Genomic DNA, 57,671 nt, shown 5'->3' with positions numbered 1-57,671 from the left:
TGTAAATATCATTGAGCTTTTGGATCAATGCGACCTGTCGTTGGTAATAAGCATCGTTTTGGGCTAAAATCGCATCTCTAATGGCAATAGAGCGGTCGTGCACACTAGCGCGCATGTTGATAGCATAGCGTTGTTTCACGGCGTTGTAGTCTGTGAGTTCCGTGAGGATATTGTTGATGCTGTGCACCCTAATAATCCCTACACAAGCAGCCACAGCCATCAACATGATCACAATGGCAAAGCCACCAAAGAGCCTCTGAGAAACATTGATCTTATCGATGCCCATACACCAACCTATCCTTTCTTTTTAAAGGCTACCCTAGGGTGGGTAGGTCTAACAACTATTTCTTGATTTGTTCGATTGCTTGGCGGTAGCGGTTGATGTTGGTGTCTGAAAGCTCATTAACCAATTTTTTCATCACCAAAGGGTACATTTCGTTGAGGATTTTGCGGATCGCATCATCATTGTTCTTATCCAATTCTTTGTGGCTTGTGATGTTTGGACCAGCAAACCCGCCAGAGTTTGTGGTTTTGTAAGTGTAGCGGTGGGTAAAGGCTTGTTTTGTCCCCACTTCCACGCCGAAGTTATGGATGATGCGCCCGGTTTCAGGTTCAAAGAATTTAAACCACACAGACCCCGAGCTTTGATCCACCAAAACATCCACATTGTCTTTTTCAGGGTCGTTGGTGTCCATTTTGACATCCTCTAAAATCCCAATCCAACCACCCATGTCTAGCACAGACCACATTTTGTGTTTTTGTTCAGGGGTCATGGCTTTTTCGGTAGACAAAAGCACCACTCGATAGCCCCGTTTTTGGAAAATTTCCGTGATTTGCTTGACCAACGCATCTTGGAATTGGTCAATGTAGGGAGTTAGGTTGTCTGTCACCTGGATATGGGGGGCTAAAATCCCCACGGTGTGGTGGCTCAAGGGCTCTTGAGCGATGTTGATGGGGTAATTGAAGTTTAAAATCGTATCGCCCTTATTCAACACCACCTTGTGCTTTTTAGGTGCTGTCGCACCGCTAGCACTGCCGGTGTTGCCACTATCCGTTGCACAACCTGTGATCAGCAGACCTGCCAAGCTCCCCAATAAGATAAGATTTTTGCGTATCATAACTGCCTCCAAGAAAAACTAAGATGTAAGGACCCATTCTAGCATAGATTAATAAATATTGACCCCTCCTAAACTTAAGTTAAATCGGCAACACCCGAATATTCTCGTCTAAATATTCTTGCAACACCCCCTCAATGGCAAAGAGAGTCCCCGTGGCCGCGCTCGCACACCCATCGCACGCCCCCATGTAGCGGATGTAAACATCTACAAACCCTCCGCCCTCTTTGATGTCTAAGACTTCTAAATTCCCCCCATCCATCATCAACATGGGGCGGATATGCGTGTCGATCGTTTTATCGATCGCCTTGACTTTCTGCACCATGGTCATCTCAATAAAGTTCAAATCCCCCTCTAGGGACTTTTGCGCCACTTCTTTGCGTTTTTCTGCCTCCATTTCGGCGCGCACTTCTTGCAAAATGTCCACGAGATAGTATTCCCTTGCCTCGTGTCCACCGGGGCGTATGCAACTGCCACAAAAGCCCCCCGCTTTGGTGTAGTTGGTGATCTCCTCCACGCTTTTTAAGTCGTTGAGCCTAATCACCTCTTTAATGGTGCCAAGGCTCACCCGTGCGCATTCACACACGATGATTTCATCTTCAAAATCCTCGGGGTTTTTGCCTAAATACTGCCCGGCGGCTTGCTTGATCACATCGTAAGCCATCACTGAGCAGTGCATTTTTTGCCCGGGCACAGCCGGCACATCGGGCTCATCCCTTAGCCCCCTCTCCACATCTAGATTAGTGATTTTCACTGCCTCCTGCACCCTTTTACCTAGGCACAGCTCCACCATCATGTCCGAGCTGGCGATCGCCGTGCCACAGCCAAAGCTTTTAAACTTCGCATCGATGATTTTATCGGTTTGTGGGTCAATGAGCCAATAAAGGCGCACTGCATCTCCACAAGACTCCGCCCCATAGTCGGCGACAATGAGCTTTGCCCCCCTAGCTTTCGCATCTTCCTCTGTGAGCACGCCTAAATGCGTGGGGTTGTCCATGCGTCTGCTCACTTCCTTAGAGTAAGCGTCCCACAAAGCCCCACCTAATAAATTATTTTTTCCCATGTGTTCTCCTTAGTGGCTGTAAGAGCTAGAAATGTTGCGCAAGCGTTTCACGGCTTTTTTAAACACCTCAATGGTGCGCTCGATCTCTTCAGCGGTGTTGAAGCGGCTTAATGACAATCTAATCGCTGTGTGGGCGAGCTCCACATCCGCCCCGATAGCGACCATCACGGGATTGGCTCTTAAATCCTCGCTTGCGCACGCACTCCCCGTAGAGGCGGCGATGTTGGCGCGGTTTAAATCCCACAGCATCGCCTCGCCCTCAATGCCCCGCACACTCACCAAAGTCGTGTTAGGCACCCTATGCACCCGATCGCCGATCACAAAAACATCTTTAATTCCTAAGAGCGCATCCTCTAGGCGATCCCTCAAGCCCCCTACGACCTCTTTTTCATAGGTTAAATTCTCCACAGCTAAACGCATTGCCTCGCCCATGCCAATGATGTAGGGGACATTTAAAGTTCCGCTACGCCGTCCGCGCATGTGCTCGCCCCCATGGAATAAGGGGGTGAGCTCTACGCCTGAGCGGATGTAAAGCCCACCGATGCCCTTGGGCCCGTGGAATTTATGTGCTGAAAAGGAGAGCAAGTCCACTTGGGCTAACTGCACATCTACGGGGATTTTGCCGATCGCCTGCACCCCATCGCTGTGAAACAACACGCCTCTTTCTTTGCAAATTTGCCCAATCTCAGCAATGGGAAAAATCAATCCCGTTTCATTATTCGCCCACATCACGCTCACCAAAGCGGTTTTATCTGTGATCGCCTCTCTCACCTGTTGGGCGGTGATCGTGCCCTGCGCATTGATGGGCAGGTAGGTTACTTCCATGCCCACACTCTCTAAGAACTCGCAAGTGGCGCGCACAGCGGGGTGCTCGACTTGGGTTGTGACAATGTGGTTCTTGCCCCTTTTTAAAAAAGCGTCAAAGTAGATCGCCTTGAGCACCCAGTTATTGCTCTCAGTGGCGCAGGAGGTGATGATGATGTCGTCCTCATCGTGGGCGTTGATCCCGGCATAGAGCTTTTCTAAAGCCTCTGTGATCATCGGGTGCGTTTCTGTGCCGAATTTATGCAAAGAATTAGGGTTACCATAATGCTCACAAAAGTAAGGCTGCATGAGTTCTAGCACTTTAGGGTCAACCTTGGTCGTGGCGTTGTTGTCTAAATAAATTCTATTTAACATGGCCAAAATCCTTTATGTTGTGTGAGAGTTTAGGAAGAAAAAGGTTTTAAGTCGTTTTCTCATAGAGATAAGGATAATACTACGCTATCCTTTAAGTTTGCTAAATAGATCGCTAAAGACAAGGCTTTTATAGGGCTTAATTTTTTGGGCATATCCAACCCCTTGATATTGATTAATATTGATTTACGCTGCACTCGGCGCATGAACTCAAGCACACGCCACCCAAGAACCATAGTTTTGACCGCTCGGAGATAAGCACGAAAAACATAGCGAATTTTAATAGTAAAAGTAATTGCTGTATCGAGAAAAAGGCAGTTAAACTGACTTATTGTTTTGTTTTAGAAAAAATCTGAGTAAAAGCAATTTTAGACAGAGTGGCAAGCTGCAAGCTGGACCCTGCACTAGGGCACCTTTTGGGGTTTAGGCGCATCTTGAAAATCACGATGTTGCAAGGTATAGGATACCCTAAAACTCTCTTGCAACCTAGCTAATCCGTTGCATAAACCTCTTTAAACTACCTTGCCTCCCTATAAATTTTAGGAATTAAGAGGGGCAAAAATGTATAATCTTTTCTATCAATCCAATGTCTAAGGATCTTTATGGGTTTGCTCGATGGCTTGCTGTTAGTCTTTTTAGTGGGGGTGTTTATGGGGGGTGTGGGTTACTATATTTACATGGTGCTTAAAAAATAGCAAAACAGCAAACCTAAGCGACACAAAACACCCATGCACCCAAACACCTTGATGGATTAACCCGTTGAATTTCGGCTTTCACAAGTCCAAATCTTTTGTAACCTTTGCCTTGCGTGCCTCCAAAATTGATAGTTCGTTTTCATAAGTGAGGATGCTCATGTCCAGGGTATTTGCATAAGCAAGCAAAGCCCGCTTATTCATTTTGCTAAGGTCTTTTTGTTTCATAAGTGCCTCTAAATTATCGTTTTGTGCTAGAGGTCTAGCACGATTTTGACCCGAATGCATTTTCTCTTAGCCCCCTGCAAGGGTGGTAAACTAGGTAGTCTCGCAAGGGGGACGCTCGCTAGCTTGCTTTGTCTTGTTTGCCACTCAAATGCCGTGAGGGCTAAAATTGTTTAAGTTTAAATATTCTAGGATGGCTTTAGATGTGTAAAGACATGGTTTTTGGGTCGGGTCGCTGTTGTAGGTGTATTGGTAGGTATTTAAGAATACACGAAAACCACTAAGAACCTCATGTATCTAGAATAAAATACATCATTCCTTAGTGAATTAAAAGATAAAGCAATCAGGTGCTTCTTTGGGGACAAATTCTAGACAGAATTGGTTTAAAGAGCAGAGACGCTCGGCATAGCTACGATCGTGTGGTCGGTTGTGTTGATCCCAAAGACACCCATGGGTCTAGTGTTATTGCCTCCAAAATAGCCTACCATACAACCGTTTCTGCTCCTAAATGGTCATCTATACACTTCACTCTTTTAACCTATTTCGCCAAGCTATTGGGTAGTACAGCACACTACAGCATACTCTTATAATACTGTAATCTTTAAGGCGGAATTAGTTGTTTTGTAGCTTTTTAACGCCATTGCAGTAAAGATGGCTTAGGGGGTAAAATAAAGAGAGTGTCTAAAAGATCGTAGGACGCTTTTTTGGGTTAAAAGATATTTGTTTAAAGTCAAGATTGGAGAGGTAACCCAACACAAAGTTAGGGAGGCGATAGGATTTTCTTTAAGTGGCAAGATTAATTTGGTGTAGAAACCACCGATACAGAAACCACTCAAAAGTAATCGGCTTAATTATCTAATTTGTAAACCACCTAACATTGCCACTGCCACCAAAAGTGTGATCTTGAGTGATTTACACACAAATATCAAGTATTTAAGCAGAACGCAGGGTAGTCAACAAAGTTTCAAGTGAAGTTGATTTTCTAGTCAAACCGAGTGGCTAATTTTAGAGCTGATTTATTGGTGAACTATTGCAAGCTAACATAAAAAGTTCAAACAAGTTTCTAACTTAAAAGCTAGCTTTCAAAAAGTATATCTAATAATATTTTTAGTGCCATAATTTTATCATTAGTGAATGGATAGTAGAATAGATAAACTTTAATCTAGTAATTTTATGGTTTACAAATTTAAAAAACCCCCACCAGCACTTTACTTTGCACCAGCCACATATAAAGTGCACTCCCCCCTAATACACTGAGCACAAAGATTTTCAAATACCATTGTAAAAGGGCAACACTGACAATCGCCAAAATTTCATTGAATCCATAGGGTGGAGCATTAAAAGGGGTGTCCTTGATCCCATAGATGATCAACATACCCACCACTCCAAGACTAAGCACCCGCCCTAAGTAAGTCAATATTTTAGGGGCGGGTTGTTTAGCATTAAAAAGCAAGAAAGGGAAGACACGGATTGCATAAGTTGTAGCAGTGGTGATAAGTAAGGCGAACACAACATAGAGGTCGCTCATTCTAATCTTCTTTTAAAGAGAATAAAGACCACAACCATAATAGCTAAGGTCGGTAAGAGAAAATAAGTTTTACCAAAGAGTGCCAAACACAAAATGGCACTCAACAACCCCACTAGAGCTGGAGTGTGCCGATTGGTAGCACGCCACTGCTCCACAAAAATCACGACAAATACCCCTGTAATTATGAAAGAAATCCCTTGGATATTCAAACTGAATTGACTCCCCAAGACCACCCCCAAAGCAGTGCCTAATACCCAATAAATGTGGTGTAAACAAGCGATAGCAAACATGAAATCTTGTGGGGCACTCTCTTTGGGTTTGACAAAATTTAAAAGCATAAAAGTCTCATCGGACAAGGTGTGTGCCATGTAAAACACCCGTCTCCCCATGCCTGAAAAAGGTTCTAGCATTGAAACCGCATAACAGATTTGGCGGACATTAAGCAAAACAACTAATAAAAAGACATTTAGCAAACTCACATGTGCTGCTAACAACCCCACCACTAAAAACTGCACGGCTCCTGCATAAATGAACACGCTCATATACAAGGCAAACCACACGCTATGGCCCTCCTGTTGCACCAACACTCCAAAAGTTGCTCCAATCAGCACATAGCCTACAAGGAGTGGAATTGTGTGTGGGAAAGCCTCTACAATTACTTTAAACATCTTTTTCATAGAAGGGTTTTAATCACAGCAATATTAAGATATTTGCAAAAGGGATTTTAACGCTAAGAACCTGCGGACTCATCAAGTAGGTTGAAATTTTCACGTCTTACATACCAACGCATCCATAGAAATCCCCTCCCTACAGAACTAAAAAGGTGTTTATCTCTATCTAGGAATTTTTCCATATCATATACTTCTGGCAATGGAGACACCCTTTTAAAATACTAAGTGCCATGCTACATTTAAAGCAATGGGAATTCCTAGCAATGATATTGTTAAGCCGTTTTCCATGGTGTTCTGGGCTTTTTTTGATTCTGCTTAGCTCGCAGATAGTTTTCAGTCCTATAGTGGTGGCTTTCTCTTCTGCAACTTCGGGGTTTGTTGTGATCTCTGCTAGATTTACCCCATTCTCTTGGACAATTTCTTTGATAAAAGAATGTTGATTAGGATATTTATCTGCCATCTTCACTCCTTTCTCCAGCATTGATAAAGCTCCTTATTCTACAATTGGCATTAACCCGTTTTCTTGCATACCTTGCATGAGATGGCATACGCAACAATTCAGCTAATCAATGCCCCTTACTCAGCATTCTTTCCAAAGCCGTTTGTGCAAGAACATCGCCCATCTCTGCTCCCTTTTGGAAATATTCTTTAGCCTTAGCCGTGTCTTGGGGTTTCCCATGCCCATATTGATAAATGAGACCGATAGAATGATAGGCTCTGGCTTCTCCATTCTCAATAGCTTTTAAAAAATATTCAAAGGCTTTGGCATGATCTTGAGTAACTCCATTACCCATAAAATACAACATGCCCAATTTGTAGTATCCTCTACCATATCCACCCTCTCCAGCTTTTAAGTAGTATTCCTCAGCTTTCAAGTAATCCTTGTTTTCATAAGCTTTGCTGGCTATCTCAAAACACGATATAGGGCCTCTTTCATATAAAAAACTCCTGATTTTTAGATAAAGATATGCGATTCTATCAGCTTTAAGTATCAATTTTTTAAATTTTTTCTATCGTCTAGATAGTGTGATAAATATTAACATGTGCACACGATCACTCACTAAGGATTAAGAGGATAGCTAATATAAAAAATCCTCAACTCCACCTAGCAAACACTTTTTTACGATGAACTCCAAAAAATCAAAGTCGCCATGAAAAAAGTGGACTTGTTAGAGCAATACGAAAGTTTTAGAGATTGAAAAGGTCCTTGAAACCATGCTTTCTAAGACCCCAAAAACCCCCAAACCCCCAAAAACGCCTCGTAGACCATTCCCTGAATCAATAGATAATCGTTCTGAAGCTAAAGCCATATCTTGTACGACACTTCCGAAACTCTGTTTTGATAGAGTTTATAAAATTCGTTACCTTCGACAGCTTGACAACCAAACAGGTGATTCAAATCACAAACTTTAAAAATAAAATTGTGTCGTTCTTATAGTCCGTTCAATTCCGATGCCATATTATGCACCACTGTTAGGTTGTAATAACCTTGACCCTACTTATTAGAGGCTACATCCAACACTCTTTGGACGCTGTCCAACTTGCTTAAAGTTAAATTAAGCACACTATCTTCTAGTCCGCCAAGGCTATGGGGGACGTGCGCCTCTAGGGCGATACAATCGCCTCTCTCTAGTGTGTGTTTTGCCCCTTGCACTTCAAACCAAATGCGTCCTTGCAACACCCGCACCACAATCGCTCCGGGGGCTTGGTGCTCGCGCATTTCCTTTCCTTTTGGCATACAAATGCGGATTTCTTTGCTGTTTTCTGTTTCCAAGAGCTTTTGGATATCTAAAGACGCAAAACTTGGATTTTCTAAGAAGTGTAAAATCTGCATAAAATTCCTTTAATCAAAAATGAGGCATATTCTAGCACAAGATGGCAAATTTAGATACAATGGTCTAAAAACGGAAAAAATGTATGCAAAAAGGCATGTTGGTGCACATTTGTTGTTCGGTCGATAGCCATTATTTCTTGCAAGAGATACAAAAGCTTTACCCCCACACCCCTCTTACAGGTTTTTTTTACAACCCTAATATACACCCAAAAGAAGAGCATGACTTGCGCCTACTCGATGTTAAACGCTCGTGCATGGCTTTAAACATCCCTTTGCTCGAGGGCGATTACACCTTAGAGGCGTGGATGCAAGCCGTTCGGGGTTTGGAGCAAGAAAAAGAGAAGGGCAAAAGGTGCAGTGTCTGCTTTGATGTCCGTTTAGAAGTGAGCGCACAAATGGCGTTAATGCTCGGGTCAAAGCGTTTTAGCACCACCCTACTTTCAAGCCCCATGAAAGAGCAAGAAGTGCTGAAGGCACAAGGAGAAACCATAGCAAAAAAATACGGCTTAGAGTTTGTCTATGTTAATGTGCGCGCCAAAGGAGGGGTGGAAAAGCAAAACGCCCTTGCCAAAAAGGACAAACTCTACCGCCAAAACTATTGTGGTTGTGTCTTCGCTCTTGAAAAGCAACGCCAAGCGCAAGACAAGCCTTGCACAGAATTAATCAGTCCCCTAAACCGCCAAATACATCCCACTAGCGTGACTAGCCGTTTGGAGCTTTTTAAACAACGACAAGAGTTAGAAGCCAAGGCGCAAAACTACCAACTCTTACAACAAAACCTACAAACTTATCTACTTTTAAGAGGATATGCTAACACGAAAGGAGAGGTGATTGCTAGCCAAATCCTTGCCCACTCTGCCACCAAGAAAGCTAAAATCAAGGATTTACAGATTGCTAAAACCACTCTAAAGCCCACTTTAGCCGAAGAAATTCTTTGTAAAAGGTTGGATATTTTGCCCCCCACGCTAGAAATTAATCTAGGTTTTAGCCCCAAAGACGACACATTATTCCTAGACACCGCCGGCGTGGCACACATTTTAAACACCCCACAAACCCCCGTAAAATCTTTGAAACTCACCTACAAGCAAGAACTCTATTTGAGAGAGAAAATAGCCGGAGCTGAGAGCATCCAGCCCATTTTTATCGTGCAAGCCTTAAACGCCTTGCTTGGGGGTGTCGTTGAAGTGGAGATCACCGCTACATTTTTTGAGCAAAAAAACTTTTACCTACTCCAAACTATCTCTTGACTAAAATAGCCCGATTATCCCCGCGCCTTTCTAAGCGGTAGGTGCGTAAATGCTCTAAAATCTCTATGCTCCCAGCGGCTAAGGCTATTGCAATAGCTGCGTAAGTCGCCTCAGTCCCCAAAACATCCACAGCCCCAGCTACATCTTTTTTAGCCATGATGCTTTGGGGCACAGCCGCCCCCAGCCCTACAGTCTCCGTTGAATCGATGAAAGCCGTGGTGATGGCGACCATAGCGATACACCAAGCGGTGTTGTTGGCACCTACCAAGGGGGCAATCTTGGCGACAATCTGTCCCTCCATGCCTATATCCTCAATATTTTTCTCTAAAGCTTGTTGTAACTCTTTTTCGTTGTACACGACTTGCATATAAACCTCTCTTACAAAAGATACTTAATGGCACTCCCCTTTTCCTTGCGGGCTTTAATCGTGGTGGGCATGGCGGCTTTACCCAAAGCCACTAGGCAAGCGATGTTTGGGGGGTTAAAATAGGCGTTCAGCACGCTTTGAACTTTTTGTGCCTCAAAGCCCCCGATGATGCACGAGTCCACGCCCATTAAAGTGGCGGCTAAAGTCATTTGCCCCACCGCAATGTAGCATTGCTCTTTCATATAGGCTTCAATCAAGGTTTGGTCGTTTTTTAGGCGTTCTTTTAACAAAACCTCCACCCCCTTAGAGACCCTTTCGTGGTATTCCTTGGTGTAAAAGCGGCTCAAGTAAGCGGCGTTAAGCTCACTAAAGTGCATATAGCCCACAACCACCAAAACGGCGCAACTTTTAACCAATTCGGTGTTAAAGTAAACATAGGGCAAGAGTTTGTCTTTCATCGCGCCTTGCAAAACGACAAACTCCCAGGGTTGGGTGTTATAGGAACTTGGGGCAAGTCTTGCCGCCTCTAGGATTTGTTCCAAGACCTCTTTGGATAGGGGGGTGTTGGGGTCAAACTTCTTGCACGCAAAGCGGCGGTGTAGAAAGCTGTTAAGTGCCATTGGACTTAGTGTTTGCATGTGTCTCCTTTAATCAAAATTCGCCCATGCTAGCGTATTTAGAAAAACACTCGGCAAATAGCCTAGCACGCTCACTTCTTTTTAAAAGATTAGTTTTTCATAAGTTATAAAAATCCCAATGTCTTTAAAATCCTCGTCAAGATATAGATGTGTGGAGTCTATCTGCCAATTGATGTCTTGGTGTAGGAGTGGGAGATCAACCCCCCACTTAATAATATTTGTTGAAAACTGAAACCTAAGACCCAAATCCACATCCAAATTATAAGAGGCGCGCCACAGATTTTGACCGCCAGCACTCAACACAAAGTTGGTGCTACCTCCCTGTACACCTGCAAACATTCCATAAAACAAGGGAGATTGGTAGTTTTTAGGCACATTGAAGTCATAGATCAAATTCCCCCCGACATCTATTTGGATGTCTTGGAGGTGCTTGAAGAATGAGAGGCTGCTATAAACAGGGCTGCGTATATAGCCATAGCCTAGGAAAGCATCTAAGGAAAACCCCAGATGTTGGCTAAAAAAGTGCTGGTAGCTAGCCACCAGACTACCATTGATGTCCATGTCATGGTAAAAGGCGTTGCTAAAGGCATGCACCATGCCTGATAAATTGGGACGGGTGGCAAATTGAGGAACATTTAAACTTGCAATCCTGGCAAAATTAAATTTGTAACTAAATTTTGGGTTGGGGAGTGGACTAATAGGGGGAGGAGGTTTGCCCGGGGGTGTGGGGGTTGGATAAGGGTTGTGTGCTCGCCCAGGAGTGGGAAAACTAGAGGTGTTAAGAGTATTTAAGTAAGATTGGTATGCATTGATTAGTCCCTCTTCAGCATTCTGAATGGTGTTTTCATTATAGCTCCTGATCTTTTTCAAATCAGAGATCAACACCGCTTTTTGGTAGAACCATGACTGGACTTCTATGAGCTGGTATGGATTGGTGGGCAGTATTCCTTGATCTAGTTTGGGCACCATGTTTTGTATGCAATCTATAAAATACTGCCCCCACCCACCAGCAGCTTGGGCAGCACTTTGATCCACCCTGCACGCGCTACCTTGAGCTTCGTGGTAACCATCTTGCTGGTATTGGCTAAATTCTTGGGGGTTCCAGGGCATTGTCAGTATCGCTTTATTGGCGCTAATCATTGCATTGATCGCATCAAGATTGCCACTAATGGATTTAAGATTATTCAAGAAAGCCTGCCATGAAGGGGGCTTGCTTATCTGGTTTCCTTGATTGTTGTATTGGGGCACATACTCGCGGATGTTTTGAATCAGATTGCCTAGTGTTTGGTTGTAGTCATTGACAACTCCTGAAGCTTTATTATATTGCTGCTTTTGTTGATCATAAGCCCGTTCTTTTTGCTGATACTGGGTGTTTTCTTGTGCGGTTTGTTGGTGTTTTTCAAGAGCGCTCTTGTAGGCAGCTTTGGCTTCATCTAATGCCTTGTTATAGGCATCGATCGCCTCATTGATTTCATGGATTAAATTTTTAGATCCCTCTTGCAGGGCTTTTAGAATGTTGGCATACTCGGTGCTGGCTTGCTGGATTTCTGGAGTATCTGGAATCTGTTTGTTAGCTATCATCGCATCCAGTGCTCCAATCTTTTGTGCAATGGTCTGCTCCAAAGTGTTGTCCTGGCTTTCAAGCCCATTTAAAAGCGGAGTGGATAACGGATCGAGGTTGTTTACATCCCCTGTAGTAGAAACCTGATTGTTTTGTGCCCTATAGGTCTCCTTATTGTTCTTCAAGGCATTCTCTATGGCTTTGATCGCTATGTTATTGAGATTGGCAACAAGCTTGTCAATATCGGCGTTGAGTTGCTGTTGCAAGGCAAAAGCCTGGGTATCAGAGGGGTTAGAGGCATTGTGCTGTGGTGCTTCATAAGAGGGGCTCACATTTGTCAAACCTAGCCGCCCCCCTACAAAAAACCCATCGCGCACATCGGCAGACACCACACCCCAAACAAGAGGTATTAGTAAAAGCCTTCTAATACACAACATACGCCATGATCTGCCCATTAAGTTAATGGTAAAACAACAATAATTGGAAGGTCGCCTTTGACACCATCTTTATAAGTAGGCATGGCTTTTACTGACAAACCAAGCGCACTTAGACATTAGCATTAAATAGAGAGAAATGCTATGTAGTGAAAGAGCCTTGACGCAGTTTATCATAGAAAAAAATAGAAAACAGCTACTTTTCTTTTTTCTTTTTTTGCATAAGATGACTTGATTTACCTAATTTTTATTAGAATGGTGCTTTCTTAATTAGGAGTCTTCGTTGCGTTTACTAAATGGTTTGAGGCTACAAGGCAAAATCATAGCGATCATTTCTATCCCTATGGTTACCTTATTGTTTTTTATGTTCTGGCAGTTGTACGACACTTACAACCCTTTGCTGTCCAATAAGGATTTGGTGCACCAAATAGAGGTTTCTAAACACTTATCTTGGTTAGTGCATGAAATGCAAAAAGAGCGGGGGATGAGCGCAGGGTTCTTGTCGAGTGGTGGGGTGCAATTTGCCCATAGGCTGCAAGAACAAAGAAAACACACAGATGTAAAGTTAGAGGATCTTAAAAAGTTCTTAAGTTCTATTTCGGGTTTAGACTCTAATTATGTGCAAAACCTACAAAGGGGGCTTAATTTTTTAGACCGATTGCCACAGATCCGCAATGCTATGGAGTCCAAAGACAAGAAGGCGATTGTAGATAGCACGGTTGCATACTTTACGCAGGACATTACAATTTTTCTTGACACCGTGCTTAAGTCTATTAATATTGTCCATAATTCTGAAATCTCCAATGCTTTGATGGGTTATGCCAGTTTTCTTTACACTAAAGAGATGTCTGGGCTAGAGCGCGCCACGGCTAACCGCATTTTTATTGCCAATGACCCCGCCGATCCGCAATACGCACATTTCATTGCCCTAGTGGCTAAACAAGAAGTCTTTGAAAAATATTTTCTATCCTTTGCAGATGCACAAAGCATCGCGCTCTTTAAGCGTGTTTCTAAGGACTCTAGTTTTAGGGATGTGGAAAAAATGCGCCAAATATTGATGAAAAAATACCTCATGGGGGGATTTGGGGTTGATCCATCAATGTGGTTCAATACCATTACAAGAAAAATCGATTTGCTTAAACAGGTGGAGGATAGTATTAGTGCGCACATCACAAAGCTTGCTAGGGTTGAGATTATAAAAGATACCCACTATCTTGAATTTCTAGCAGCCTGTGAAACATTGCTTATTCTCATTACAACGATTTTGTCTTTCTCGGTGATGCGCCATATCTCTAAGAGATTGCAAGAGGTCAATAAGACACTAGAATACATCGTGGTCAATAAAACTTTCACAGATAAGATCAACATCACCACTAATGATGAAATAGGTTTTATGGGTAGGTCTGTAAATGTCTTCATAGAATACATGCGCGACACTCTGCAAAGAATCTTTAAACAGGTGCAAAACAACACGGCTATCTCTAGGTCTTTGAACACCATTTCTGCAGGTTTGGACTCAAATTCTAGACAAATCAAACAAATTAGCCAAAACAACACGGATTTAAGCCACTCCAGTCGGCAAGCATTAGACGAAAGCTTGTCTATGTCTATGTCCACTAGAGACCTTTTAGAGGGCGTGTTAAAAAATGTCTCTGACACGAAAGCAGCTGTGGCTGTGATTGATGAACATGTCCAGCGCAATATGACCAATGAAGAAAATGATGTGGTGAAAATGCAATCTTTATCTACAGAGGCACAAAATATACGGGGCATTCTAGACACACTCACAGAGATAGCTAAGCAAACAAATTTATTAGCTCTCAATGCGGCCATCGAGGCGGCACGGGCAGGTGAGCATGGCAGGGGCTTTGCGGTGGTGGCTGATGAGGTGCGGGCTTTGGCTGAAAGAACCCAAAATAGCATCACGGAAAGCGAATCCATCGTCAAACATATCTTAGAGTCCATCGCCAAGATCAACCAAGAGAGAAAAGACAATCTCCAATTAATGCAAGTGCTGACCCAGCACTCAAGCGACATGCAAAGCCATGTAAACCATCTTTCTAGCGTGATCGTTGGTGTTGTGGACCAATCTTTAGCCAATCTCGATAACATCAATAGAATCAACAAGCACACCACAAATATCCTTGAGAATGGAGACAAGATCGCCTCGTGCGTGCAAGATTTATTAAAGATCAACGATTCCATGCAAAAGTCTTCTAACGATCTCAATAAACAGACCAATGATTTAAACACTTTCCTCAGTGTTTTTAAAATTTGAAGTGAGTTAAGCAAGATGTGGCCGACACCTTAAGCACCATGACGATTTTTATGCGACTCGCCTTTCTAGGAAGAAAAGGTGATGTTTTTTCCTAACATCGTTTCAATGTTTAGCAATGCTTAGGTGAGGACAAAATGGCTAAAACAAGCTAAAATGGGAGAAAAGAAGAACACATGTTGAGCATAGCGCACAGCCCCGATGCGGACGATATTTTTATGTTTTACGCCTTAGCCTTTGGCTGGGTGAGTTTCCCTAAGCCTTTCACGCACCACGCCCTGGACATAGAGAGCCTAAACCAAGAAGCCCTCAAAGGCACGCACGCCATCAGTGCCATTAGTTTTGGACTCTATCCGCTCATTAAGGAGCATTACGCCCTATTGCAGCCGGCCACAAGTTTTGGGCAAGGCTATGGGCCTAAGCTCATTCGGCGCAAGGACAAGCCCCTTAAAAAGAACTTTAAAGTGGCCTTGAGCGGGCAATACACCACAAACGCCCTTTTATTTCGGCTCTACTACCCACAGGCGCGGGTGGTGTATAAGCATTTCTTAGAGATTGAGGGGGCGGTGCTCAGCGGGGAGGTGGATGCGGGGGTGCTCATCCACGAGAGCATTTTAGAATTTAATAGCGATTTAATGGTAGAAAAAGAGATTTGGGAGGTGTGGTGTGAGCTGACCCAAAGCGCGTTGCCTCTGCCTTTAGGGGGGATGGCTCTTAGGCGCTCGATCCCTTTAACGCAGGCCATACGCATGCAAAGGGCGTTGAGCCAAGCCATCGTCATTGCCCTAAAGCACCAAGATTTATTAGCGGATATGCTTTTAGAGCGCAGTTTAGTTAGGGTCAATAAGGCGCATTTAGACACCTACCTAGGTATGTATGCCAATGCCAGCTCTTGCGCTTTGAGTGAAGAGCAAATGGCAGGCATTGATGCCTTGTTTGCGTTGGGCTTTAAACACGGGCTTTACCCTGAGCTTGTGGCGTGCAGGGACTACTTGATCCCCGATAGCTATGAAAATCTGCGCTTTTCTTAAAGGATGGCTAGGTGGCTAAGAACGAACACATTAACAGCGACAACCCCCCTTATTTAGAACTTTATTTTGACCACTACGAGCCCACGCAATCTAAAGGGGTAGTGGTGCAGATTGCCACGGGCATGGTGGAGCACAAGGAGCATTATAAATGGGTAGCTAGCGAGCTTTGCTCTAGGGGGTATGTGGTCTTTGTCGCCGATCACAGAGGGCATGGCTTGAGTGTGTTAGAAAATGGTGGCGAGATTTTTTGGGGGGAGATGGGCGATGAGGGCTTTGAGTGGGCAGCCAAAGACATGGCTAAACTTGCCAAACACATTAAAAGCCTATACCCCACGCATAAGTTAGTGGTGTTAGGCCATAGCATGGGTTCGTTGCTCGCACGGCGGTGGGTGCAACACGACTACACCCCTTTAGACGCTTTGGTTTTAACCGGCACGCCCGCCCCCTTCTTGGGCTTAAGGCTATGCGCCTTTTTGCTAAAAATCTTAAGCCGTTTGAATATCCACTTTAAGGGCGGGGTCAATGCACTCTTTAGTTTGCACCCCAGGGTGCGGGCGTATCAGGGTAATTGGGTGTGCCGCAACACGGGGGCGTTGCGCCTCTTAAGAGTCGATCCGGCTTCGCGCTTTGTGTTTAGCACTAAGAGTTTTGCGCTCTTGGTGGAGGGGGCGGTGCGGGTGTTTCACACCCACGCCTATGGGCGCAAGGATTTACCCATTTTGTTTTTAAGCGGATTAGATGATGTGTGCGGGGGCTTTGGCGTGGGGGTGATCAAAGCGCACCGTTGCCTGGAGAAACAGGGCTTTAAGGATATTGAACTGCGCCTTTTTTCTAAAGATCGCCATAAAATCCTAGATGAGAGCGACAAGCAGGCGGTGCTAGAGAGCCTTTTAGAGTGGCTAGAGAGTAAGGGGCTTTAGCGGTTTTTCATTTGTTGGATATGCGCCACTTGGGCAAACACAATCGCCACTGCCTCAAAGAGCACCTTAGGGATCACCTCATCAATGTCGACATCTTGGTAGAGTTGGCGGGCGAGTTTGGGGTTTTCTATGATTTCTATTTCGTGCTCCCTTGCCACGCCTTTAATGCGGATCGCCAAGTGGTCGACTCCCTTAGCCACGACTATAGGGGCGGGGTCTTTCTCTTCAAAGCGCAGAGCCACAGCGTAGTGCGTGGGGTTGGTAACAACCACATTGGCGCTTGGGATGGCCGCCATCATTTTACTCATGGAGTTTTTGAGCATGAGTTGCTTGATTTTGGCTTTGATCTCAGGGTTACCTTCTTGTTGCCTATATTCGTCCTTGACTTCTTGCTTTGTCATTTTGAGCGAGTTGATGTATTGTCGGCGTTTTAGCATGAAGTCCAAGATCGAAGCCACTAAGAATAAAAACAACAAGCTGGCGATGACTTCTAAAGATTTGCTTTTAAACCATAAAAGTTGATCTTTATAGTTAAACTGCGCCACGCCCACAAGTTCGTCTACAAACGAATACACCAAAACAAAACCCAAAAGAAAAGCGATAAAAACTTTAGTGGTGATGAGTAACCCGTCTAAGAACCTCTTTAACCCAAAGAGATTTTTAAAGCCCGTGATGGGGTTGATTTTGCTCCACTTGGGCGCAATGGCTTTGGGGCTGAATAAAAAGCCAAATTGCAAGACATTAGCCAAAAACGCGACAAGCCCCACTAATAAGAGAAAGGGCAAGAGCACCCATAAAATGTCTTTGAGTAGTTGCAAAGAGAGCGCATGTAAATTATGGGGCGTGAAGTCTAGCTTGATCCACTGCAAAGATTGCCTAAACATGCTTTCAAAGCTCTTAAGCCAAAAGCTAAAGAACGTAAAAATCCCCCCAAAACTCGCCACCAAGCCCAAAAACCCCAAGACCTCCAAACTCTTGGCGACATTGCCCTCTTCTCTGGCCTTTTCGATCTTTTTGGCTGAGGGCAGCTCGGTTTTTTCTTCTTCAGCCATTGAGTGCTTTTATGTAGTCGCTATAGGTGTTTAAATTGCAAAACTCTTTGCTCTCTTTCACTTCCACCCCAAAGCCTATTTTCTTAAACACCGCCCCCACTTTCTCTTGCTCCTCGTCTAGGGCTTCTTGCAACAAGTCTAGGGCACTGGGCTGGCATAAATTTGGTAAATAAAAAGTCTTGGGGCTCTTGAGATAAACCAAGGGGGCTTTTTGGCGGTTTTTATAAAGCTTTAAAAGACTCTCTTGGGTGATGAAGGGCATATCCACGGGGATAAAGATCAAAGGACTTCTTAGGGCAGCTAAACCATGCACCATCCCCACTAAGGGGTTAAAATGCCCTTCGCCCTCGATCAAATACGAAGCACTTAGGTGGTATCTCTCTTTGCAAGAGATATAAACCCCTTGAAACCACGCTTGGAGTTTATGGTATTGGTATTCTAAAAGTGTGCCATTGCCAAAGGGCAATAAAGCTTTGTCAAACTGCTTACCCTCTATTTGCATACGGCTGCTTTTTCCTCCACATAGTAACACACAATTAAGTTCAAACATTAGGCGATCCATTTAGAAATTTTTTTAGACAACTCCCCAAAACGCGAATCCAAATCCTCTTTGCGCTTAGTGGCTAGCTCTATAAACTCTAACTCCCTTTCAATCCCCACAAAATTGCGCCCTAATAAATTCGCCGCAATGCCCGTAGAACCCGAACCACTAAAAGGGTCGCAAATAAGACTTTCCTCTGTGCTTGCCATAAGGATCAAACGGCTTAATAGGCTTAGGGGTTTTTGTGTGGGGTGCTTGCCTAGGCTCTTCTCCCACGGGGCGATGGCGGGCAAGGTCCAAACATCGCGCATTTGCTTATTGCCGTTGATTTCCTTCATGCGCCGGTAATTGAAAATGTGGGCGTGTTTGGGGCTTTTTCTCGCCCACAAAATCTGCTCACTGGCGTGCGCTAAGGTGCGGCAAGAAAAATTAGGCGGGGGGTTGCTCTTATGCCAAGTGATGATATTTAAGAGTTTAAAGCCCAAAGCTTGCAAGGCCAACCCCAAAGAAAAGAGATTGTGATAAGTCGCGCTGATAAACAATGAGCCCGTGGGTTTTAGGGCGGCTTTAGCCAAACCCAGCCACTCCACATTAAAAGCGTGCATGTGCTCTAGCCCTTGGCTTTTATCCCACTCACCCTTATTGACGCTCACGATCTGCCCGCTTTGGATACTAAGCCCCCCATTGGAGAGAAAATAGGGCGGATCGGCAAAGATCAAATCCACACTCTCTTTTAAATGGGGCAACACCTCCAAGCAATTGGCGTGGTAGAGGGTGAATTTTTGATCCACGCTAGAAAAAGTGGGCTTAAGCATGGTTTAGTTCCCTTAAAAGGGTGTCTAGCTGGCTTAAGTTGTAGACACGCACACTTTTATAGGCTTCTTGGAGTTTGTTTTTCGCCTCAAGCCACCCTTGCCCGTCTGTGATCCAAATAAATTCCTTATGCGGGTGCTTGGCAAAGCGGGGGGCAAGCTCCAAATACGCCCGTGCGACCTCGTTTAATTTACTCCCCCCACTGCTGTAAAAATTGCACTCGATAAAATAGGTCGTCTGTGCGCCATAGATCACAAAATCAAACTTCTTAATGTCGTTGCCAAAACTGGCGTGCAGGTCTTTAAACTCGGTTACACTCACTTGCGTTTTGAAATTTAACTTGGCCTCTTTAAAGGCGTGTTCTAAATATTGCTCCATCAGCGCCCCACTGCGGTTTTTGCGCGCGTTGCTGTCTAAGCCCACTTCAATCCCTAGGATCAGGTCGTTCAAGTCCTTAACCTTGTGTGTGCTCAAAATCTCAAATAGCCCGCTCTCGTGTAGCAGCGTACAAATGCCCTTTGGGCTTTGTAAATAATCTTGTAAAGTCCCTTGTTTGACAAGCTCTTTAGGGTTTCTAATGGCAAGCAGTAGGGGCAAAAGACTAAAGGCTTCTTGGTTGTCTTTAAAAAGTTGCGCCACTTTGGCGGGCAAGTCTAGTGCGCTCACACCTAGTAGGGCATTTAAATGCGTGGCGTAAAGGCGGGTTTTTTTGCGATTTTCTAGGCACTTTTGCCAATCCACGAAAAAATCAAGCGTCCGGTTGGTTTTTTGCAAAGTGGCTAGAAACTCAGTAAAAGGCGTGGGGTTTGTCATCAATGTCCTTAAAGGGTTGTGCTGTTTTCAGCCTGAATTTTTAATGGATTTGCTATTTTACCCATTTAGCCTAAAAGTCTAAGAAGTTTGGGGAGCGTAAAGTGGCGCAGGGCGATAAACCGACTTTAGATGAGTTAAAAACCTTATGTGATTGTGTGGATGGGGTGTTTGTTTCAAAGAGTGGAGCAGAGTATATTAAGGCTCTAGGTGTGTTGTTTGCGCTTAAGAACAAAAACGATCAACCCTTTAGCATCCATGAAATCCAACAACAACCCGCCTTGCAAGAGTTTTCTTTTACGGGCAAGAGGGAGTTTTTATACATTTGCCAACTTAAAGCCGAACCCTTGAAAATCATAGGCACTAAGCGGATAAATGAGAAAATCAAAGCAGAGGATTTTACTAGCGATGAAGCCCAAAGGGTTTTTAATCAATCTAGCGGGGTCGCTTATTTGATCACTTGTCCGCTTGAGGGCAAAGAGCATATCATTAAGATAGGGCAGACAAGAAAATCGTTTAAAGAAAGGTTAGGCTCTTATAATTGTGGCACCGTTTATAATTGGCGCACCGCAAGCACCACAAATATTAAAATCACACAATCCCTGGTTGCCACTCGCTTGTACTATTATAATCTCTATCTTTGTGATTGCAGCAATGATCCCTACACGATCGAGTGGCACGGGGTCAAATCCGCCCCACTCCCCTCCCCTAAATCCTTAGCCGTTGAGGATATCATGGTAAAAAAGTTTATAGAGCAATTCAAACAAAAACCCCTAGCCAATATCCAAGTGGACGCAAGCCACTAGTATTTGATGTGTTGGCAAAGGGTGCGGATGGCTTCAAGCTCCGCCTGTGTGAAGTCTATTTTCTTGGTGAAATTAAGGTGCTTTAACACCTTGATGTTGTTGAAGTTGCCATACCTTGTCAAGTGGATCAAGAGCTTGATGTGGGGCTGTTTTAAAAAGGGCATGTAGTTTTGCGCCTCCGCTTGGCTCTCAAAGGCGATGTAGCCCACGGATTGCGTGGTGTTGGCGTGGTGCTTGATGTAGGGCAGAAAATAAGTGGATAGGGGGATAACAACGATCCATTTGTCGTAAATGTCTTGCTTGATAGTGGCGTAGCGGGTCTTTTTAGGGGTGTGGATCGTTTCGTATTGAAAAGTCGAATCGGGGGTGTCGCTCAATTTGTCCTTTTGGGTGAAATTATGCAGATCGCACCTATAGGCGAAGGCGTTGTTTTCTGTGGGCTCTAGGCATTTTTGGATCAGGCTGACAATCTCATTTGAAAGGTAGAGGGGCAAAAGGGGCAAGTCTTTAGGGATTTGCACCCTTTGGCTGTCTTTTTGCAAGAAGGCGTTTTTCACCAAAGTTTTTTTGCCAAAAACCCCCTTTTGCCACACAAACACGACAAAAGACGAGCCGATGCCCTTAAAATACTTTTTAATGTCATTGTCTAGCACTAAAAAGCTCCCACAGTTAAGGAGTTTCTTTAGCGTGGTGTTGTTATTGTTGTAGCTCATCCAATTATTGGGTGTAACAAAACACAGGAAGCCTTGATCTTTTAATAGGTCAATGGCGTGTTCTATGAATCGATTTGAGAGGCTGCGGTTTTTGTTGCCCCCACCTGAGTAGGGGGGATTTGCCATGATGAGGTCGTATGTGTAGGGGGTGTTGATGTCAAAAAAGTTTTGGTTGGTGATGTGTTTGGGGTTTAGAACACGCACACAATGCAAGAACCTTTGTTTGGAAAGCTCGTTGCAATGGATATTGTCTAGACTTGTTTTATACTGAGCATAGGCGGCAAAATTCCCATTGCCCACGCAAGGATCGAGGATTTTAAGGTGTTTTCTATGCCAAAGCTCTTGGGGCAGATAGTCTAGCATGCACTCCACACACGCCATAGGGGTGCAAATGTTGTCCCTTGAGGTTGCGTGCGCACAATCCTTGTTGATCGCCTCATAATGCGCCCTTAACTTGGTGTAAGTGTTTGCACCCTTAAATGCGTAAGCCCCCCCGTCTATGTCTGTTTTTAAACCCGTCTTTGTGCCCATGCCTCATTTCCTTGGAACCCTTGCTTGGGTTTTAATCTCGGTTTCAGCCTAAATTGTCAATAGATTTGCTATTTTACCCATTCAGTCTAAAAAGTGGAGAAGTTCATGCTTGTGGATACCTTTGCACGCCAAATCGATTACTTGCGGGTGTCGGTAACCAAGCAGTGTAATTTCCGCTGCCAGTATTGCATGCCGACCACGCCGATGGACTTCGTGGAGAGTGAAGAGGTCTTGCCCCTAGATAAAATGCTCGAGTTCATTAAAATCGCCATTGATGAGGGGGTGGCTAAAATTAGAATCACAGGAGGCGAACCACTCATCCGCAAGGACTTAGCCCCTTTCATCGCTAAAATCCATGCCTATGCCCCGCATGTGAAGTTGGCTTTAACCACCAATGGGTTTTTACTCAAAGCCCAAGCTAAAGCCCTTAAAGAGGCAGGGCTAGAGCGGGTCAATGTGTCTTTAGATTCTCTAAAGCCCGAGAGGGTGGCTAAAATCTCGCAAAAGGACGGACTAAAGTCTGTCTTAGAGGGCATTGAGGAGGCGTTAAAAGTGGGCTTGGGGCTCAAATTCAACATGGTCGTGCTCAAGGGCATTAACGAGGATGAGATCATTGCTCTTTTGGAGTTTGCCAAGAGCAAAAACGCCCAAATCCGCTTCATTGAGTTCATGGAGAACACGCACGCCAACAGCCAGCTAAAAGGGCTAAGCGAGGCGCAGATTTTAGAGGCGGTGCGCCAAAAATATCCCAACTTGTGCCTCAAAAGCGAGGGGGTGAGCCCCTCTAAGATTTACGCCCTAGAGGATGGCTACGAATTTGGGATCATTGCCCCACATAATGACGACTTTTGCAAGCACTGCAATAAAATCCGCCTGAGTGCCGATGGCACGATTTTCCCCTGCCTTTACTACCAAGACAGCGTGAACGCGAAGGGGGCGATTTTAAAGGGCGAACCCGCTTTAATGCGCCAAGCCCTCAAGCAGTCTGTGCATAACAAGCCCGAAAAGAATTTATGGCAACAAGGCACGCAAAACCAAGTCTCCGAGCGCGCTTTTTACAAAACGGGGGGATAACCCTAAGAAGGATTCAACATGGATTTATTAGAACAAGCCCTAAGTGGGCAGTGCACTGAGGCGAGCACTTTAGCTAGGCTTTACGATTATGATTTGTTTGTATTAGCCAAAGAAGCGCACACGATCCGCACGCAAATGCACCAAGACAAAGTGTTCTTCAATACCAACCGCCACATTAACCCGAGCAATATCTGCACGGATAGTTGCAAGTTCTGCGCCTTTTCTGCTAGCCGCAAGAACCCTAACCCCTATGAGATGACCCACGCACAGATTTTAGGGCAAATTTCTAGCTCTTATGCTAAGGGCATTAAAGAGGTGCATGTGGTGAGCGCGCACAACCCTAATTACAGCTATGCGTGGTATTTTGAGCTCTTTAGGGCGATCAAGGGGGCGTTTAAGGATTTGCATTTAAAGGCGATGACGGCTGCCGAGGTGCATTTTTTAAGCACGAAGTTTAACAAGCCCTACCAAGAGGTGCTAGAGGACATGCTAAAAGCCGGGGTGGATTCTATGCCCGGGGGTGGGGCGGAGATTTTTGATGAAAAGGTGAGAAAGCACATTTGCTCGGGTAAGGTGAGCTCTGCCCGGTGGCTTGAAATCCATAAACATTGGCACTCTTTAGGCAAGATGAGCAACGCCACCATGCTTTTTGGACATGTGGAGAGCAGGGAGCACCGCTTAGACCATATGTTGCGCTTAAAGCACGCCCAAAGCCCAACCAACAAAGTGGAGGCAAAAAAAGGAGGCTTTAACGCCTTTATCCCCTTGCTTTATCAAAAAGACAACAACTTTTTAAAGGTGGAGCATAGCCCGAGTGCGGTGGAGATTTTAAAGACGATCGCCATCGCCCGTATTGTGCTAAAAAACATCCCCCACATCAAAGCTTATTGGGCGACCTTGGGGCTGAATTTAGCCCTAGTGGCGCAAGAATTTGGGGCGGATGATTTGGACGGCACGATCGAGGTGGAGATGATCCAATCAGCCGGGGGGGCTAAGAGCAAAAAAGGGGTGGGTAAAGAGGATTTGATCTACCAAATCAAGGATGCGCGTTTTCAAGCCATTGAAAGGGATAGTCTATATAACCAAATCCAGGCATGGTAAAAAGTGTGCATTTTCGTTAATTTTTTGTTTACCAAGATGTTATTTTTGGGTATAATACACGGATTGCAAAAGCCAAGTGCAAGGATTCCGCATTAAAAAGTATTTCTCGTTTTTGTTGGTTTGGCTTGGCCAATTTTTTTTACCCCTAGATGCCACAGAGGAGAGAATTACCCGCATCGAATATAAAGATCTTTCCTATATGTCGGACATGCTTGCTAGTGAGATTGTCAAGATTAGAGAAAACGACATTTTGGACCTTAAGGCGGTCGATAAAGCAGTCTTGGCCCTTTATAGCCAAGGCTATTTTGAAGATGTTTACGCCACTTTTAATAAGGGTAAGTTGGTTTTCCATTTCAAAGAAAAACCCCGCATCGCCGGTATTGAAATTAAAGGTTATGGGACAGAGAAAGAAAAAGAGACCCTTTACACCCAAATGGGGATCAAAAAAGGCGATACCTACGATGATACCAAGCTAGACAATGCCAAATATATTTTAAAAACCGCTTTAGAACAGCAGGGCTACTACGGCAGTGTGGTGGAAGTGCGCACCGAAAATTTAGCCGGTGAGGGGGCTTATCGGATCATCTTTGATGTCAACCGTGGGAACAACATTTACATCACAAGATCCGTCTATGAGGGGCGCAAGCAGCTCAAACCCCGCCTAGTGGAAAGTCTTAGTGCCAATAAACAGCGCGACTTCATGGGCTGGATGTGGGGGTTAAACTCGGGTAAGTTGCACTTAAATGAGTTAGAATACGACTCCATGCGTATCCAAGATGTCTATCTGCGCAATGGATTTTTAGATGTCAATGTATCCGCCCCTTTCTTGAACACCAACTTTGGCACACACAAAGCAAAACTCTACTACAAGGTCAAAGAGGGGATCCAATACCGCATTTCAGGCATTGAGATCAAAATCAACAAACAAGTTGTGCCGATGGCTAAACTCTTAAAATCCATTAAAGTCCACAAAGGCGATGTTTTTAACATCGAACACATGCGTGCAGATGCCCAAATTTTAAAAAGAGAGGTGGCTGACCAAGGCTATGCCTTTGCGGTGGTCAAGCCTGACCTAGACAAGGATGAAAAACACGGCAAGGTGAAGGTGATTTACCGTATCCAAACTGGGGATATGGTTTATATCAACGACATCATCATCTCGGGCAACCAGCGCACCAGTGACCGCGTGATCCGCCGTGAAGTGTGGTTAAGCCCCAAGGAGCGTTATAGCCTCACTAAGGTCGCTAGCTCTGAAAACTCTTTGCGCCGGCTGGGCTTTTTCTCTAAGGTCAAAATTGAGGAACGCCGGGTCAACAGCCAGCTTATGGACTTGCTCGTCAATGTTGAGGAGGGGCGCACGGGGCAGTTGCAATTTGGGCTGGGTTATGGCAGCTACGGGGGGCTCATGCTCAACGGCAGTGTGAGCGAGAAAAACCTCTTTGGCACAGGTCAAAGCATGAGTTTATACGCCAACATCGCGACCGGTGGAGGCCATAACTACGGCGTTAGAGGGAGTGGGCGCATGTTCTCGGGCAACCTCACCTTAAGAAACCCGCGTATTTTTGACAGCCGTTACAGCTCATCTATCAGCCTCTTTGCCGAATACATCATCAGCTACAACTACATCCAACAAGGGGGGGGCTTTAGCGTGAGTGCGGGGCGCATGCTCACAAACACCTTTAGTATGAACTTGGGTTATACCTTCAGCCTTAATAAACTCATGGGTTTTTCTAGCCCTCTGTATAAGATGTTTTATTACAGCGATAAACAGCTAATCACATACGATGGGCAGCCTTTCGAACCCTATGGTAAGCCTTTATACGGCATGTGGAGCCGCAATTACGACACCCCCAAAACTAGCTCATTTACACTCAGCACGCGTTTTGACAACACAGACGACTATTACTTCCCTAGAAATGGTTTTACTTTTTCTAACTACACCTCGATGTCGGGTCTGCCCGGTCCTGGACAGCTCAACTCTTGGAATGGACTAGGGGGAAATGTGCGCAACACCAAAATTTATGGCAAATTCGCCGCCTATAAAGATCTCAAAAAATATTTACTCATAGATCTCATTGCCCGCTTTAAAACCCAGGGAGGCTATATTTTCCGCTACAACACAGAAGACTACTTGCCCCTAAACTCTGTATTCTATATGGGGGGCGTTACCACCATTAGAGGCTTTAGAAACAGCTCGATCACACCTAAAAACAAGTATGGCATGTGGATAGGGGGCGATGGGCTCTACACGGGCTCGGTGGAGCTTAGTTATGGGCTTTTAAAAGCGGCAAAAATGCGTTTAGCGTGGTTTTTTGACTGGGGCTTTTTGACTTATAAAACCACCAGCAAAGCCGGGGGCTTTTGGCAACAAACCGCCTATACGCCCAATGCAGACTTTAAAGATTATGGCGTGGTCGGCGCAGGCTTTGAACACGGCACTTGGCGGGCTTCTACGGGAATCCAAATTGAGTGGGTTTCACCCATGGGTCCTTTGGTGTTGATTTTCCCCATCGCCTTTTTCAACGACTGGAGCGATAAAAAGGGCTTGTGGTTTAACCCCAACTTGCACGACTACACCCAACGCTTTGCCTTCTCTATGGGCACGCGTTTTTAGGAGAACACATGCGCTTAAGTAGAACGGAATTATTAGACTACATGGCAAATAAACCCCTCAAAGAGTTGGGGCAAATGGCATTGGCTAAAAAAGAGGAGCTGCACCCCGAGAACACCACGACCTTTATTGTGGATCGCAATATTAATTACACAAATATTTGCTTTGTGGATTGTAAGTTTTGCGCCTTTAAGCGCACGCTCAAGGATAAGGACGCCTATATTTTGGACTTTGAAACGATCGATAAAAAGATTGAGGAGTTGCTAGCCATTGGGGGGACGCAAATCCTCTTTCAAGGCGGGGTGCACCCACAGCTTAAAATTGATTACTACGAAAACCTAGTCGCCCATATTGCTAAGAAGTTTCCCACGATCACCATACACGGCTTTTCAGCGGTGGAGATCGACTACATCGCCAAAGTTTCTAGGCTGTCTTTGCAAGAAGTGTTGGAGCGTTTGAAGGCGGCGGGCTTAAGCTCAATTCCGGGGGCAGGAGCAGAGATTTTAAGCGATCGGGTTAGGGCGAAAATCGCGCCTAAGAAACTCAGTGCCGATCGTTGGATTGAGGTGCATAAGGAAGCGCATAAGCTTGGGATTAAAAGCACGGCGACCATGATGTTTGGCACGACAGACACTGATGAGGACATCGCCGAGCATTTGGAGCGGGTGCGTAACTTGCAAGATGAGACGGGGGGGTTTCGGGCGTTCATTTTGTGGAGTTTTCAGCCCGACTTTACCCCCCTGCAGCAAGAAATGCCCCACATTAAAAAGGCAAGTTCTAACCGCTATTTGCGTTTGTTAGCTTGCAGTCGGTTATTTTTAGATAATGTTAGAAATATCCAAAGTTCTTGGGTAACACAGGGGGCGTTTATCGGGCAGTTAGCCTTGCTCTTTGGGGCGAATGATTTAGGGAGTGTGATGATGGAGGAAAATGTCGTCAAGGCGGCGGGCACGAGCTTTTGCTTAAACGAGCAGGAAATGGTGCACTTGATTGCGGACATTGGTAGCAAGGCAGCCAAACGCAACACGGCTTACGAAATCTTAAAACGCTACCATGTCTAACAAAGTCCGCAGTGTGCGCTATGTTTTGATCTTAGCCCTAGTGGCTATACTTCTCATAGTATTTAGAACTTATAAGGGAGAGAACATGCCAACAAAAATAAAGACGCAAGAAAAGACCGCAGAAGTGATCAAACGCGACGAGGTGGGCGAGGGGATCCATTACTTTGAGGTTAAGGGGGTAAAAATCCCTGTGATTTACGAGGACAACCACTTGTTGCCCATGGGGACGATCAAGCTGATGTTCATGGGTGGGGGCAATATCATGGACAAGGACAAATACGGCTTATCAAAGCTCAGTGCCGGCATACTAAATAAGGGCACGAAGGAGTTAGGCAATGTCGCCTTTGCCGAGCAGTTGGAGCAATTAGCCATCACTTTGGATGCAGATATCCGCCTAGAGTCTTTGCACATTGACTTGAGCTTTTTAAAAGAGTATGAGGGCAAAGCCATAGGTTATTTACACGATCTCTTGCTCTCACCCAACCTTACACCCAGAGCACTAGAGAAGGTCCAACAGCACATGGTCGCCGCCGCCTTGAATAAAGAGAGCAATTTTGACTATGTGGCGCAGCTAGGTTTAAATGAAATTCTTTTTGCAGGCACCCCTCTAGCCCACCCTGCCACAGGCACACCCAAGAGCATTAAATCGATCTCTTTGGAGGATGTCAAAAAACGCCTAGAGGACGCGCTAGACATTGAGCGGTTAATCATTGTCATGGGGGGGGATTTAGATATTGATAAAACCCTAGAAGCTTTGAAACCCACCTTAGAGGCTTTGCCCTCCAACAAGCCTTTTTTCACCCCCTACTTTGACACCACCCAAAAGCCCGAAACCAAAATCATTTACAAGGACAGCCAACAAGCCTATATCTACTTTGGCTCACCCTTCCACATGAAAGACCTAGAAAAAGACCTACCCCTAGCTAAAGTGATGGGCTTTGTGCTAGGTTCTAGTGGGTTTGGCTCGCGCTTAATGGATATTATTCGGGTCAAAGAGGGCTTGGCTTACAGCGCATATATGCGTATCCAACTCTCACGTATCATCAATTGCACCACAGGCTATTTACAGACAAAATTAGAAAACCAAGACAAGAGCATCGCCTTAGTCAAAAAAGTGATTAAAGAATTTGTCGAAAAGGGGATCACGCAAGAGGAATTAGACGGGGCGAAAAAATTCTTGCTAGGCTCAGAACCTCTAGCTAATGAAACGATCAGCAAACGCCTCACTAGCAAGTTTCATAATTTCTACTTAGGCTTGCCCCTAAACTACGATGCCATCATGCTCGATCGGATCAAAAACATGACTCTAAAAGAAATCAACGACTACATCAAGTCCCACACAGAGATCAACGACCTAAGCTTTAGCATCGTAACGATGGATCCAAAAAACCCCAAATACAATAAATCTGTGGGTAAAGAGGAACAAAAAAAGGCTAACTAAGGTATTTATAATACGCCGCACAAGCCCCTTCTGCGCTCACCATGCATGCCCCCACGGGGTGGCTAGGTGTGCAAGCCTTGTTAAACAAGGTGCAATCCAAAGGTTTGGCAAGTCCTTTTAAGATCTCCCCACATAGGCAGTTTTTAGGCTCTAATGCGCTCGCCTTTGGCAAGAACTCAGCAAAGACCGTTTCAGCGTCAAAATCCGCAAACTCGGGGCGCATTTGCATTGCCGAAAATGGGATTTCTCCCAATCCTCGCCACTCAAAGTTTTCACGCACTTGCATAGTCTCAGCGATCAAACTTTGCGCCTTTAAATTGCCCTCAAAGCTCACCGCCCGGCTGTATTGGATCTCTAAAAGGGTTTGTTTCTTTAGAGCTTGGCGCACAATGCGTAAAATGCCATCGAGCATGTCCACAGGCTCAAAGCCCGCCACCACAATGGGGATTTTAAACAAATCCAGCAAAGGTCTATAAATCTTAGCCCCCGTGATCACACTCACATGCGAGGGGGCGATGAGGGCATCGATCTTAGAGTTCTTTAGCACCGCTTGCACGCTAGGAGGCACAAGGACATGGTTATTGTGTATGAAAAGGTTTTTTATTCCTTTTTCCTTTGCTTGCAATAGAAGGCTTGCGGTCATTGGCGTGGTGGTTTCAAAGCCGATCGCCACAAAGACCACCTTTTTATCGGGGTTTTGTATCGCCACTTCTAGGGCTTGTAAGGGGGCGTAGGCAAAGCGTACATCTGCCCCTTGTGCCCTTAAAGATTGCAAACTGCCCTTACTGCCGGGCACACGCATTAAATCCGCAAGGGTGATCAAAATTGTATTTGGCATTTGGGCTAGGGCAATGGCTTCATCAATGCGTAATTTGGGCATCACGCACACAGGGCAACCCGGGCCATGCACAAAGTCTAGGGGGGTATCTTGCAAGAGATTTAATAAGTCATAGCGCATTAAAGCATGCGTGTGCCCCCCACACACTTCCATGATCTTAAAGGGGGTTTTGAGTCCTATGCTCTCTTTTTTGATTTGGCTCACTAGGGCTAAAATGGTGTGTTTATCCCTAAACGAGTCGATCAAATCAGCCATCTTGATCCATTTTGGCGATCATCTCGGCGTAAAGTTTTAAAGACTCTAGGGCTTCATCAGTGTCGATCTTGCCCACCACAAAGCCCACATGCAAGAGCACGAAATCCCCCACTTCTAGCGGCTCGTCTATCAAATCCAAGCTCGCCTGCCTTTGCACGCCCAAAGTTTCTAAAGTCGCCGTGTTGCCTTGTAGGGCAATGACCTTAGAGGGGATCGCCAAACACATTAGAAGGCGTGGGTGGATTGGTAATTCTCAGCCCTTCTTGACACGATGAAGTCTTTAAAGGCTTCTAAACTTGCCCTATCTTTAGAGCTTAGGGTGAAAATGGGGGTATTTGGTTTGAGTTTATCCATGTCTTCTTGCACCTGAGAGATTCTAAAGCCAAAGACATCCATCAAATCCGCCTTGCTCACCACCACGGCATCGGCGCATAAAAACATGCTGGGGTATTTGAGCACCTTGTCATCGCCTTCAGGCGTGGAGAGCAAAACAATATTCATCGCTGCGCCCAAGTTGTAGCTAGAGGGGCAAACCAAGTTGCCGACATTTTCAATCACCAAATAATCGCTAGCCGCAACCGCACCCTTGTCTTTTAAAATGTCATAAGCCCCCTCTAACATCGCCGCCTCCAAGTGGCACGCCTCCCCCGTGGTGATTTGCTGGGCAGCCACGCCTTTTTTGACGAGCCTATCAGCATCGCGGTTTGTCTGTAAATCCCCCTCGATCACGCAGAATTTAAAATCTTCAAAGCTGGCTAGATTCTCTAACAGCGTGGTTTTGCCGCTCCCGGGGGAACTCATGAAGTTCAACACATACAGCCCGTCTGCTGTGTAGCGTTCCTTCATTTCAAGGGCTTTTAAATCGTTCTTGCTTAAAATTTTCTCCACCACCTTGACATCTTTTTTACTCAAGTTGGGGTTGTTGTTTAAGTTTTGTTCTCTTGTAGTTGCTTCTACCATGTCTGCTCCTAAGTTTAAAAACCCCCAATATTAGCACAAAAGGTTTAATAATCTCTTTGCAAGCCAAAAAGGCTAAAATGTCTGCGTGTTACCTTTAATCTTTTTTAGCAACAACGCCCATAAATGCGCCGAAGTGCAAGCCATTTTAGGGCAGGAAGTGTTACCCTACACCCGCCTTTTAGGGCGTGTAGAAGTGGTGGAGAGTGCTCAGAGTTTTGAAGAGAACGCCCACCTAAAAGCGCAGGCACTTTATCCCTTTTTGGCGGACAAATTGCAAGACTTTTTAGTGCTGGCAGAGGATAGTGGGCTGTGCGTGGAGGCTTTGGGCGGATATCCGGGCATTTACAGCGCGCGCTTTGCCAACATTAAAGAGGGTGCAAAAGAAATTGTAAGGGGCAATTTTATGCCCCCTAGTGCGTCTTCAAGCGACATAGAGAACAACCGCAAACTCTTGGCGTGTTTAGACATATTAGGGCTTTTAGAGTCACCCGCTTGTTTTGTGTGTGTGGCGGCTCTACGTGGACGGGTGGGCGGACAAGAGGTTAGCCAAAGCTTTAGGGGGGAGTGCTTAGGCAGGGTTGTTAAAGCCCCCTTAAAGCCTAATGCCTTTGGCTACGACCCGCTTTTTATCCTCAAGGGCTACCACACCACTATAGACAACATTGAGGAGAAAAACCAAATCTCGCACCGCTTTAACGCCTTAAAGCAAGTGCAAGTGTTTCTAAAACGCGCATGCCTTAAGCTGCCCCATTAGGGCTTTTAATACGCTATATCCTCGCAAAAAAGGCGTTTTCTGTGTGTGTCAAACTTGGGGCTGAATAAATCCTTACTCTCTTTGTTGTCCTTGGTGTGTATGCCGACAATCGGCAGTAGGGTTTATACACCGCTTGAGCTATGAGTTTAACTTTGTTAGGGTATTTTTGTAAGAGCGCTCACTTTTAAACGCGCGTTTTTGATCACAAAGTAGGCGGTGGGGATGATAAAAAGGGTGAGGATCACGCTAGTGATCATCCCGCCTAGCATGGGGGCGGCGATGGAGTGCATGATCTCCGAGCCCACGCCATGCGAATACATGATGGGCACAAGAGAAACTAGGATACTAAAAAAAGTCATTAACTTAGGGCGCACCCTTTGCACCGCCCCGTGCATGATCGCCTCTTTGAGTTTGCTGCTGGTCTGCTCGGCTTCTTTTAAGAAGTTTTGGTAAGCGTCCTCTAAGTAAATGATCATCACAATCGCCGTTTCGCTTGCCACGCCTAAAAGAGCCAAAAAGCCCACCAACGCGGCGATGCTTAAATTCAAGCCCCAAAGTTTCATGAAAACAAGACCGCCCAAAAAGGCAAAGGGTAGGCTAAAGAAGCAAAGCAAAGAGTTCGTGGTGCTTTTGAGTGCAAACACGATTAAGAGAAAGATGATGAAAATGCTCATGGGCACAATGTATTTTAGAGTCGCAAAGGCTTCGTCTAAGTATTGGCTTTCACCCGAAAACTCGTAGTAATACCCACTAGGTAGGTGCAAACTCTCTAGGGCCTTGATCGCCGCCTCGCGGTAACTCTCTGAGCTCACCCCATTTTTAGGCACAATGTAAATGAAGTGCACATTTAATCCCTTCTCGCTTTTAAGCACCGCAGGGGCGTTTTCATAATAGACATTGGCAAACTCCCTTAAGGGGACATAGCTTGCTGCAGGGGTTTTAATGTAGAGATTTTGCAGGGCTTGTATGTTGTTGCGCTCAGTGTCTTTTAAACGCACAGAGATGGGATAACTCTCCACGCCATCGATTAGGGTGGTGATATTTGCTCCGCCTAAGCCAAAGCTTACCATATTTAGCACCGCCTCTTTGGTGAGGTTGTATTGCGCCAATTTTTCAGGGCGTAAATCCACATTGAGGTAGTAGCCATTGTTAGACTTCTCAGCAAAGACGGATAAACTTTGGGGCAGGGTTTTTAACTTTTGCTCCATTTGGATCGCCAAATCTTGGAGCAAGTAGGGGTCTTTGCCATAAAGTTTAATGCCTAAAGGGGTGCGAATCCCCGTTAAGAGCATGTCAATGCGGCCTCTAATGGGGTAGGTCCAAGAATTGACAAGCCCTTTAAGCTGCAAAGTGTGCTCTAACAAGTCCCTTAGTTTTTTATAAGTCATGCCCGGCCGCCACTCACTCTTGGGTTTTAGCTCAATGTAGGTTTCGAGCATGGATAGGGCTGCGGCGTCCGTGCTGCTATTAGCCCGCCCAGCCTTGCCAAAGACTTGCTTCACTTCAGGGATCGCTTTAATGTGCTTGTTGGTTTCCTCTAAATACTTCTTGGCGGTGTCAATGCCCACGGCGTTGGTGGTTACGGGCATATACATCACCACACCCTCGTTAATGGCGGGGATAAACTCCCAATTCAATTTTTTATACACGAAGTAAAGCCCCCCTAGCCCCACCACACTTAAAGCTAAAAACACCCACCTAAAGCGCAACACAAAGGTCAAACACACCCCATAAACTTTAATAAAAAAGGCATTGATTGGGTTTTTATCCTCTTTAATGATTTTGCCCTTGATAAAAAAGAGCATGAAAATCGGAACAACACTGATAGAAAGCAATGCCCCCACGAGCATGGCAAAGGTCTTGGTGTAGGCTAGGGGCGAGAAGAGCCGTTTTTCTTGTCCGCTTAGATCAAAAATGGGCAAGAAAGACACCACGATAATCATCAAGGCAAAAAAGATCGCCGGACCCACTTGTTTCACGCCGGCAATGATCGCCTCTTGGCGTTCTTGGTCGTTTGCTATATTGGCGTGGCTTAGGTGCTTGTGGGCGTTCTCCACCATCACGATCGCCGCATCCACCATCGCCCCTATAGCAATGGCGATCCCCCCTAAACTCATGATACTCGCCTCAATGTTAAAAAAGTGCATGAGTAAGAAGCTTAGGCACACACAAAGGGGCAAAGTGATGATCACCACCAGCGCACTTCTAAAGTGCAAGAGAAACAGGGCGATCACGGCAAGCACGATCACACTCTCCTCTATGAGCGTGTGGATGAGATTATCCACACCTTTTTTAATGAGCTCGCTTCGATCATACACGGGCACAATCTTCACATCGGGGTTGCCCTCTTGCAAACGGGCGATCTTGGCTTTGATGCGTTCTAAAATGCGATAGGTGTCGGCGTGGTAGCGCACCATCACAATCCCGCCCACCACCTCCTGCTTGCCGTTTAAATTCGCCACCGAGCGGCGGGGCTTTGGGGTTAAATTCAAGGTGGCGACATCTTTAAGCTTAATAGGGGTGAGATTAGGGGTTTTAAGCACAATTTCGCCCAAGTCCTTTAAACTCTTGGTGTAGCCTTGGGCGTGGATGATCTTTTCAAACCCATTTTCTAAGATGATCCCCCCACCGGTGTCTTGATTGGACTTTTTAATGGCATTCACCACATCATCTACGCTTAAATTGTATTTCACCAAAGCGTCATTATCTAGGGTAACTTCATAGTTTTTCTCAAAGCCCCCCACACTCGCCACCTCGCTCACCCCATCCACGCCTAAAAGCGCATAGCGGTAATAAAAATCCTGCAAGGTCTTAAGCTCGGCTAGGCTCTTGGTTTTGCTCGTTAGGGCGTATTGATACGCCCAGCCAATGGAAGTCGAGTCGCTCCCCATTTCTACTTTCACCCCAGCGGGCAATTTCACCCGCGCCATTTGCTCGCTCACCCGATCGCGGGCAAAATACAAATCCACGCCGTCTTTAAAGATGATGTAGACCAAGCCCGTTTCATAGCTGGAGATCCCCCGCACGGTTTCAATGTCGGCGATCCCCATAAAATTAGCCACCAACGGATAAACCGCCTGCTCTTGCACCACCTGCGGGCTTTGGTTGGGGTAGCTCACCTGCACGACTACCTGCGTGGGCGAGAGATCGGGCAAAGCGTCTAAACGGGTGTTTTGGATCGCCCAAAGAGAAATCAAAAAGAGCAAGAAGGTCCCCATTAAAACGATCAGTTTATTCTTGAGGCAGAGCGAAATGATCGCGTTAATCATCATTCATCTCCATTGTTGATCGCGTCGGCATCTAAAATAAAGAGTGCATTTTTAGCGACCTCATCGCCCGCCTTAAGCCCCTCTAAAACTTGATAGCTGCCATCGCTTAGACGTTTAGCTTTGATCTGTGTGAACTCATACGAGTCGTCATCTTTTTTAAACACCACCGCATGCCCGTTCTTGATCAACACTGCCTCTTTAGGCAAGATGAGCATTTTTTGTTTGGGCTGGTAGATCGTAACTTTGGCGAACATATTGGGGAAAAAAAGTTGCTTAGGGTTTTTTAAGATAAAGCGGGCTTCGAGCATTTTATCCTGTGTGCCCACAAGGGGGTTGATGTTAGAAAACTCCAAATCAAACACCCCGGGCACGCCCTCAATGCTGATTTGCGCCTTAGATAAATGCCGTATAAAGTCCAAATCCTCTTGATTGACCCGCACCAAGACATACAGAGCCTTCAAGTCAATGATTTGAAACACCACCGCCCCACTCTTGATAAAAACCCCCTCATTGACATTTTTAGCAAAGACCACGCCGCTAAAAGGGCTTTTCATCTCTACGCTGTTTTGCACTTTTTTCGTCTGCATGATTTTAGCGATCTGCTCGCTCCCCACGCCCAATAAACGCAACTTCTCTTGCATTTGTACCACTTGGCGGTTGAAGTGCAAGGATGAGAGCAACTCGCTTTGCACGGAGATTAAGGCGGGGGAGTAAATGCTAAAGAGTTTGTCCCCGGCTTTCACGCTTTGGTAGGTGCGGTTCACATAGAGTTTTTCCACAAAGCCGTCAAAACGCAAATTATAGGTGTAGGTTTTGCGCTCATCGGCTTGCAAAGTGGCGTAATACTGCCTAAAGGGGGCAAATTCTTTAAGTTGCACCGCCACACTCCCCACCGCCTGCACCTGCGATAAACTGAGTAAAAGCCCTAAAATCCATCTTTTCATTTGAGTCCTTTGAGATTTTCTAGTGCAAGGTAGGTTGTGGCTAGGGCACTCTTGGTTTCTAGCTCTAATAATTTCGTGTTGATCGTGTCGTTGAAGGCGTTGTAATAGCTGTTGTAATCGCCTTGAGAGGAGGGCAGATTGTCTTTATAGATTTTAACGATGTGCTCGCTGGCTTGTAAAATTTGATCGATGTTGCTGAGATTTTTTTGTAATTGTGTGAGTTTTTTAATCAATTTGCGGGCGTTGTGCTGCACGCTGTTTTTGGTGTTCTCTAGGGCGTTGAGGGCGGCTAAATGTTCTTCTTTACGCTGCTGCAAAGTATTGCTTTGTTTGCCATAGAGGGGCAGAGGGATCGCCACCCCGATGGTGAACATGTCAAAGATTTTAGAACGGAAGAGGTAATTGGCGGTTACATTGATGTCTTCTAAAAAGCTTTTCTTGGCTAGGGTGATGTTCTTTAAAGATTGGCTGTCTTTGAGGCTGGCGATCTTGATTGTGCGATTCGTCTCCATGATTTCCTTGATTTCATGCTCGGGCTTGAAAGCCACGGGGCTGGGTGCTAGGCTTAATAAATCACTTTGATTAAAGGTCAGCTCGCTGATGTTGATTTTATTATCGGCGAGGCTGTCTTGTAAATCGTTTTGCTTGATCTCCCATTGCGCTTTGATGACTTCTAATTTGGCGATGGCGATTTGATCGGGGCTGCTGGAGTGCTCGGCTCTATAAAGCAAATTGTCTAAATTGCTTAAAGCGTCTTTAAGTAAGGCTAATTTTTGGGTGTTTTTGTAGACATTAACGGCGTTTGTTAAAATGTTGATGGCGATTTGTTGTTTGAGTTGTTCTAATTCTAAAATCTTTTTTTGGCGCTCAATTTGCACCACTTGCTTTTGCGTGTGCCTCTTGCCGGTCACATCGAACTTTTGGCTAAGCCCCACACTGATGCTTTGCATAAAACTCGAATCTAGGATAAAAAAGTTATTGACATCGGCGTTGTTGTAGCCCACATACAAAATGGGGTTATCCCAACGACTCACCGCCTTTGCCTGCGCTTGTAGGCTGTCGATCTGCGCTTGTAAACTTGCGATTTTAGCGTTTTTAACTAGGTATTTTGTATACACCACTTGCAAGTTTAAAGGAACTGCCCGTAGGGCGAGCGTGGCAAAGACCAAACCAAGCACAAGCGCACGCATTTAGATATCCACGCTGCTTTTACCTTTGTAAACATGCCCGTCCTTGGTCTTGATCTCCACTTTGATTTGCCAAGTCCCGTTCATGGGCAAGTTTACAGAGCCTGAATAAACCCCGTCTTTTTCTGTCAATTTGGCGCTTTCGTGCATAGCGGGCATGCCCGGCATTTCGGGCATGAAGAATTTGACTTTCACCTGCGCCCCTTTGATCGCCTTGCCGTATAGGGTGGGCGCAATACTGAATTTATTGTCGCCATTGACAAATTTATTAACAGACTTTAAAGAGACATCTGTCCCGCTGGCTTTAAACTTCAGCTCGTAGGCGTTGAGGTTAAACGCCATTGCTCCTGCTAAAAAGATGAGAGCGAATTTTTTCATGGTTTCTCCTTGGTTTTAAAATGCCCTAATTCTAGGTAAGGATTGTGTAAAATTTGTGTAAAAATGTGTTAAAGTTTGAGAAATTTTTTAAAAGGAAGTGCATGCATTATCGAGTCGAACACGACACCATGGGCGAGGTTAAAGTTGAAGACAACAAATACTGGGGGGCACAAACCCAACGAAGCTATGAGAACTTCAAAATCGGGGTGGAGAAAATGCCCCCTGAACTCATCGCCGCCTTTGCCAAACTCAAACGCTCTTTAGCCAAGGTCAATCAGGATTTAGGCAAGCTGGACGCTAAAAAAGCGGGCGCGATCATGCAGGCTTGCGAGGACATTTTAGAGGGCAAGCTTGATGGCATGTTCCCCCTAGCCATTTGGCAAACGGGCAGTGGCACACAGACAAACATGAACATGAACGAAGTCATCGCCAACAGAGCCACAGAAATTTTGGGAGCGGATTTTAGAAAAGAAAAATTGATACACCCCAACGACCATGTGAATATGTCCCAAAGCTCAAACGACACCTTCCCCACTGCCATGCACATTGTGGCGGTGTTGGAGCTAACAAAAACCTTACTGCCCGCCCTAGACACCCTGCACACCACCCTGCACGCTAAAAGCGAGGCGTTTAAAGACATCATCAAAATCGGGCGCACCCATTTGCAAGACGCCACCCCCTTAACTCTAGGTCAAGAGTTTAGCGGCTATGCCAGCATGTTAGAACACTCTAAGGCGCAGATTTTAGAGAGTTTAGAGGGGCTAAGGGAACTTGCCATCGGGGGCACTGCTGTAGGCACGGGCCTTAACGCCCATCCGCAGTTGTCTCAAAAGGTTGCTGAGGAACTGACCCGCTTTACAGGTCAGGCCTTTAAAAGCGCACCCAATAAGTTCCACGCCCTCACCAGCCACGATGCCATCAACTTCGCACACGGCGCACTCAAAGGGCTTGCGGCAAATTTAATGAAAATCGCTAATGACATTAGGTGGCTTGCCAGCGGCCCGCGCTGTGGACTAGGCGAGTTGTCGATCCCTGAAAATGAACCGGGCAGCTCTATTATGCCCGGCAAGGTCAATCCCACCCAATGCGAAGCCTTGACAATGGTTGCCGTGCAAGTGATGGGTAACGATGCGGCGATCGGCTTTGCGGCCTCTCAGGGCAATTTTGAACTCAATGTCTTTAAACCCGTGATTATCTATAACTTCTTGCAAAGCGTAAAACTTCTAAGCGATGCGATGCTGAGCTTTAACGAACATTGCGCTGGCGGTATTGAGCCCAACAAGGACAAGATTGACTATTATTTGCACCACTCTTTAATGCTAGTGACAGCCTTAAACCCACATATCGGCTATGAAAACGCCGCTAAAGTCGCCAAAAACGCCCACAAGAAGGGCATTAGCCTCAAAGAATCCGCTCTGGAGCTTGGGTTACTCAGCGAAAAAGACTTCGACGCTTGGGTTGTGCCCGCTCACATGATCGCCCCGAAAGCATAGTTGTAATTTGGACTTGTAGCTCTAAGGGTCTTTTAGGCTCTTAGTGCCCTTGTAAAATGTAAAAAGCTGAGCTTCTTAGCGGATTTTCTTCACGCCTAGGTCTTTTTCTCTTGAGCCTCCTATACCATTGTATGTAGGTTTTCGAATCAACTTAGGAGATAATTTTGACCCTGCAATGAAACATATTCACATGTTTTTCACATGTTTGGCACATAGCAAGTGTTCTTGTGTAGGGACTTTGTGGGATTTTCTTAGCTTTAGGCACATGCATGTGAAGACTTTAAGCACATGTCATCTATGTATTTTCACATGTTGGCGTGGATTTGTGCCCAAGAACACCTAAAAAAGAGATTTTTTAGCACATGTTATGCACTATCCAAGCAAATAAAATAAGTTTTTTATAATGGTGGCGAGCTCGCATGCAAGGGGACTAGATTAGACTCTAGGCACAAATTCACATCCCCTACTACTACTACTAAAATTATATCAACATGTGTTTTTGGGCTTTTAAAACGAGCTTATCTAGTATCCCATGGGTGTATCAATTCTCTAGTAGACAATTGTTCTTTGTTCTCTTAATGAGTGTACCCACCTTGTTTGTAGTTCTTACAAATTTGAGCGCACAAACACTTGGAAACCCTTCAAAATTTAACCGACTACCAACTATAGAAGTCTTAAGGTGCGCAATTTTTATTACATCTCTATTTCAATCATGTTGACCACTAAATTAAAATATACATCACGCCCTACCTTTTGTAAAGTAACTCTTATTGAAAACTTAAAAAAGCTAGTCATCAACCTTTTTGAATGAAATATGACAAATCTTAATGCTAATCAAACTACAAACTAGTGTTTAATAATTCTCCATAATCTTACACATGTGCTTTTTGAGCCTACACATGTTGCAGAATACCTATCGTTTAGCTCAAGAAATCCTAATTAAGTTTAGTAACATAGATGTTTTCCAAGAGTATAAAAAGATAGTGTATAGTATACAGAAATTAAAATGGCGCGATCGTTACTCTAAATCGTTATAATCTCTTGTTTAAAATTCACGATGGAGGTTTGTATGGTTAAAGGTTTTGCAATGCTAGGCATTGGAAAAGTGGGGATCATTGAAAAAGAATCCTTGGAGTGCGTGGTGCCCGTGCGTAAAAAGTTGGAGTTAGGTCCGCTAGATGCCTTTGTGCGTCCTTTGGCAGTTGCCCCTTGCACTTCAGACTTACACACTTGTTATGAGGGGGGGATTGGCGAGCGCTCAAATATGTTCTTAGGGCATGAGGGGGTGGGGGAGGTCTTGCAAGTGGGGGCGTTGGTGCAAGATTTTAAAGAGGGGGACATTGTCATTATCCCCGCGATCACGCCTGATTGGAGCTCTTTAGGGGCGCAAAGGGGCTATGCGCAACATGACCACGGCGCGCTTGCGGGTTGGAAGTTTTCTAACTTTAAAGACGGGGTTTTTGCCGAGAAAATCCATATTAACGATGCGGACGGTAATTTGGGGCATTTGCCCGAGGGGGTAGACTTGGTCGATGCCGTGATGCTAAGCGATATGATCACCACGGGCTTTCATTGTGCCGAGCAGGCAAACATTAAACCGGGCGATCGCGTGGCGGTGGTGGGCTTAGGTCCTGTGGGGCTGATGGCTTTGGCGGGGGCAAATCTCATGGGGGCTAGTGAGATTTATGCGGTGGATTGCGTGCCTTTTAGATACGAGGTGGCACATAAACATTATGGAGCGACACATTTTATTGACTTTAGCAAAGCCCCCATGCACACGCAGATTTTAGAGCTCACTAAGGGCGTAGGGGCGGATAAAATCCTCATCGCCGGGGGAGGCACGGACATTTTGAGCGAGGCTTGCTCTTGTCTTATCAATGGCGGGGTGGTGTCTAATGTCAATTACTTTGGCAGTGGCGCAAACTTGCCCATCTCACGCATGGCATGGGATGTGGGCATGGGGCATAAGACCATTAAAGGGGGGCTAACCCCGGGGGGTAGAGCGCGCATGGAAAAACTTGCCCGCTTATTGCAAACTAAAAAACTGAGCGTCAAACCCATCATCACGCACCACTTAGAGGGCAAATTTGAGGAAATTGCGCAGGCTCTAGCGTGGATGAAGGACAAACCGGCTAATTTCATCAAACCCGTTGTAAAAATCAAGTGGTAAGTTAAGCGTGCAGGAAGTTTTAGTTTTGGGGGCAGGGTATGCTAGCCTTGCGTTTATCAAGTCCTTGAGTAAAGAGGTGCTTCAAGCGTATTCTTTCACCCTCGTGTCGCAAAGTTATCAGCACAGCGTGCAGGTTTTATTACACGATGTGGTGGCGGGTTTGCCCGGTTGCCACGCCTTAAGCCTTACAGAAATTTTGCCCCAAGGGGTGCGCTTTATCCAGGATGAGGTGTTAGAGATCAAGGAGGGGGTGGTGGTGGGGCAACAGCAAGAACACCCCTACACGCATTTAGTCGTGGGGCTAGGTTTTGCGAGCGAGAGTTTTGGCGTGGCAGGGGTTAAAGAGCACGCCCACACCTTGAGCCACTATAAGCAATGCCAAGACTTGCACCAGCAATTACAAAAAGCATTGCAAGCAAGCCCAAAGCCCTTAGAGATTGTGGTGTGTGGGGCGGGTTTTAGCGGAATCGAGCTAGTGGGGGCTCTAGCGGATGCGTTTAAAGATAAGGTCCGCATCACTTGTGTAGAGGCGATGTCTGGGATTTTGCCCATGTTTGTCCCTAAACTCGCCCAAAAGGCGCATAAATATTTGCAAAGTTTGGGTGTGCGCTTACAGGTGGGGGCAAAAATCCTAGAATGTTTGGAAAATGGAGTGCTTGTAGAAATTAACGGGCAAAAAGAGCAAATTGGGGCGGATTTTGTATTTTGGACTTGTGGTGTGCGTGGTAGCCCCGTCATTGAAAACTCGCCCTTCTTTAAGAGCGCGCGTAGCCGTGTAGAGGTCAATGGTTTTTTAGAACCGGTGGGGTTAGAAAAGCGGGGGGTGTTTGTGCTGGGAGATTGCGCCCTCCTTAAAGACGCGCAAAATCGTCCCTACCCGCCCACAGCGCAATTAGCCAGCCAAATGGGGGCGTATTTGGGGGCACATTTCAAAAGTGTGCTTGTAAACAAGCCCCCTAAAAATTCTTTTATTTACAAACCCAAGGGAACCATTTGCTCTTTGGGAACACACTATGCAATTGGGCAAATTGGAGGGCTGTGTGTAACGGGCAAGCCCGCCTTGTGGCTTAAAAAAACCATTGAGTGGTGGCACAGACGGGTTTTAAAGCTTTAGCTAGGTTTTTAGGGCGATGTCTCTTGACAAATCCTATAAAAAAATGTTAGAATCGAGCTTTCGTTCCAGATTAGCTCAGCGGTAGAGTAGGCGGCTGTTAACCGCTTGGTCGTAGGTTCGAATCCTACATCTGGAGCCACTTTTTCACTCGAGTTACATTATTTACTCAGTATTTACCACTTTAGCCGATTTTGCCCTCGCTTGTTTATTAAGCACATGGAACACTCTTAGCTTGTGTGTCCGTACCAATTTGTATTAAGGAGTTTTTATGGTTCTTGGTTCCAAACGCGTGTTAAAAGGTTTGGCCCTCTCTAGTTTGATGGCTTTTGGTGCAGTGTCTGTAGCCCAAGCAGATGAAAAAAATGGCTTTTTCTTGGGTCTAGGTTACCAACAAGGTAAAGCCGGTGGCGATGCCTACCGCGCGCCCCTCACCTCTGGCATGCCCCTTTATGGTCTAGGTGCGCAAATTGGGGGCGTGGGGTTTTTGAATAAGTGGTTTGGGGGGCAAGTTTATGGTTTCTTTGATTATGACCAATCTAACAGATATGGCCCTAACTCCAATGATAAGTGGAACATGTACACCTATGGTGGCGCAGCGGACATGATCGTCAATCTCATCGCCACTAGCCCATTTTCTTTCGGTCTTGTGGGCGGTATCCAACTTGCAGGCAACACGTGGCAGTATGCTGGTGTTGCCGATCACACCGGTTTTCAGTTCCTCTTTAATGTGGGCGGACGCATTAGAATGGGCGAGCACTCTGCTTTGCAAGCAGGCATTAAGTTCCCCATGATCCCCCAAAAATTTGGAAACGGCTTTTCCATGACGCGTCACTATGCGTGGTATGTGAACTATGTGTTCACTTTCTAGTTAGTCTCTCTGCACCTAGCGTCGGCTAATCTCGCGCACTAGGCGCACGAGTTCAAGGGCGTTAGAACGGGGCAAATCGGGCAACATCCCATGCCCCAAGTTAAAAATGAGGCCTACTTTTTTACCCATAACTTCGAGAATGTGCTCGATGCCGTTGCGCATCGCCTCTTGGCTATAGAGTCGTGCCGGTTCTAAATTCCCCTGCAAGACATAACGATCCCCCAAGACTTCTTTAGCGTGCTCTAGTGGTGTGTCCCAACCACAGCCAAAAACTTCAAAATCCCCTTTTAAATGCGCCAAATACGCCCCCACGCCTTTGGGGAACACAATCAAGGGGACTTTAGGGTGCTTTGTTTTTAGGGCTTTAGTGATTTTTTGGATATAGTCCCAACCAAATTCTAAATATGCCTCTAGCTCCAATGCCCCCGCCCACGAGTCAAAGAGCATGAGTGCGTTAGCCCCTGCCCGTGCTTGTACATCTAAATAGCCTATAATTTCTATGCTGAGTGCCTCTAGTAGAGCATGCGCCATTTGTGGCTGGGCATAAAGGATTTTTTTAGACCGACTGTAGGTCTTGTTGCCTTGTCCCTCTAGCATATAGGTCGCTAAAGTCCAAGGTGCGCCACTAAAGCCAATCAACGCCTTAGACTTGTCCAATTTGGAGCGCACACTAGAGACAATCTCATATACATAACCTAAATCTTTATAGGCCCCTCTCTTCAGGGCTTTAATGTCTTCTAGGCTCTTTATAGTGTCTAGGAATTTTGGACCAAAACTAGGGATAAATTCTAGAGGTAAGCCCATTGCGTGGGGCAAGAGCAAAATATCGCTAAAGAGTATGGCTGCATCCACATCTAAAATTTCAACAGGTTGTAGGGTAACTTCTGTGGCAAGCACAACATTAGCGCATAAGTCTAAGAAATTTTTAGCCTTTTGGCGCACCCCTTGGTATTCGCTTAAATACCGCCCCGCTTGGCGCATGAGCCAAATGGGGGTGTAGGGGGTTTCTTGTCTAAAACATGCATCAATAAAGACCATCACAATCCTTTAAGTCAAAATTAAGGTTATTGTATATATTAAACATAAACCTCGTGGAATTAATTAATGTTGGAGTTAACAATGGCACACCGATACTCAATCTATGAGCTCAAAACATGATATGCACGCCATAGCCCAACATCTTCCTCTCTACCGATTATTTCATTATAAGACCCTAACTGCTAAACTGAGCTTTTACTCTATTGGATTGGCTTCCCGTTTAACAAGTTTCAAGTTTACTATAATATTTAGAAAGATAGGTGTTCTGCTTGCTTCTACAAGCGTAACTTCAAAAATTTCTCCTAGAGAAAATATATATTATCCACAAATACAGTTCCTAATTGATGTTTATATGTGGGTCTTCTTAGTGATGTGCGTAATCAAAAAAGTTAACTAAAGTCTATAACAATTAGAATAAATTCTAGTTTGCATTACCCCCCAAGTAAAGTAGCTTTGATAACTGGTGAGATATTGCTATTTTATATTTTATATATGATTTTTTCCAAAGTAGTCCTATGTGCTTTTTAGTAAGCAAATGAGATTAAATCGATAGTATTGAAGATATTGAAGTAGGATTTATCCGCATTATATGAAGAATAGGACTCCAGTTAATGGTAGAACTTTAGGTAAAAACTTATAAGGCCCAATCAAGATAGCTTTTCTAGACTCAGATCGTTTTGCTTAACTGCCCTGCGAACCTGTTTCTAGGTATTACAGAACATAGAAAGACTGCTTATATTTTGGACTTAAATCCAAGACAACCTATTCATTTAGTAAAAAATCCACCAAAGGCTACCATTTATCCAACACGCCACTTTTAAACGATATTCCAAGAAATGATCACAGACTACCATTGTGTGCGATTTAGTATGACCAAGGCGACTATCTGCGATATCTCTTATTAGCACAAAAAGGACCTGAAACTTCATCGCCTTAAATTAGGAATAAAAGTAAACTTTGATTTGCTAATGGCGATAAAAGCCAATTAAACTATCTAGATGGTTATTTTTTGGTCATTCCACAAAAGAAACCAACCCTAAAAACCACGGGGAGGTGGACCTATAAAAAGGAAGTGGCAAACAAAAACCTAGCCTTTTAAATTAATCGACCCCCCTCCAAGTGATAGACGCAATCTGCCATTTCTAGGCTAGCGGGGTTATGGGAGATGATGATGATGAGGCGGTTTTCTCTTAGGCTGTAAATGGTTTGTTTAATGTTCTCTTCGGTGTGGCGATCAAGGGCAGAAGTGGCTTCGTCAAAAATAAGGACGCTTGCGTCTTTGTATAACGCCCGTGCAATGGCAATCCTTTGGCGTTGCCCCCCGCTCAAATTCGCCCCAAACTCCTCTAAGGTGGCTTCAATCCCGCCCAAATTCTGCACGAACTCTAACGCCTGTGCCTGCTCTAGGCATTTTTGCACCCTAGCCGTGTCAATGTCTAGCCCATAAGCGACATTCTCGGCGACTGAACCGCTGAAGATAAAGACTTTTTGGGTAACAATGCCTATTTGTGCCCTTAGACTCTTTTGTTGCAAGTCTTGTAAGGGGATGTTGTTGATGGTGATTTGCCCGCTTGTGGGCTCGTATAGGCGTAAAATGAGATTCACCAAAGAGCTTTTACCGCTCCCACTCTTGCCCTGCAGGGCGACAATTTGGTTAGCCTGTAGGTTTAGGTTAATGTCTTGCAAGGCTGGGGCGGAGTTGTCTTTATAAGCAAGGCTGACATTTTTGAAGTTAATTTCTGTAATGGGTTGCTCTAAAGTCTGTGCCCCATCCATAATAGCGGGTTTTCTCTCTAAAATCTCGTAAATCCTCTCCCCTGCCACCAACGCCTCTTGAAAATTAGACGCGATCCTTACGATCCGCTTTAAGGGGGTGTAGAGCATGAAAAGGGCAGTGATGAAAGAGAAAAACGCTCCCACGCTAATATGCCCCCTAATCACCTCCAAACCGCCTAGATAAATCACTAAAGCAATGGCGATGGAGCCCAAAAACTCCATTAAGGGGCTGGAGATTTCGGCGTATTTAATGCTCTTTAGGCTCAAGTTAAAGAAGGCTTGGTTTTCTTTTTGAAAGGCTTGCAACTCTAGCTTTTCGCCATTAGAAGTTTTAATCACCTCGACGCTGTGGAAAATCTCGGACAATCTAGCGGTCATGCGGGCGTTGGTTTCTTGGTTTGCTTTGGAGAGTTTTTTCACTTTTTTAATGATTTTGCTTAAAGGGATCGCCGCTAGGGGCATGATGATGAGCCCCACAATGGAGAGTTTGGGGCTTTGGTAAATCACCACGCAAATAAGCCCTATCACGCTGAGTAACTCTCTAACGCTTTCAGCTAAGTAATTTGACAAACTCGCCCGAACTAAAGCGATGTCGTTGGTGATGCGTGAAATCAACTCGCCCTTGTGGGTGCTGTTGAAAAAGCCCATCTCCATACGCAACATGGTTTCTAGCATTTTATGGCGTAGGTTTTTGATGATGTCTAAGCCAATGAAATTTGTGAAGTAGGTTTGTATGTAAATGCCCCCACTCTTACCCAAATACGCCACAATCACCAAAAAAGGCAGGACACCAAGCATATGCGTGTCTTTTTTAATGAAAATGTCATCTAGGGTGGGTTTGACTAAATAAGTCCCCCACGCTGTGCTAAGAGCCACAACGATAGACGCTAGCACAATCCACACAAACGAGCTCACATGCCCCTTTAAAAAGGGGGCAAAACGCCTAAAAAACAGCCTCACGCTAGGGTGTAGCCCGCGTCTAAAATCGCCTCTTTAATGTCCTCTAAGGTCGCTGGGGGGTTAAAGGTTACCGCCACTTCTTGTTGCTCTAACTTAACTTCAATATGCTCCACGCCCTCAATTTCGCCCACAAACTTCTCCACTTTATCCACGCAATGATCGCAAGTCATGCCCTCAACTTTTAGCACTTCTTTCATAATTATCCTTTGATTTTTTTATGCACGCCCCTTAAGCGTTGGGCGTTAAACACCACGCTTAAACTGCTAAGGCTCATCGCTAGGCTGGCTAGCATAGGATTTAGCATGAAGGGATACGCCACGCCACAGGCTAGGGGGATTGCCAGCGCATTATAACAAAAAGCCCAAAACAGGTTTTGTTTAATGTTTCTAATCGTGTATTGGCTTAGTTTGATCGCGTGCAAGGCCGCGCTTGGGTGGTTCTTTAGGCTTAGCACATCGGCGACTTCTAAGCTTGCCCCACTGCCTAGCCCCATCACCACCCCCACATCGCTTTTAGCTAGAGCCGGGGCATCGTTTAAGCCATCGCCCACCATCATCACCACCGCCCCGCTTTTTTGCAAGTCCTCTAGGGTGGATAATTTGTCCGCCGGCTTCGCCTCTGCTTTGTAGTCTAAATTTAAGGCACTTGCCATTTTTGCCACACTTGCCTCTCTATCGCCGCTTAAAAGCAAGGTTTTAAGCCCAAAGCTATGCATCGCCTCTATCGCCTCTTTTGCCCTCTCTTTAAGCTGGTCTTCAAGCACGATCAGCCCCAAGATTTTATCTTGCGTGCCAAAGAACACCCCAATCCCCTCAAACTCCCCTAAAGTATTGGGGGTATTGAAAAAATCTAAGCTCCCGGCTAAATACACATGCCCTCCAATCTCTCCGCTTAAGCCTAGTCCCGGGGTCGCCTTCACCCCCCTAGCTTCTAGCAAATGCACCCCTTGAGATTTGGCGTACTCCACAATGCCCTTTGCGATCACATGCTCGCTTTGGGCTTCTAGACTGGCACACAGGCTTAAAAGCTCTAATGTCTTTACACCGCCGGCCGTGCGGACTTCCTTCACTACGGGTTTGCCTAGCGTGATGGTGCCCGTTTTGTCTAGCAAAACATGGCTAACGTCCTTAGCCTTCTCTAAACTCTTAGCGTCCTTGAAAAAGAGCCCTAATAAGCCTGCCTCTTTTTGTGCCACTAACAAAGCCATCGGCGTGGCTAACCCCAAAGCACAAGGACAAGAGATCACCAGCACGGCGATAAACACCTCCAAAGCCTCTTTAAAGCCCCCCTTAAACACCCACACGATAAACGCCAAGCTGGCTATGGCGATCACAATGGGGACAAACACCCCTGCCACTTGGTCGGCAAGCCTTGCAATGGGGGCTTTAGAGCCTTGTGCTTTGGCGATTAAATCTAGGATTTGTGCCAGCGTGCTTTGCGCCTTGTTGTGGGTGGCTTGCATTAAAAAGGGGGTGTTGGTGTTGAGTGTACCTGCAAACACCTGAGAGCCCTCTTTTTTGAGCACGGGCACGCTTTCGCCACTGAGCATCGACTCGTCTATCTCGCTCGCTCCCTCAATTAAAACCCCATCCACAGGGACATACGCCCCGGGCAAAACCCTTAAAATGTCGCCTTTTTGAAGGCTCTCAATCTCCACCTCACGATCTTGCCCCTCTTGCACCTTGAGGGCTTTGGTGTTGTGCTCTTGCATGAGCTCTTGCATGGCTTGCACGGCTTTATCTTTAGAGCTTTGCTCGACCCGCTTGCCGCCCATCACAAAGAGTAAAATCACGCACACACTCTCAAAGTAATAACCCTCAATGCTTGTGTGGCTCAACACTCTAAAGAGCAAGACAAGGCTATAACAAAATGCCGCACTGGTGCCTAGAGCCACTAGGCTATCCATATTCGGCTGCCGTGCCCACAACGCCTTAAAGCCGTGTATGTAGAAATTACGCCCCATGTGCATGACAACTAAGGTCAAAATGAGTTGTGCTAAACCATTGTTAAAGGGGGCTTTTAAAAAGGCGGGCAGGGGCAAAAGGGGGGCAAACATAGACAGAGTGAGCACCCCCAAAGTGCCTAAGAGTGCAAAGAGTAGTTTAAGATTGGGCGTTAGAAAAGTCGGCTCAAGCAAGTCTTTCAACGGCTTTTTTTGGGCGGTGTAGCCCAGCTTAGAGATTTGCTTAAAAATGTCCTCTAGGCTGGCTTGGCTTTCATCATAGACCACAAAGGCTTTTTTGCTGAGTAAATCCACCCCCACCTCTTTGACATACGCCTTACGACCCAAAGAGCGTTCAATCCCACTCGAGCATGCGCTACAAGTCATGCCCTCAATGTAAAACTGCGCCTTTGTCATTATGTCCTCCTATCATTTGTGTTTAAAGACAATCCTAGCCATGAGAAAAACCCAACGAAGCAGCCCGTAAAAGAGATAACAGAACATAAACGAGCCCAGCACCTCCAAAGGGCGCACAAAGAGCAAGAGCAAGAAGAGCAAGAGCAAGACAAAGAGTTTTAAATTCCATTGCACTTTTTTAAAATTGGGGTAGCGGATATTGCTCACCATCAGCACCCCCAAAAACACAATGTAGGCTAGAAAGAACTTACCCCAGCCCTCTTGCAACACCCCATATTTGTTATCGATCAACACCCCCAGCACCACCAGCACCGCCGCACTAGGGATGGGGATACCGATGAACGAATAAGGGTCTGTGGTTTGGGTCGTAACATTAAAACGGGCTAGGCGGATTGCCCCAAAAATCACAAAAAGCGCACAAGTCGCCATGCCCCACCTCCCATAAAAATGCCCCACATAAAAGTAAGCGATGAGGCTTGGCGCCACCCCAAACGCCACGACATCCGCTAGCGAGTCGAACTCTAGCCCAAACTTGCTCGTGGTGTTGGTAAGCCGTGCTATGCGTCCATCTAGCCCGTCTAAAACTAAACTACCCACCACCATCCAGCACGCCACGATAAACTCCCCATGCGAAGCATAAAGCATCGCCATCACGCCTAAAAAAATGCTGCTCGCCGTGAAAAGATTGGGGAAGAGATAGAGCGGTTTCACTAACTTGCGTGTTCCTCTAGGGGCACAAGGCGGCTTTGCAGATTGTGGCTTGTCTCATACTCGCTAATGATCTCACGCACCCTTTCACCCGTGATCACTTCTTTTTCAAACAGCTCATTTACCATCACTTCGATCGCCTCTTTATAGTCGCTCAAAGTCTGCTTGACATGCGTATAACGCTCTTCTAGCAAGGTTTTAATAAAGTGGTCCATTTGTTCGGCGGTTTTCTCGCTAAACTCTCTAGGGCTGCCAAAGCCCCCCCCTAAAAACGAATTGCGTTGCTTTTCTAGCACCATAAGGCCGCTCACATCGCTCATGCCATAGTAGCTCACCATGCCCTTGATAATGTCAGTCGCCCTTTCTAAGTCGTTGCTCGCCCCCGTTGAAATCTCTTGTAAAAACACATCTTCAGCCGCCCGTCCGCCTAAAAGCACATCAATCTCGGCGATCAGCTCGTGTTTTTGCATGAGATATTTATTCTCTTCAGGGGTGTTTAGCGTATAACCTAAAGCCGCCATGCCCCTTGGGATAATAGACACCTTATTTACCCGTGCTGAGCCCTTTGTCATCTCGCTAATCACAGCGTGTCCGCTCTCGTGGTAGGCGACGATCTTTTTCTCTTTGGGCGAAATGCGGCGGCTCTTTTTCTCCAGCCCGGCAATGCCCCTTTCTACCGCCTCTTTTAAGTGCTGTTGCTTGACTTCTTTTTGGTTGTTACGCCCGGCTAAGAGTGCCGCCTCGTTAATGATATTGGCTAAATCCGCCCCAGCTAGCCCAGCGGTGAGCTTGGCGATCTCTTGCAAATCTACATCGTTAGCCAGTTTCACGGGCTTGATATGCACCTTTAAAATCTCCACCCTGCCATTGAAGTCTGGTTTATCCACCAAGACTTGGCGGTCAAAGCGCCCGGGGCGTAGAAGGGCTGGATCTAAAATCTCGGGGCGGTTGGTGGCGGCAAGCACGATCACGGGGGCGTTCTCTGAGCCAAAGCCATCCATCTCGGCTAAAAGCTGGTTTAAGGTTTGCTCCCTTTCATCATTGCCGCTAATCATCCCACCAGCTGCCCGGCTCTTGCCGATCGCATCGATCTCATCGATGAAGATAATGCTCGGGGCTTCTTTTTTAGCAATGTCAAAGAGATCACGCACCCGGCTTGCCCCAAGCCCCACAAACATCTCAATAAAGCTACTACCCCCCATTGAAAAGAAAGGCACGCTTGCCTCGCCTGCCACCGCCTTAGCTAGTAAAGTCTTGCCTGTGCCGGGGGGGCCAACTAAGAGCACGCCTTTAGGGATTTTCGCCCCCAAAGAAGCGTAGCGATCGGGGTATTTTAAAAAATCCACGATCTCCACGACTTCCTCTTTCGCCTCTTCATTGCCCGCCATGTCGTTAAAGCGGACTTTGGGTTTCTCGGCATTGATGAGCTTTTTAGAGCTGCCCATGCCAAAAATCCCCCCGCCCATGTTCTTTTGCATGCGGCTTGCCATAAACATCCACAAGCCCAAAATCACCAACACGGGCAAGAGCCAGCCTAAAATCTCGGTGAAAAAATTAGACTCGCTAAAGCCGGAGTAATTGATCTTTTGTGCGTCTAGTAGGGGGACCAAGGAGAGATCGGGCACTCTCTTAGCCACATAGATGATCTTAGAGCCCCCTTCTTTGCTCGTGGCTTTAATCAAGGTCTGCCCGATACTCACGCTATCCACTTCTTTTTTCTCAATCAACTCTTTCATCTCGTGGTAGCTGATATTTTTCGTGCTGGTGGATAAAAAGCGCTCCCCAAAGCCGTCATCGCTATTCATCACCCGCATCGCCACGATCGCCACAAGGATAAACACCACGATCAAAACCAAGGGGTTTTGTAAAATGGGCTTTTTGGGGCTTGGATCGCCCGGTCCTTTGTTGTTTTCCATACAATTCCTTACAATGTTTAACTTTTAGATAAATGCAAACACACCCACTCGTTTTCTTGGGTGCGTTTTTTTAGTTTAAAGGCTTTTAAATAGGTTTCTAAAACGCTTTGCTCGTACTTGTCTAAAATCCCTGATAAAAAAACTTCTGTTTGGGCGTGGCTTGCCTTTAAAATCTCGGCATAAAGCCCGATAATCACGCTCGCCACAATATTCACCACGATCAAATCGTAGCCGCCCCCCTTGATTGAGCCTAGCCAAAGGTCTTCATAAGTGGCGTGGTTTTTAGAAAAATTCTTTTTAGTTTCCTCAAGGGCTAAAGGGTCTATGTCGCATAAATACGCTTTAGCCCCCTTTTTGGCTAAAGCTAGCCCTAAAATCCCACTCCCACAGCCCACATCTAGGGCGGATTTACCCCCCACCTCAAGGGGGCTAAAGGCTTGTAAAAGCAGTCTTGTGCTTTCGTGGTGTCCCGTGCCAAAGGCTAGGCTTGGATCAAGGCTTAAACAAATGGGGGCGTTTAAGGGCTCTTTAGCCCAGCTGGGGTTAATGGCAAAATCCCCACACACAATGGGTTGCACGCCGGCTTTATACGCCTCGATCCAGTCTTTATTTTCGTGTTGTGCGCTGTGGTGGTAAAAGCCCACCGCCAAGCCTATACGGCTAGACAATTCAGTGCAAAAGCCCTCTAGTGCCTTTAAAAGGGGCTTGGGATCGTGGGGCGAATAGATAATAAAACCCTCTTTAGGTAAGGGTGCTGTGCCCTCTTTGGTGCCCAAAAATGCATAGGGCAAGTTAGGGGCTTTGGCTTCTTCGATCGCCTCGTGGGTGAAGTCCAGCAAAAAGGCACTGAAGAGATCGGGGTGGTCTGTGGGTAAAATGATCGTTTTGAAATAGACTTCTTGCAAGAGCACGCCTATTTAGTCATTGGTCCCCAACACGACTTCTAATTTTTCCTTCAGCACTTGCGGGGTGAAGGGTTTGACGATATAGTTATTCACCCCAGCTTTTAAGGCGGTGATCACCTCCGCCTTGCCCCCCTCAGTGGTGATCATGATGATGGGTAAATCTTTAAAACGCCCGTCAGATCGCACCTTTTTGACTAAATCTAGCCCATTCATCTCGGGCATGTTCCAGTCGGTGATCAAAACCCCTGTGGTGTCGTTAGCGTCTAACTTGCCCCACGCCTCCACGCCGTGCTCGGCTTCTAAAATGTCCTCATAGCCCAAGCGTTGCAAGGTGTTTCTAATGATTCTTCTCATGGTCGAACTGTCATCCACAATTAAAATTTTCAATCTCGCTCCTTATTTTGGTGCACCGCCAAAAATCAACGCACCATTCTAACATATTTATTTAACCTCTAGCTTTAAAGCCCCACAGCCCAAACCCGCTTCAAACCGCTAAAATCACAGCGGAAAAAATTTAATGAGAAGCTCGATCTCTTTGCCTCCAACAACTTTAGGCTTAAAGGTTAAATCTTGTATCTTTTGGGTTTCTTGCTGTGGATACACCAACCACACGCACACCTCCTTAGCGGGGGTGCAAGTGGCGTATTTGCTCGCATACGCCCACATTTGGTAAAGGTCGGCGTGTGCGATGTCTTTTTGCGCATTTAATGCCTTCCATTTGGTGTCTAAAATGGTGATTTTGGTCTCCTCTCTTAGCACAATGTCGGGGCGCATTTCAAAGCAATTATTAAGGTTGTCGCAAGTTGCACCATAGCACATTAGATACTTGCGGTTTTGTTTTTGCAAGGTAACTTGATACCCCCCACTTTTTTGCACCCAAAACCCCACAAAGTCCTCAAAAAGCCTTTCCATAGGAAACAGCAATGCATAGGCACGGCTTGCTCCGCTGTAGGGGGCTAGGGACTTTTGACGCAAGAACAAATCACACCATGTTAAAAGGTTTTCATACTCCTTAAAACGGCTCGCTTGTGTGCTTTTAGAAAAATCAGTGTCTATATCTTTATCCTTACTCGGTTTTACTTCATCAAAGACAAAGGACGCAGCATTTAAGCCCTCTTGGTTCTTAGGGCTTAAACTCAAGGTTTTAAAAAGCTCTAAAACCGCCTTAATGAGACGGTTAGGGGCAACATCTAGGCTATATTCATCGCTAGAAGTGTAAAAGCGTTCTTTGTGTATCAAATTTTTTTGTAGGTGTGTGCTAAATTCTAACTTGCCCTTAAGGTAGGGGCGATTTTGTGAAATATTTAAATAATCCCGCTTTAGTCCCCGTTTTATAAGAGTTTGGCACTCTTGTAAAAACGCTTGGATAAAGACATCTAGTAGGGGCAATTTTGCGTCTTCTAGGTTGGAAAACCTGTTTTGTTTAAAGGGGGTGTTTTTGAGTGTGGCTAGGCAATTGTAAAGCACTTGTTTGGCGTAACAAAGGGGGCAAGAGGGGACTTTAGGGGGGCTTGGCACACTTTTAGGCTTTAAAAACTCTTGCACTTGCCCTTGAAACTCTAGGGGGTTAAATTTAGGGATTTTTTTAGGGCAGTTTGGGGCATGCTCTTTTAAATCCCGCCCATAAATCTTAGGTAGAATCTCCACGCTAAAACCTTGCACTTGGATCAAACCCACATAATTTTGTGTCCTTAGGGTGTGTTTATTTTTAAAGCGTAAAAAGATATGGTTGCTTTCTTGGTGGGCGAAGTCTAAAAGAGCCTCCCATATTTTGGGAGCTTTCTTCCTTTTCTCCCCTAGACACTCCTCGATGTTCGCTTGGTTGAACTCTTGGTATTCGGCTAAATACAGCGTGGGCGTGGTTTTCATGGATTAGGGGTTTGCTCTGTCGTTTCGTTGCTCTGTGCTTGGCTAGCATCTTTATAAATCTTTATAAATGTTTCAACACCCCACCCACTCGCCTCTGTGATTTGGTAAATCTTTTTATCGGTGTCTATAAAATCCCCCAAAAGTTTTTGCAATGCGCTATCCATTGTTTTTTCTTTTAACATGTCATTGTTGTTAAGCACCACATTGATTTTGGCGTGGTCGTCATAAAAATACTCTTGCAAAAGGGGGATGATTTTATCCTTAAAACATTCTTGCAAGCCCTCTAAGCTGTCTAGCCCTAAAAAGTAAGCATGCCCAATTGTGTGGTTTTGATCGAGCAAAAACTCTATGCGGGCATTCATCGCCTCTAAGAGAGATTGCAAATTGACCCCAGCGCAATCCGTGCTAAGCAAGCTTGAATTAGGCAACATTTCTATAAAGACAAATCTACGACGCAAAGCGGTGTCTAATAGGGCAATGGAGCGGTCGGCGGTATTCATTGTGCCGATGATGTAGAGATTCTTGGGCACACCAAAAAATTCCTTTTCTTCTTCTCCCTTTGTCTCCTCTATTTCTTTATTTTCCCTCTCTTGATGTTGGTTCTTCTTTTGACCTTGACTATAAGGCAATATAACCCTTAACTCCTCATCATTGCCTATGCGTTTGCTTTCCTCTATAAGCGTGATGAGTTCGCCAAAAATCTTAGAGATATTGCCCCGGTTGATCTCGTCAATGATGAGAATGTAGGGGAGTTTGTCGGAGTTTTGTGGGGATTCTTCGCGCATTTCAAGAGGTGGTTTGGTTAAATTTTGCTCCTTAAGATATTCAGCCTCAAATGCCGTGAGTTTTTTAAGGAGGGCAAAGCCGTAGGTGTCATGGGATCTGTCCACATCTCTTGGTCTTTCAATTCCTTTACTTTTATCTTTGGAATACAAATTGTGTAATGCATCCTCTTGGATTGTTTCCTTATCCCCTTGTGTATTGATGATGATTGAAAAACTTAGACCATCTTTTTTGTCCGCCCACACAAGTTCTTTTTGTAACCCTGTATGGAGTGCAACTAAACATTGCCCCCTATTTTCTTTTTCTTTCTCCAAAGAAGAAATAAAGGATTTTAACAAGGTGTTCCAATAACCCAAAGCAACTTCTGCCACTTTTTTAGAGGTGGGTTGTTCCAAAGATTCTTGAGCCTTTTGGCACATTTGCTTAAAAATCCCATTTTTAATGGGGTAGGTCACCTGCCCCTTGTTATCCACCTCCGGCTTAATCCCCTCCACAAACTCTTCATAACCATAACTTTGGTGGAAGGTAACAAAGCCAATACGCCCCTTTTGTTTATAAGAGTCAAAGAGGGCTTTAGCCTCTGCGCGCTCCATTTTTTTAGTGTCGTGCCCTAAAATCTCTAAGGCCTTGTCAATGGTGTAGTGCGTTTTGCCCGTGCCCGGAGGTCCATAGAGGATTTGGTTTAATGGGATTTTCATAGTCTTTCCTTTGTGGTTTTCTTGGGGGGTATGTGGATCACTGCTCTTTTTAAAGTCATTAATGGAGATTGTGTGGAATTTGTCAATGCACCATAAAAATCTATCTATAATGTCCCGCATAAATGCCTCTAAGGTGGTGTAAGTATAAAGGTAGTCGTTTTTATAGACAAGGTGCCTATTTTTGCCTGAAAAAAGTTGCGGATAAGCCCGACATTTGTGACACATCTCTTTGTGCTTTTTATCTTTATCCAAATAACCTAAACCTATGCAACAAACAAATCCTTTTGGGGGAACATTGATAACTTCTTTGTCATGCCAGTTATAACCCACCCAAAGATCAAAGCCTCGAATGTCACCCTCTTTTCTAATGTTGACAAATTCCCCATCTACACCCCCTACAATTTTCGTGCGGAAAAAGGCAAGTCCCGGATACCCTCTTTCTTCAAAATTTGCAACCTTAGCACGCACAAAACACTCATACCCCCAATCCCTAGCAAAGTTGTTTAGCTTCCTTTCAAGGGCATTGCGCTCACTCTCCAAAGTCTGTATTCCCTCCTCCACAGCCCTATCCACTAAATCCACAAACTCTTGCAACAGCTTTAAAAATGTCTGTCTTTGCTCTGCGCTCCACTCTACTTTTTCCACACTATCTCCTTTAAAGTCCTCTAGGGGGATCGCGTTAAATGCCTCTACCAAGTTTAAAAAATCATCCGCGATTTTATGGATCGTGTCTAAATGGCGGTTTTCATATCCAAGTGGGCGATCGTTGCCAAATAATTTTTGATAAGCAACGCACTTTTGGTATTCTTCCAAACCCTCATCGGCGCGCCCTATGTAAAGGTCAAAAAGCTTGGGTTGTTCCTTGCGCAAATAGGCAAACCAAATATAAAAGCCTTTTTGTGGGGTTAGCTTTTTAGGATCGCTAAACCACACATTTAAGGTGTCTTGCCTAAAAAAGGCGATCGCCGGTGCGTTGGCTAAATTGCCAAACCGTTCTTACAAACCTATAAAACCGCATAAAATCCTATAAAATCCTATCAATAGAAAAAAATTTTAAAGATTGCGGTTTTTGTTGTATTCCTGTTTCTACCATGCTGG

Annotated in this window: 50 protein-coding genes and 1 tRNA gene (1 of these 51 running past the window's edge); 16 read left to right on the top strand and 35 right to left on the bottom strand. The window is 45.5% G+C overall.

Translation table 11 applies throughout. The features are described from left to right. From QSJ47_RS05195 to QSJ47_RS05150, 10 genes are all read right to left on the bottom strand, one after another. A protein-coding gene (locus QSJ47_RS05195) for a methyl-accepting chemotaxis protein (RefSeq protein WP_285602657.1) crosses the window boundary here: on the bottom strand, positions 1–286 show its 5' end (the start). 1,316 nt of this gene lie to the left of the window's left edge; the window shows 286 of its 1,602 coding nt (coding positions 1–286); the start codon lies at positions 284–286; the stop codon falls past the left edge of the window. A 55-nt stretch (positions 287–341) separates the two neighbouring features. Next, on the bottom strand, positions 342–1,118 hold the full coding sequence (locus tag QSJ47_RS05190; RefSeq protein ID WP_285602656.1) for an HpaA family protein: 777 nt from the start codon (positions 1,116–1,118) through the stop codon (positions 342–344). Positions 1,119–1,197: 79 nt separating this feature from the next. After that, entirely contained in the window at positions 1,198–2,178 is a 981-nt protein-coding gene (locus QSJ47_RS05185; protein ID WP_285602654.1) for an iron-sulfur cluster assembly scaffold protein, read from the bottom strand. Positions 2,179–2,187: 9 nt separating this feature from the next. After that, positions 2,188–3,357 carry a NifS family cysteine desulfurase gene (locus QSJ47_RS05180; RefSeq protein WP_221271237.1) on the bottom strand — a complete coding sequence of 390 codons (1,170 nt, stop codon included), beginning with the start codon at positions 3,355–3,357 and terminating at the stop codon, positions 2,188–2,190. Positions 3,358–4,127: 770 nt separating this feature from the next. After that, on the bottom strand, positions 4,128–4,274 hold the full coding sequence (locus tag QSJ47_RS05175; RefSeq protein ID WP_221271236.1) for a hypothetical protein: 147 nt from the start codon (positions 4,272–4,274) through the stop codon (positions 4,128–4,130). A 1,183-nt stretch (positions 4,275–5,457) separates the two neighbouring features. Then, complete coding sequence (locus QSJ47_RS05170) at positions 5,458–5,799, bottom strand: branched-chain amino acid transporter permease (RefSeq protein WP_285602653.1); 342 nt, start codon at positions 5,797–5,799, stop codon at positions 5,458–5,460. Further along, positions 5,796–6,467, bottom strand: coding sequence for an AzlC family ABC transporter permease (locus QSJ47_RS05165; protein WP_502875123.1), 672 nt, complete (start codon positions 6,465–6,467; stop codon positions 5,796–5,798). Before QSJ47_RS05165 ends, QSJ47_RS05170 begins: the two co-directional genes overlap by 4 nt. A gap of 169 nt (positions 6,468–6,636) precedes the next feature. After that, positions 6,637–6,930, bottom strand: coding sequence for a hypothetical protein (locus QSJ47_RS05160; protein WP_285602651.1), 294 nt, complete (start codon positions 6,928–6,930; stop codon positions 6,637–6,639). Positions 6,931–7,036: 106 nt separating this feature from the next. Continuing rightward, positions 7,037–7,345, bottom strand: coding sequence for a tetratricopeptide repeat protein (locus QSJ47_RS05155; RefSeq protein WP_221271233.1), 309 nt, complete (start codon positions 7,343–7,345; stop codon positions 7,037–7,039). A gap of 620 nt (positions 7,346–7,965) precedes the next feature. After that, the gene (locus tag QSJ47_RS05150) at positions 7,966–8,304 is read right to left on the bottom strand and encodes a cupin domain-containing protein (RefSeq protein ID WP_221271232.1); all 339 of its coding nucleotides are present in this window, start codon (positions 8,302–8,304) and stop codon (positions 7,966–7,968) included. A gap of 83 nt (positions 8,305–8,387) precedes the next feature. On the opposite strand from QSJ47_RS05150, the gene QSJ47_RS05145 reads away from it, so the two are divergent. Then, a complete protein-coding gene (locus tag QSJ47_RS05145; RefSeq protein WP_285602650.1) occupies positions 8,388–9,551 on the top strand; it encodes an epoxyqueuosine reductase QueH in 1,164 nt (387 codons plus the stop codon). Here the strand turns inward: QSJ47_RS05145 and QSJ47_RS05140 are convergent. The 3 genes from QSJ47_RS05140 to QSJ47_RS05130 all read right to left on the bottom strand — a co-directional run bounded on the left by QSJ47_RS05140 (position 9,541) and on the right by QSJ47_RS05130 (position 12,506). Beyond that, positions 9,541–9,918 (bottom strand): hypothetical protein, encoded by a 378-nt coding sequence (locus QSJ47_RS05140; protein ID WP_221271231.1) that lies wholly within the window; start codon positions 9,916–9,918, stop codon positions 9,541–9,543. The genes QSJ47_RS05145 and QSJ47_RS05140 overlap by 11 nt on opposite strands. Positions 9,919–9,929: 11 nt before the next feature. Continuing rightward, positions 9,930–10,556, bottom strand: coding sequence for an NAD(P)H-dependent oxidoreductase (locus QSJ47_RS05135; RefSeq protein ID WP_221271230.1), 627 nt, complete (start codon positions 10,554–10,556; stop codon positions 9,930–9,932). Positions 10,557–10,637: 81 nt separating this feature from the next. Continuing rightward, positions 10,638–12,506: a hypothetical protein gene (locus tag QSJ47_RS05130; RefSeq protein ID WP_285602649.1), complete on the bottom strand. Its 1,869-nt coding sequence runs from the start codon at positions 12,504–12,506 to the stop codon at positions 10,638–10,640. 409 nt (positions 12,507–12,915) lie between these two features. Between QSJ47_RS05130 and QSJ47_RS05125 the strand changes: the two genes are divergently transcribed. The 3 genes from QSJ47_RS05125 (at position 12,916) to QSJ47_RS05115 (ending at position 16,777) form a co-directional block, all read left to right on the top strand. Beyond that, positions 12,916–14,829 carry a methyl-accepting chemotaxis protein gene (locus tag QSJ47_RS05125; protein ID WP_502875124.1) on the top strand — a complete coding sequence of 638 codons (1,914 nt, stop codon included), beginning with the start codon at positions 12,916–12,918 and terminating at the stop codon, positions 14,827–14,829. Between the two features lie 173 nt (positions 14,830–15,002). Further along, positions 15,003–15,857 carry a menaquinone biosynthesis family protein gene (locus QSJ47_RS05120; RefSeq protein ID WP_221271228.1) on the top strand — a complete coding sequence of 285 codons (855 nt, stop codon included), beginning with the start codon at positions 15,003–15,005 and terminating at the stop codon, positions 15,855–15,857. A gap of 11 nt (positions 15,858–15,868) precedes the next feature. Next, positions 15,869–16,777 carry an alpha/beta fold hydrolase gene (locus tag QSJ47_RS05115; RefSeq protein ID WP_285602647.1) on the top strand — a complete coding sequence of 303 codons (909 nt, stop codon included), beginning with the start codon at positions 15,869–15,871 and terminating at the stop codon, positions 16,775–16,777. Here QSJ47_RS05115 and flhB read toward each other — a convergent pair. The 4 genes from flhB to QSJ47_RS05095 are packed head-to-tail and all read right to left on the bottom strand — an operon-like array spanning position 16,774 to position 19,996. Continuing rightward, a complete protein-coding gene (gene flhB / locus QSJ47_RS05110; RefSeq protein ID WP_285602646.1) occupies positions 16,774–17,829 on the bottom strand; it encodes a flagellar biosynthesis protein FlhB in 1,056 nt (351 codons plus the stop codon). The two genes, QSJ47_RS05115 and flhB, sit on opposite strands and share 4 nt — an antisense overlap. Then, complete coding sequence (locus tag QSJ47_RS05105; protein WP_285602645.1) at positions 17,822–18,379, bottom strand: NTP transferase domain-containing protein; 558 nt, start codon at positions 18,377–18,379, stop codon at positions 17,822–17,824. Before QSJ47_RS05105 ends, flhB begins: the two co-directional genes overlap by 8 nt. Further along, a complete protein-coding gene (locus QSJ47_RS05100; protein WP_221271224.1) occupies positions 18,379–19,185 on the bottom strand; it encodes a DNA-methyltransferase in 807 nt (268 codons plus the stop codon). The genes QSJ47_RS05105 and QSJ47_RS05100 overlap by 1 nt, the downstream gene beginning before the upstream one ends. Next, on the bottom strand, positions 19,178–19,996 hold the full coding sequence (locus tag QSJ47_RS05095) for a type II restriction endonuclease (protein ID WP_221271223.1): 819 nt from the start codon (positions 19,994–19,996) through the stop codon (positions 19,178–19,180). The genes QSJ47_RS05100 and QSJ47_RS05095 overlap by 8 nt, the downstream gene beginning before the upstream one ends. Before the next feature lie 101 nt (positions 19,997–20,097). Between QSJ47_RS05095 and QSJ47_RS05090 the strand changes: the two genes are divergently transcribed. Further along, on the top strand, positions 20,098–20,799 hold the full coding sequence (locus tag QSJ47_RS05090) for a GIY-YIG nuclease family protein (RefSeq protein WP_285602644.1): 702 nt from the start codon (positions 20,098–20,100) through the stop codon (positions 20,797–20,799). Here the strand turns inward: QSJ47_RS05090 and QSJ47_RS05085 are convergent. Further along, complete coding sequence (locus QSJ47_RS05085; protein WP_221271221.1) at positions 20,796–22,043, bottom strand: Eco57I restriction-modification methylase domain-containing protein; 1,248 nt, start codon at positions 22,041–22,043, stop codon at positions 20,796–20,798. The two genes, QSJ47_RS05090 and QSJ47_RS05085, sit on opposite strands and share 4 nt — an antisense overlap. A gap of 105 nt (positions 22,044–22,148) precedes the next feature. Here QSJ47_RS05085 and moaA point away from each other — a divergent pair, with 105 nt between their 5' ends. The 5 genes from moaA to QSJ47_RS05060 all read left to right on the top strand — a co-directional run bounded on the left by moaA (position 22,149) and on the right by QSJ47_RS05060 (position 29,331). Continuing rightward, positions 22,149–23,117: a GTP 3',8-cyclase MoaA gene (gene moaA / locus QSJ47_RS05080; protein WP_221271220.1), complete on the top strand. Its 969-nt coding sequence runs from the start codon at positions 22,149–22,151 to the stop codon at positions 23,115–23,117. An 18-nt stretch (positions 23,118–23,135) separates the two neighbouring features. After that, positions 23,136–24,218, top strand: a complete 1,083-nt coding sequence (gene mqnE / locus QSJ47_RS05075; protein WP_221271219.1) for an aminofutalosine synthase MqnE — start codon at positions 23,136–23,138, stop codon at positions 24,216–24,218. A 199-nt stretch (positions 24,219–24,417) separates the two neighbouring features. Beyond that, on the top strand, positions 24,418–26,832 hold the full coding sequence (gene bamA, locus QSJ47_RS05070; protein WP_502875122.1) for an outer membrane protein assembly factor BamA: 2,415 nt from the start codon (positions 24,418–24,420) through the stop codon (positions 26,830–26,832). A gap of 8 nt (positions 26,833–26,840) precedes the next feature. Beyond that, on the top strand, positions 26,841–27,890 hold the full coding sequence (locus QSJ47_RS05065) for a dehypoxanthine futalosine cyclase (protein ID WP_221271217.1): 1,050 nt from the start codon (positions 26,841–26,843) through the stop codon (positions 27,888–27,890). Positions 27,891–27,975: 85 nt separating this feature from the next. Next, positions 27,976–29,331, top strand: a complete 1,356-nt coding sequence (locus QSJ47_RS05060; protein WP_260321532.1) for a M16 family metallopeptidase — start codon at positions 27,976–27,978, stop codon at positions 29,329–29,331. On the opposite strand, the gene hypD is transcribed toward QSJ47_RS05060, so the two are convergent. The 3 genes from hypD to hypB are packed head-to-tail and all read right to left on the bottom strand — an operon-like array spanning position 29,324 to position 31,384. Beyond that, positions 29,324–30,430, bottom strand: coding sequence for a hydrogenase formation protein HypD (gene hypD, locus QSJ47_RS05055; protein ID WP_285602677.1), 1,107 nt, complete (start codon positions 30,428–30,430; stop codon positions 29,324–29,326). The two genes, QSJ47_RS05060 and hypD, sit on opposite strands and share 8 nt — an antisense overlap. Beyond that, on the bottom strand, positions 30,417–30,650 hold the full coding sequence (locus QSJ47_RS05050; protein ID WP_221271216.1) for a HypC/HybG/HupF family hydrogenase formation chaperone: 234 nt from the start codon (positions 30,648–30,650) through the stop codon (positions 30,417–30,419). Before QSJ47_RS05050 ends, hypD begins: the two co-directional genes overlap by 14 nt. After that, positions 30,650–31,384 carry a hydrogenase nickel incorporation protein HypB gene (gene hypB / locus QSJ47_RS05045; RefSeq protein ID WP_221271215.1) on the bottom strand — a complete coding sequence of 245 codons (735 nt, stop codon included), beginning with the start codon at positions 31,382–31,384 and terminating at the stop codon, positions 30,650–30,652. Before hypB ends, QSJ47_RS05050 begins: the two co-directional genes overlap by 1 nt. 85 nt (positions 31,385–31,469) lie before the next feature. Here hypB and QSJ47_RS05040 point away from each other — a divergent pair, with 85 nt between their 5' ends. After that, a complete protein-coding gene (locus QSJ47_RS05040; protein ID WP_285602643.1) occupies positions 31,470–32,138 on the top strand; it encodes a non-canonical purine NTP pyrophosphatase in 669 nt (222 codons plus the stop codon). 155 nt (positions 32,139–32,293) lie between these two features. Here the strand turns inward: QSJ47_RS05040 and QSJ47_RS05035 are convergent, their stop codons facing one another. Genes QSJ47_RS05035 through QSJ47_RS05020 form a run of 4 tightly spaced genes read right to left on the bottom strand, consistent with a single transcriptional unit; the run spans position 32,294 to position 37,916 of the window. Then, a complete protein-coding gene (locus QSJ47_RS05035; protein ID WP_285602676.1) occupies positions 32,294–35,407 on the bottom strand; it encodes an efflux RND transporter permease subunit in 3,114 nt (1,037 codons plus the stop codon). Beyond that, entirely contained in the window at positions 35,407–36,351 is a 945-nt protein-coding gene (locus tag QSJ47_RS05030) for an HlyD family efflux transporter periplasmic adaptor subunit (RefSeq protein WP_285602642.1), read from the bottom strand. The genes QSJ47_RS05035 and QSJ47_RS05030 overlap by 1 nt, the downstream gene beginning before the upstream one ends. Then, positions 36,348–37,541 carry a copper resistance outer membrane protein CrdB gene (crdB, locus tag QSJ47_RS05025; RefSeq protein WP_285602641.1) on the bottom strand — a complete coding sequence of 398 codons (1,194 nt, stop codon included), beginning with the start codon at positions 37,539–37,541 and terminating at the stop codon, positions 36,348–36,350. Before crdB ends, QSJ47_RS05030 begins: the two co-directional genes overlap by 4 nt. Then, complete coding sequence (locus QSJ47_RS05020; protein WP_285602640.1) at positions 37,542–37,916, bottom strand: FixH family protein; 375 nt, start codon at positions 37,914–37,916, stop codon at positions 37,542–37,544. 101 nt (positions 37,917–38,017) lie between these two features. On the opposite strand from QSJ47_RS05020, the gene fumC reads away from it, so the two are divergent. The 5 genes from fumC (at position 38,018) to QSJ47_RS04995 (ending at position 43,561) form a co-directional block, all read left to right on the top strand. Next, complete coding sequence (fumC, locus tag QSJ47_RS05015; protein ID WP_285602639.1) at positions 38,018–39,409, top strand: class II fumarate hydratase; 1,392 nt, start codon at positions 38,018–38,020, stop codon at positions 39,407–39,409. A 1,069-nt stretch (positions 39,410–40,478) separates the two neighbouring features. After that, positions 40,479–41,579 carry a zinc-binding dehydrogenase gene (locus QSJ47_RS05010; RefSeq protein ID WP_285602638.1) on the top strand — a complete coding sequence of 367 codons (1,101 nt, stop codon included), beginning with the start codon at positions 40,479–40,481 and terminating at the stop codon, positions 41,577–41,579. 7 nt (positions 41,580–41,586) lie between these two features. Next, a complete protein-coding gene (locus QSJ47_RS05005) occupies positions 41,587–42,693 on the top strand; it encodes an NAD(P)/FAD-dependent oxidoreductase (RefSeq protein ID WP_285602637.1) in 1,107 nt (368 codons plus the stop codon). Positions 42,694–42,757: 64 nt separating this feature from the next. Then, positions 42,758–42,832, top strand: a tRNA-Asn gene (locus QSJ47_RS05000). Positions 42,833–43,012: 180 nt separating this feature from the next. Next, positions 43,013–43,561, top strand: coding sequence for an outer membrane protein (locus tag QSJ47_RS04995; protein WP_430886798.1), 549 nt, complete (start codon positions 43,013–43,015; stop codon positions 43,559–43,561). A gap of 15 nt (positions 43,562–43,576) precedes the next feature. On the opposite strand, the gene hemE is transcribed toward QSJ47_RS04995, so the two are convergent. From hemE to QSJ47_RS04945, 10 genes are all read right to left on the bottom strand, one after another. Next, complete coding sequence (gene hemE, locus QSJ47_RS04990) at positions 43,577–44,599, bottom strand: uroporphyrinogen decarboxylase (protein ID WP_285602636.1); 1,023 nt, start codon at positions 44,597–44,599, stop codon at positions 43,577–43,579. Positions 44,600–45,694: 1,095 nt separating this feature from the next. Next, positions 45,695–47,335 carry an ABC transporter ATP-binding protein gene (locus QSJ47_RS04985; RefSeq protein WP_221271207.1) on the bottom strand — a complete coding sequence of 547 codons (1,641 nt, stop codon included), beginning with the start codon at positions 47,333–47,335 and terminating at the stop codon, positions 45,695–45,697. After that, complete coding sequence (gene copP, locus QSJ47_RS04980; RefSeq protein ID WP_221271206.1) at positions 47,332–47,532, bottom strand: copper-binding metallochaperone CopP; 201 nt, start codon at positions 47,530–47,532, stop codon at positions 47,332–47,334. The genes QSJ47_RS04985 and copP overlap by 4 nt, the downstream gene beginning before the upstream one ends. A 2-nt stretch (positions 47,533–47,534) precedes the next feature. Continuing rightward, the gene (locus tag QSJ47_RS04975) at positions 47,535–49,694 is read right to left on the bottom strand and encodes a heavy metal translocating P-type ATPase (protein WP_285602635.1); all 2,160 of its coding nucleotides are present in this window, start codon (positions 49,692–49,694) and stop codon (positions 47,535–47,537) included. Between the two features lie 12 nt (positions 49,695–49,706). Beyond that, a complete protein-coding gene (pssA, locus tag QSJ47_RS04970) occupies positions 49,707–50,405 on the bottom strand; it encodes a CDP-diacylglycerol--serine O-phosphatidyltransferase (RefSeq protein WP_285602634.1) in 699 nt (232 codons plus the stop codon). Further along, complete coding sequence (gene ftsH, locus QSJ47_RS04965; RefSeq protein ID WP_285602633.1) at positions 50,405–52,318, bottom strand: ATP-dependent zinc metalloprotease FtsH; 1,914 nt, start codon at positions 52,316–52,318, stop codon at positions 50,405–50,407. Before ftsH ends, pssA begins: the two co-directional genes overlap by 1 nt. Before the next feature lie 17 nt (positions 52,319–52,335). Next, positions 52,336–53,229, bottom strand: a complete 894-nt coding sequence (gene prmA / locus QSJ47_RS04960; protein WP_502875121.1) for a 50S ribosomal protein L11 methyltransferase — start codon at positions 53,227–53,229, stop codon at positions 52,336–52,338. 6 nt (positions 53,230–53,235) lie between these two features. Further along, the gene (locus tag QSJ47_RS04955) at positions 53,236–53,610 is read right to left on the bottom strand and encodes a chemotaxis response regulator CheY (RefSeq protein WP_015107116.1); all 375 of its coding nucleotides are present in this window, start codon (positions 53,608–53,610) and stop codon (positions 53,236–53,238) included. Positions 53,611–53,721: 111 nt separating this feature from the next. Next, complete coding sequence (locus tag QSJ47_RS04950) at positions 53,722–55,092, bottom strand: McrC family protein (RefSeq protein ID WP_285602631.1); 1,371 nt, start codon at positions 55,090–55,092, stop codon at positions 53,722–53,724. Beyond that, complete coding sequence (locus QSJ47_RS04945; protein ID WP_285602630.1) at positions 55,089–57,506, bottom strand: McrB family protein; 2,418 nt, start codon at positions 57,504–57,506, stop codon at positions 55,089–55,091. The genes QSJ47_RS04950 and QSJ47_RS04945 overlap by 4 nt, the downstream gene beginning before the upstream one ends. Positions 57,507–57,671: the final 165 nt, after the last annotated feature.

The organism is Helicobacter sp. NHP22-001 (genome assembly GCF_030270165.1).
Taxonomy (GTDB): domain Bacteria; phylum Campylobacterota; class Campylobacteria; order Campylobacterales; family Helicobacteraceae; genus Helicobacter; species Helicobacter gastrofelis.
The sequence above is the reverse complement of the archived record's forward strand: the minus strand, read 5'-3'. Positions and strand labels throughout refer to the sequence as shown.

Coding starts and splice junctions, on each gene's coding strand:
- QSJ47_RS05035 (WP_285602676.1), bottom strand. CDS start 35,407: ATGATTAACGCGATCATTTCGCTCTGCCTCAAGAATAAACTGATCGTT.
- QSJ47_RS05085 (WP_221271221.1), bottom strand. CDS start 22,043: ATGGGCACAAAGACGGGTTTAAAAACAGACATAGACGGGGGGGCTTAC.
- QSJ47_RS05105 (WP_285602645.1), bottom strand. CDS start 18,379: ATGTTTGAACTTAATTGTGTGTTACTATGTGGAGGAAAAAGCAGCCGT.
- QSJ47_RS05095 (WP_221271223.1), bottom strand. CDS start 19,996: ATGACAAACCCCACGCCTTTTACTGAGTTTCTAGCCACTTTGCAAAAA.
- QSJ47_RS04975 (WP_285602635.1), bottom strand. CDS start 49,694: ATGACAAAGGCGCAGTTTTACATTGAGGGCATGACTTGTAGCGCATGC.
- QSJ47_RS05050 (WP_221271216.1), bottom strand. CDS start 30,650: ATGTGTTTGGCGATCCCCTCTAAGGTCATTGCCCTACAAGGCAACACG.
- QSJ47_RS05190 (WP_285602656.1), bottom strand. CDS start 1,118: ATGATACGCAAAAATCTTATCTTATTGGGGAGCTTGGCAGGTCTGCTG.
- ftsH (WP_285602633.1), bottom strand. CDS start 52,318: ATGGAAAACAACAAAGGACCGGGCGATCCAAGCCCCAAAAAGCCCATT.
- QSJ47_RS05030 (WP_285602642.1), bottom strand. CDS start 36,351: ATGAAAAGATGGATTTTAGGGCTTTTACTCAGTTTATCGCAGGTGCAG.
- QSJ47_RS05135 (WP_221271230.1), bottom strand. CDS start 10,556: ATGCAAACACTAAGTCCAATGGCACTTAACAGCTTTCTACACCGCCGC.
- hypB (WP_221271215.1), bottom strand. CDS start 31,384: ATGGTAGAAGCAACTACAAGAGAACAAAACTTAAACAACAACCCCAAC.
- QSJ47_RS05020 (WP_285602640.1), bottom strand. CDS start 37,916: ATGAAAAAATTCGCTCTCATCTTTTTAGCAGGAGCAATGGCGTTTAAC.
- crdB (WP_285602641.1), bottom strand. CDS start 37,541: ATGCGTGCGCTTGTGCTTGGTTTGGTCTTTGCCACGCTCGCCCTACGG.
- QSJ47_RS05170 (WP_285602653.1), bottom strand. CDS start 5,799: ATGAGCGACCTCTATGTTGTGTTCGCCTTACTTATCACCACTGCTACA.
- QSJ47_RS05120 (WP_221271228.1), top strand. CDS start 15,003: ATGTTGAGCATAGCGCACAGCCCCGATGCGGACGATATTTTTATGTTT.
- QSJ47_RS05140 (WP_221271231.1), bottom strand. CDS start 9,918: ATGCAAGTCGTGTACAACGAAAAAGAGTTACAACAAGCTTTAGAGAAA.
- QSJ47_RS05165 (WP_502875123.1), bottom strand. CDS start 6,467: ATGTTTAAAGTAATTGTAGAGGCTTTCCCACACACAATTCCACTCCTT.
- QSJ47_RS05145 (WP_285602650.1), top strand. CDS start 8,388: ATGCAAAAAGGCATGTTGGTGCACATTTGTTGTTCGGTCGATAGCCAT.
- QSJ47_RS05125 (WP_502875124.1), top strand. CDS start 12,916: ATGTTCTGGCAGTTGTACGACACTTACAACCCTTTGCTGTCCAATAAG.
- hemE (WP_285602636.1), bottom strand. CDS start 44,599: ATGGTCTTTATTGATGCATGTTTTAGACAAGAAACCCCCTACACCCCC.
- QSJ47_RS05160 (WP_285602651.1), bottom strand. CDS start 6,930: ATGGCAGATAAATATCCTAATCAACATTCTTTTATCAAAGAAATTGTC.
- QSJ47_RS04995 (WP_430886798.1), top strand. CDS start 43,013: ATGGCTTTTGGTGCAGTGTCTGTAGCCCAAGCAGATGAAAAAAATGGC.
- mqnE (WP_221271219.1), top strand. CDS start 23,136: ATGGATTTATTAGAACAAGCCCTAAGTGGGCAGTGCACTGAGGCGAGC.
- QSJ47_RS04950 (WP_285602631.1), bottom strand. CDS start 55,092: ATGAAAACCACGCCCACGCTGTATTTAGCCGAATACCAAGAGTTCAAC.
- QSJ47_RS05180 (WP_221271237.1), bottom strand. CDS start 3,357: ATGTTAAATAGAATTTATTTAGACAACAACGCCACGACCAAGGTTGAC.
- moaA (WP_221271220.1), top strand. CDS start 22,149: ATGCTTGTGGATACCTTTGCACGCCAAATCGATTACTTGCGGGTGTCG.
- QSJ47_RS05010 (WP_285602638.1), top strand. CDS start 40,479: ATGGTTAAAGGTTTTGCAATGCTAGGCATTGGAAAAGTGGGGATCATT.
- bamA (WP_502875122.1), top strand. CDS start 24,418: ATGTCGGACATGCTTGCTAGTGAGATTGTCAAGATTAGAGAAAACGAC.
- flhB (WP_285602646.1), bottom strand. CDS start 17,829: ATGGCTGAAGAAGAAAAAACCGAGCTGCCCTCAGCCAAAAAGATCGAA.
- QSJ47_RS05100 (WP_221271224.1), bottom strand. CDS start 19,185: ATGCTTAAGCCCACTTTTTCTAGCGTGGATCAAAAATTCACCCTCTAC.
- fumC (WP_285602639.1), top strand. CDS start 38,018: ATGCATTATCGAGTCGAACACGACACCATGGGCGAGGTTAAAGTTGAA.
- QSJ47_RS05175 (WP_221271236.1), bottom strand. CDS start 4,274: ATGAAACAAAAAGACCTTAGCAAAATGAATAAGCGGGCTTTGCTTGCT.
- QSJ47_RS05150 (WP_221271232.1), bottom strand. CDS start 8,304: ATGCAGATTTTACACTTCTTAGAAAATCCAAGTTTTGCGTCTTTAGAT.
- copP (WP_221271206.1), bottom strand. CDS start 47,532: ATGAAAGAAGTGCTAAAAGTTGAGGGCATGACTTGCGATCATTGCGTG.
- QSJ47_RS05065 (WP_221271217.1), top strand. CDS start 26,841: ATGCGCTTAAGTAGAACGGAATTATTAGACTACATGGCAAATAAACCC.
- QSJ47_RS05185 (WP_285602654.1), bottom strand. CDS start 2,178: ATGGGAAAAAATAATTTATTAGGTGGGGCTTTGTGGGACGCTTACTCT.
- QSJ47_RS05060 (WP_260321532.1), top strand. CDS start 27,976: ATGCCAACAAAAATAAAGACGCAAGAAAAGACCGCAGAAGTGATCAAA.